This window comes from Pseudocolwellia sp. AS88, from assembly GCF_030551755.1.
In the GTDB taxonomy this organism is placed as follows: Bacteria; Pseudomonadota; Gammaproteobacteria; order Enterobacterales; family Alteromonadaceae; genus Pseudocolwellia.
Map to the genome: position 1 here is coordinate 1 of NZ_JAUPEC010000012.1, position 57,671 is coordinate 57,671.

A 57,671-nucleotide genomic window follows, 5' to 3' on the forward strand; every position below is an offset into this window, starting at 1 on the left:
ACTCAGAAGTGAAACGCAGTAGCGCCGATGGTAGTGTGGGAGTTCCCATGTGAGAGTAGGACATTGCTAGGCTTCTAATTCTAAAAGCCCGTTGCTGATGTGACGGGCTTTTAAACTCTAGAAATTAACAGATTTTATAAGTCTATTAACTTCTAAAGTTTTTGTTTAGCGACAATAGCGCTGTGGCCCCACCTGATCCCATTCCGAACTCAGAAGTGAAACGCAGTAGCGCCGATGGTAGTGTGGGAGTTCCCATGTGAGAGTAGGACATTGCTAAGCGTCTATTTCAACCTAGTAATAGGTTACCCCGTGGAGGGGTTCCCGAGTGGCCAAAGGGATCAGACTGTAAATCTGACGGCTCAGCCTTCGGTGGTTCGAATCCACCTCCCTCCACCACTTCTTTCTTTATCTTATTAATTCAAAAATAAACTTCAATTAAAATTACCCATAAAATATAAAACTACTTCAAACTATACCTTCAGTATTATTTATTAATTACTTCATTAAATTTATTCTTAAGTTTTTGATATCTATTATACGATTCTGAATTTACAGATAACTGACTAAATTCTTCTTCTAACCTATCCATTTGAATAATATCTTGCTCTCTTCCTCCATTGGTTTCGATAGATACCAGGATAACTTGAAATAAATTTAATTTAATACCAATATGATTTGGGAATAACGATGAAGCTTTATTCAGCTTATCAATTGATAAGTGATATTCTCCTGTTCGATATAAATTAGTACCAATCTCTAATGCTATTTGTGCGTCTATCTTATTTTGATCGCTAATTGGTTGGTTAGTTATTTTAGATATATCTGACATAAGATCTGAATCATCTGGATTCGATTCAGCTAAAGCTGTAATCAGGTTGTTTGCAAGTTCATCTTTTTTAACAGATATAAGAGATTTAGCTATCGCAAGTGTTCCTTTAGGTGAGTATTCGTTATCTACTTTTAGAAGTAATCGCTCAGCTTCATTTAGAGCTGTTGTTGATAGAGAAAAGTCTTTAACTTTATGGTGTAACCGTGATGATAATAATAAAGAAAGAACTTTTAACTCAGGGAGTTTAAAGTCGTGAGTCATCTTTTTTAACGCACTAAAGGCTTTAATGTTAAGTTGCTTTATTTGATACACCGAAAGCTGATCTGCATATTCTAAAAGTGCTTCAGCAAAGTTTATTGTATTTTCAGGTTTCCTATGAATTGAATGGTATGCTAAATCATGGGTATTACTATAAGCGGTTGTAGCATTTTCATAGTTTTTATTTGTTAAACACTGATCAGCATATCGCTTTAAACGCATAACTGAGCGCGGAGAAACATTAATAGCTTTTTCTAATGTTATCTCAACTTCAAATGGGTTTTCTAATAGTTGATATGTGTTTGCTAGCCAGTCGTAAGATGAAAGGTAGTGAGGATAATCATTAATTAGCCTCTCTAAATAGCTCTTTGCGAGCTCGTAATCCTTATTGATAATGGCTATTTTACTTAAACCTATAATTGCCCATTGACAGTTTTCTTCGCTCTCGTAAGCAAGGTATATTTTTTTTGCCAGATCGTATTGTTTTAATTCGTAATATTGTCTAGAAATTATCCCTAAACATTCATGTTTATATAGACTGTTTTTTCTCACCATTTTATTACAAAGAGTAATAACCTTGGCGTAATCACATTCATCCATCGCAATGTAGATAGGTGCCATGGCTTTTTTCTTTATCAGACACTTTTCTAGACGAGATGAAATGATCCCAAGTGTATAAGGTTTAGTTAAATAATCATCGGGTTTATGTTCTAAAGCGGCAAGAACCATGGCTTGGGATATTTCTGCAGTGATCATTAGCACTGTACAATGACGTGATATTAAATTCTTAACACGCAGTTCTTCTAAAATTTGCTGGCCATTCTTACGATCTTCACCTAAATCATAGCCAAGTAAAATTATATCGTATTCAATATTTTCACATTTATTAATTATATCTGGGGCATGCTGACTTGTATCAATACGTAAAGCATTAATACTCTGTGCGAACTGTTTTAAAATTTCTCGTGATTGTCGAACACCATCAATAATTAAAATGTTCTTGTTATAGCAAACATCGTCGAGCATGAAATACCTTAAATATCATTAAGATAATGACTAATAAATAAATCCATTTATTTGATTTTAGCAGCTATTTATATTTTATATAAGTAAAGGGAGAAGCTATATTGTAATAATGAATTAAAGGATGTTTGGTTGTAAGTAAATTGCCTTAATAGCAGCTATAATGTAAGCTTCAGCGCCGCAATTGGCGGTACTTTGTGAATTGAGAACATTATGAGCTTTACATCTTTAGGCCTTTCTACAGAAATTCTTACCGCTTTATCAGAAAAAGGTTATGAGCAACCTTCCCCTATACAAGAGCAAGCTATTCCTGCCGTTTTGTCTAGAAAAGACGTTATGGCTGCAGCACAAACCGGTACAGGTAAAACTGCTGGTTTTACTTTACCTATATTAGAAATCTTATCTAAAGGCCATAAAGCAAAGCCTAATCAAGCGCGTAGCTTAATACTTACACCAACACGTGAATTAGCTGCTCAAATTGCTGTGAATGTAGAAACTTATAGTAAATATCTGTCACTTAGTTCTACTGTTGTATTTGGCGGAGTTAAAATTAATCCACAAATGATGAGATTGCGCCAAGGTGCTGATATTGTAATCGCAACACCAGGTAGATTATTAGATTTATATAACCAAAAGGCCATTCGCTTTGACCAACTTGAAGTGCTAGTGCTTGATGAAGCCGACAGAATGCTTGATATGGGGTTCCTACGTGATATTAAGAAAATCTTATCTTTTTTACCTAAGCAAAGACAGAACTTACTTTTCTCTGCGACGTTTTCAGATGATATTCGTGATTTAGCGCGCGGGTTAGTGAATAATCCTGTAGAAATATCAGTAACTCCTAAAAATTCGGCAGCTGAGTCTGTTTCTCAATTAGTTTATCCCGTAGATAAAAAGAAAAAACCAGAATTATTAACGCAGTTGATCAAAGAAAATGATTGGCAGCAAGTGCTTGTGTTTATGAAAACTAAACACGGTGCTAATAAACTAACAAAAGTTTTAGAAGAGGCAGGAATAAAAGCTGCTGCTATTCACGGTAATAAAAGCCAGGGAGCTCGTACAAAAGCTTTAGCTAATTTTAAAGATGGCTCGATTAGTGTATTAGTGGCTACAGACATAGCTGCACGCGGCATAGATATAGATCAATTACCGCAAGTTGTTAACTTTGAATTACCTAATGTTCCTGAAGATTACGTTCATCGCATTGGTAGAACAGGTCGTGCTGGAGCAAGCGGTCATGCGGTATCGTTAGTTTGTGCAGACGAAATAGATTTGTTGAATGACATACAGCATGTTATGCAGAAATTCATTCCTCGTGAAATTTTCGAAGGTTTTGCACCATTTAACGAATTACCTGAATCGAGAACATTACGTCCATTAAAAGCAAAAAAATCTAAAAAGCCTAAAACTAATTTTGAGCATAAAGATGGTCAACGTTCAGGTGATAATGCACGTGGGCATAAACCTAAAAGTAAAAACTCAAGTCACAAAGTGCAAGGTAAAGCTACACGTAAACCTAATCCTCAAGGTACAGGTTCAAAAGACCCATACGCAGGTTCAAGATAGTTTTTATTTAGCTTGATTCGCCGCAAGCCATTTGTCTAAGTTATTAGCAAAGGCTTGCCGATCATTTTGACTAATCGGTGGTACGCCACCTGTTTGAATACCACTAGATCTTAATGTATCCATAAAATCCCTCATATTAAGCTTTTGCTTAATATTTTGTATAGTATAAAGCTCACCTCTTGGGTTTAATGCGGTACAGCCTTTTTCAACAACTTCTGCGGCTAAGGGGATATCAGCTGTTATTACTAAGTCTTTTGGATCCGCTCTTTTTACTATTTCATCGTCAGCTACATCAAATCCAGAACTTACCTGTACAAAATTAATGTACTTTGATGGAGGCGTTTTCAAATAATGATTAGCGACTAAAGTGACTTCAATTTTAGCTCGGTCAGCAGCACGAAAAAGAATATCTTTAATCACTACCGGACATGCGTCTGCATCTACCCAAACTTTCATTTTTTATTCCTATTCTCATTAAGCTATGCTTCTTTTTGGTGCAATAAAAAAGCGTTAATATTCTATCCCTTAATTTTGGCTGTTTTAAAGAGGTTATTAAAGGTTTAAATAGGAAAAACAGCGCTTTTAAGGTTATTATTAATGTGGAACAGAAACTGCTTAACTATACCTATAAGATATTAGCTATCCATTACATAAGAGACATGAAGATGAACAAACCGCAAAGAGATATAACACTAAGATTTTTAGCTGAGCCACAAGATGTAAACTTTGGTGGTAAAGTTCATGGTGGAGCTGTAATGAAATGGATCGATTTAGCGGCTTATGCTTGTGCTGCTGGTTGGAGTGGTCGTTACTGTGTTACAGCATACGCAGGTGGAATTAAATTTGTAGCGCCTATCCATGTAGGTAGCTTAGTAGAAGTTTCAGCTAAAGTTATTTATACAGGTACATCTTCAATGCATATCGCTTTGGAAGTAAATGCTTGTGATCCTAAATCACTTATTCGTCGTAAAACCACACACTGTATTGTGATCATGGTTGCTGTTGATGAAACGGGTCAGAAAATTCAAATACCAGAATATATTCCAGAAACTGAAGAAGATATTTCTCAACATGATACCGCCATCAAATTGATGGAAATGAGAAAGAAAATAGGTGACGAAATGGAAATTTTTGCAATGCCTAAGAAAAAATAGAAAAGGTTTAATATGAGTAATGAACAAAGCTTGAAGCAGATAATTAATTTAAATGATGAAGATCGCGTTAAATACTTTTTAAAAGAAGTTCGTCAGCATCAAGCGATTTGGATATTAACAGACGAACATGGTTGCGTGATGTTAAATACCGAAGATGAAGATTGCGTACCTGTTTGGCCTTCACAAGAAACCGCTGAGCTTTGGATTAACGAAGAGTGGACAACGTGTAAAGCTGAATCTATCGGTTTAAATAAATGGTATAGCCGCTGGACAAACGGTTTAATGGATGACGAATTGGCTATTGTTGTTTTTCCTAATACTAATGAGGAAGGACACGTTTTTTATCCTGACGAATTAGAAAACGAATTAAGAAAAAAAGGGTAAGTTAATGTTACCTTTGCTGACAAATTAGCTTAATAAATAACTTTACTCGGTAATGCTTATTCAATTATGCTAAAAATCTATACATTTAATTTAGGGAGTTAATTAAAAATGAAAAAATTATTAACGGCTATAGTTGTAGCATCTTCATTTGTAGTAACTGCAACAGCTACGGCTGATACAGCAACCTCATTAAAGCACGCCGAAAAATCAGCTGAAACACGTAAAGCTGTATATGGTTTATTAGGAAGCAACATGGGACCATTAGGTGCTATGGCTAAAGGAAAAATTCCTTTTGATGCAAAAGCTGTTGAGAAATATGCTTTACGTATTAATCAATTATCATTAATGATAGAAGATTATATGCGTACCGATACTTCCGGTTTTGACGTACCAGGCGATGCCCTTAAAGATATTTGGGAAAAACCTGAAGCTTTTGAAAAGCGCACTAATGCCTTAGTAACAGCATCTGCAGATTTATTAGCTGCGGCTAAGTTAGGTGAAGAGTCAGCAATTAAGAAAGCTATTGGTGGTGTAGGTAAATCTTGTGGCGGTTGTCACAATGAATTCAGAGAAGATTAATTCATTTAGCCTTAAATTAAATACTCAGTTTACTTATTTTGAAAAGGGCTGCTATTAGAAATAATAGCAGCCCTTTTTTGTTATCATGTTTGCGTATTAAAAACGTTAGTAATAATATTCTTCTGCTACAGGTGCATTCATCACCACAAGCCAATAAACAAAAGCCGCAACAGCAAGTGCAATAATTATGGCTAATATAATTTTTGAATGTTTTATTGCATCTTTTTCAGATACATCATCAGATGATTTTTTACCTGTGATCATAGGTAATACTAAAGATTTATTTTTAAACTTCTTATAACTAATAATAGCAATGATGTGGAGGGCAATAGCTCCTAAAATAAAATCAAAACTATTACGGTGTATAAACACCAAAATAGCTTCTATGTCTTTATCAATCGCTCCGTTATAAGGCCCAGCAGTAAAAATATCATCATTCATAAATAAGCCACTTACCGCTTGTAATAAAATAATAGTTAACATAAAAACAACCATTAAACTGCCTAAAGGATTATGTCCGGCTGGCTCTTGCATATGTTTGTCTTTTTTTACATAACTTATGAGTTTACTAGGTGTTGGGATGAAATTTTTAAATTGAGAGTGTCGAGTACCTAAGAATCCCCAAAGAAACCTAAAGGTTATTAAGCCTAGCGCAACATAACCACAAATAAGATGGTAATCAATAAAACCATTATCTTGATCTGATGTATACCAAGCCGCTGCTATAGTTGCGACTAACACCCAATGGAATATCCTTAAGGGTAAATCCCAAATTAAATATTTTGTTGTCATTAAACCTTATCCTTAATGGATCGAATTGAGCTAATTTTACGCATTATAAATACATGGTAAAAGCTTTAACTTTTATAATAAATTAATCTATTGAGTATCAATTGTAAAAGTTCTTTACGGCATTCATTATTCATTAACTCTGGTACAATAGCGCCATTAGAATTTTTAACAACTGTGAACACTGTATGAGCTTTACCTCTTTAGACTTAAATCCTGTTTTATTAAAAGCGATTGAAGAATCAGGTTATGAGAAACCTACGCCTATTCAACTAGCTGCAATTCCGGCTATTTTAGAACATCACGATGTGATGGCAGGCGCACAAACAGGTACAGGTAAAACCGCAGCTTTCACATTACCTATCTTGCATCATATATTATCTAAGCCCGCGACTCGATCTGTTAAAGCTTTAGTTTTAACACCTACGCGAGAGTTAGCTCAACAAGTTTTTAAAAATATAGAAACTTACGCAAAACACACCGAAATTAAAGCGGTACTTGTTTATGGTGGTGTAAGTATAAGACCACAAACTGAAGCGATAAATGCAGGTGCGGATATTATTGTTGCAACGCCTGGCCGTTTATTAGATCACTTAATTAATGGTTCACTGACTTTAGCCGACTTAGAATATTTAGTGTTTGATGAAGCCGATAGAATGTTGGATATGGGGTTTAAAGATGAAATTAATAACATCTTAAAAAGAATCCCAGCTAAACGTCAAACTTTATTGTTCTCGGCAACTTTCGACGACAGCATATTTAAATTAAGTAAAACCTTACTAAATGAACCTAAACTTATTGAAGTGGGCGAACGTAATACAGCTGCGACAGACGTAGAGCAGATTGTTTATACCGTAGATGCTGATAGAAAACGCGAGTTAACATCATTCCTGATCGGTTCGAAAAACTGGCGACAAGTACTTATTTTTATTCGAACAAAGCAGGGGGCAGATGCGCTTGCTAAAGAAATGTGTAAAGACGGAATAAAAACGCAATCTATCCATGGTGATAAATCTCAAGGGGCGCGTGATAAAGCTTTAGCTGAGTTTAAAGAAGGTAAAACTAGAGCCCTTGTAGCAACAGATGTTGCTGCGCGTGGTATTGATATTATCGATCTGCAATATGTCATCAATTATGAATTACCTTACGTTGCTGAAGATTATATTCACCGTATTGGTAGAACAGGCCGAGCAGGTAAAACAGGCTTAGCTTTGTCTTTAATGAGTCCAGATGAGGAATGGTTATTAAAAGCGGTGGAAGAAGTGCTTGATACTCGACTTTTACCACAATGGTTACCAGGCTATGAACCTGATCTAAACAAACCCGCGAAAAATGGTCGAAGAACTCAAAGTGCGCCATCTAAGAAAACCGCCCGAAAAAAAGCATTAGGCGAACGTTCAAATCGTAGAAAGCGATAATCCACTTTCTATTCTTTTAGTTGCACAGCTCTAATACCGCTGGCTAGTACAGCCAGTAATATATTGTTGTAATATCATGCTTTTTAGCGGTATATTTGCTCAATAAATACTTATCCTCTAATGCTCAAGTAATCATGCTAGAGGGAACTAATTAAGGTTGTTGTTATTAAAATTACACTTCAAACATGGATAGTTACGTTACTCTGCTGTTTTATTTTAAGCTGTGGTGGAGGTGGAAAATCAACAACTGACAATACTGTGCAAGTTAATACTCCTCCGGAAACAGAGCCTTTTGTTAATTTGTCCCTGCAAAGTAAAGTTGAACAAGTGCAACCTATGACAGGTATTGTTTTTTGGGATACACATGAGTCTTGGAATACGCCTGAAAAAACAGTATTAGCTGAAGCGATTTCATTAGAATATAGCTATATATCTATCAACCAAATTGTTACAGCTGAGGATGTTTACGATTGGACCTACCTTGATAACAAACTTGATAAAATAGCCGCGCGAAACCATCAAGCTATTTTTAGGCTTTATTATACTTACCCTGGCAGAAACACAACGGTTCCCGACTATATTAAAAGTTTACCTGACTACAACGAAACGGTAGGTACAACGGAAGGTTTAACCACACACTTTCCTGATTGGAGTCATGCTGAGTTACAAACTTTTACTCAAGAGTTTCATAGTAAATTTGCACAACGTTACGACAATGATAATCGTATCGCTTTTTTACAGCTAGGATTTGGATTATGGGGTGAATACCACATATATGACGGACCTGATAGATTAGGTGATACCTTTCCAAGCAAAGCCTATCAAAAAACCTTTTTAACCCACCTAGAAAGCGTTTATAGCAACTTATCTTGGTCAGTATCAATAGATGCATCAGATATACAAAGAACGCCGATGAATGAAGCTGAGGTAATCGATTTATCTTTTGGTTTATTTGATGATTCCTTCATGCTTCAAGATCATTCTGGTTATAACGAAAGTGCTTGGAACTTCTTTAATTATAATGAGCGTTATAAAAGTGTACCTTTTGGTGGAGAGTTTAGTTATGAAGAAGAAACCGATCAGCTTAATGTTTTGAAACCTGATGTGGGCGCTTATGGTATTTCGTATGAAGAGTTTGCTGATAAATTCCATATTTCATACATGATAGGTAACGATACGTACCATGGTGACTCAAGTGAAGAACAACCTATTTCACGTATTAAAGAAGCGTCTATGGCGAGTGGTTATCAATTCACAGTGACTAGCTTCTCGGCTAACTCAACGCACATTAAATTAACCATTAAAAATACAGGTGTAGCGCCTATTTATTACGATGCTTTTGTTGTTATCGATGAAATAAAATCAACATCATCATTAAAAGGTCTTTTGCCTAATAACTCGCAAGAATTCATTATTGAGAAAAGTGCAGATATAAATACAGTAACAACTGATTCACCCAGTGTAACCATTGTTAGCGATCATATTTTGTCGAGTCAAACTATAGAGTTTAATGCTGATTTATAAAGGTGAACATTAATAAGGCAAAAAAACTTTGGCAGAAAGAAGTGTTGAAAGTTAAGTAACACTTTTTACCAGTTGATTAAATTTGTTTACGCAGCTTGCACAAATACACGACTGATTCCTTTGCTCACTAGGTACTTGCTCAATAAGTTCGGTGGGTATTTTTGTGTTCATACACCAGCAAGGCTCATCTGAATCTACAGCACAGTAATTATTTTGTTGGCATAAAGGGCAATTCAATTCAGCTTCAGTCATTATTAGCACTTATTAGTATCGGTTCTCATATTCGTTATAGTAACGTTAAATAATATATCTCGTCATAAAAACTCATTTATTCACAGTAAAAATCGCATAAAAAAAGGCTTCGGAGAAAACTCGCGAAGCCAAAACAAAACATTTAATAATAGAGGGTATACCTGAGTTAAATACTACCCAGGTATGGGGTCAAATATTGGTTATTAAGACAGTTTACGCTCAGGTGAAGTTCTCACATGAGTAAAGTACAGTGGTAAGCCCACTAATAATAAACCGCCTGCTAAGTTACCTAAAACTGTCGGAATTTCATTCCAAAGTAAATAATCATAAACGGTAAAGTCACCACCCATGATCATAGAGAATGGGAATAAAAACATATTCACAATTGAATGTTCAAAACCCATGAAGAAGAACAACATAACCGGCATCCACATGGCAGCCATTTTAGCCCCAGCAGAGGTAGAAATCATGGCGCCAACAACACCCATAGACACCATCCAGTTACATAACATACCGCGAATAAAAATAGTTAACCAACCGCCAATCCCGTGCTCTTGGTAACCTACCGTTCTTGATTCACCAATGTGAGCGACTTTAGCGGCAATTGCACCACCATCAGCAGAATAACCATAGGTTAAAATAAACGACATAAAGAAGGCGGTGGTCATGGCACCACCAAAATTGCCTATAAACACCAAACCCCAATTGCGCATTACACTGCCAAAAGTAACACCTGGACGTTTATCTAATAAAGCTAAAGGCACTAAAGTAAATACACCTGTTAATAAGTCGAACTTCATCAGATAAAGCATGATGAAACCAACCGGGAATAAACACGCGCCTAAAATAGGGCTGCCGGTTTTAGTTGCTACAGTAATAGCAAAAATAGCGGCTAAGCCAAGAATGGCACCCGCCATAAATGCACGGATAACGGTATCTTTAGTCGACATGTAAACTTTCTGTTCACCAGAATCGACCATTTTGGTTACAAATTCACTAGGTTCAATATACGCCATGGAGTTTTCTCTCTTCTTGGATTGATGGAATTAATGATTAATAGGTTTTGTAAGGTAAAAATTTACCGCTTAATAAAATTTGAACACGATCACCGTTTTCATTAGGTTCACGCTTTAAATCCATATTGAAATCAATCGCACTCATTATTCCGTCACCAAACTCTTCATGTATTAATTCTTTAAAGGTGGTTCCATAAACGCTAATTAATTCATAAAAACGATAGATAAGTGGATCAGTAGGTACAGCTGTTGGTAACGAGCCTTTGTAAGGCACAACTTGTAATTGAATAACGGCAGCTTCAGGTAGATCTAACGTAGCGCCAATTTTTTCTGCCTGGTCAGCTGTTAATGTCATCTGGCCTAATAACGCTGCTGTAGTCCATTCTTTACTTAAACCAATTACTTCAGCTAATTCACCCCACGAAACTTTTTTGTAAAGTTTTTGGGTAACAATTAACTCAGTTACTTCATTACGTGTCATCGACATTGTCATTAGAAATCCTCGTTAGGTTTTAAAAAATAAGTTAACGCCACTGCACTGATATAGAACAAAATGCCAATTCAGTTTTTACTTTGTTAATTTATTTAAAATATAAAATGAAAGTTAACCTGATATAGCGATAAACATGCCATAGCGTTAATAAATCATAGTTAGTTGATTTTTAAGAATAAAAATATAAGTTTCGTGTGAGAGGACGCAACGAAAACTCGTTGAAAACGATTTTTCGTTGATCGGTAACGAAAATTCGTTGTTTGGCATAGCAATTGTATAAAGAGAAACAGTGAATGTTTTTAGGATAATAATATGCAGCACCTATTGTTTATGAATGCACCAACAGCCATGTTGTTGATTGATCCAACTAATAACCTTATCTTGCAGGCAAACGATAAAGGACAGGAGTTGTTTGATCTGAATAATGATGAGGCTGGTAATATCTTAAAAGCTCAACCAGTATCGGCATTCTTTCCTGATTGTTTAGAGCAATTAATTCACTTTACTCAGCAAGTATTAATACAAAAAGAAGCATGGACAAGCAACTTAAGTATCAAGGTAAATAACCAAACTATTCATCTCGAAATTAATGCTTCAAAAGTAGATGAAAACATCTTAATGAGTTGCCAGAACAGCGTAAAAAGCTTTGCTCGATACCATCAAGCTATTGTTGAATCTAATTATCAATCAGGGTTAACTCATTGGCGTAAAAATGAAACGGCTTTTGAAGAAATAGAACGTCAAAATCAGCTGTTATTAACTGCCGTTGGAGATGGGATTTATGGGGTTGATGCACAAGGTAATACCACTTTCGTTAATTTAGCTGCTGAACAAATTATTGGATGGAAACGGGAAGAACTTATAGGCAAAAAAATTCATAATGTTATGCACCATTCTTACCCTGATGGTACTCATTATCATGCTCATGATTGTCCTATTTACGCAGCTTTTAATGATGGCGAAATACATAGTGTAGACGATGAAGTTTTTTGGGCGAAAGACGGTACTCCAGTACCGGTGGAATATACAAGCACACCTGTGACTGAACACGGAATATTAATTGGTGCAGTCGTTATTTTTAGAGACATTACTGATCGTAAACGTATACAAGAAAAGTTACTCAATGCGATAGACGAAATAGACTCCTTAAAGCGTCGGTTAGAAATGGAAAATGCCTACTTATTAGAAGAGTTAAATGCTGATTTTAATTACCATCAAATTATTGGGCAAAGTGCACAAGTGCAACACATGGTGCAACAAATAGAATTGGTGGGTCCAACTAACGCTAACGTATTAATTATTGGTGAATCAGGCACAGGCAAAGAGCTTATTGCTCGTGCGATACATGAAGTAAGTGAACGTAAAGGAAGACCACTGATTAGAGTAAACTGTGCTGCTATTCCTGCTGATTTATTTGAGAGCGAATTTTTTGGTCATGTAAAGGGCGCATTCTCTGGCGCTATTTCAGATCGTGTTGGGCGTTTTGAGCTTGCTGATGGCGCTACGATATTTCTAGATGAAGTAGGCGAAATACCTATTCAGTTGCAAGGTAAATTATTACGTGTTCTGCAAGAGCAACAGTTTGAGCGGGTAGGTGATTCAAAAACACGTAGTGTGGATTTACGTGTGATATCAGCGACTAATCAAGATTTAAGAAAGCTCATCAAAGAAAACAAATTTAGGGAAGACCTATATTACCGTTTAAATGTTTTCCCCATTCAATCACCTGCGCTCCGCGACCGTATTGACGATTTACCGCTGTTAGCAAAACACTTTATTGATAAGGTTTGCACGCGCATTAATAAACCACAACCTAAAATATCATTAGCGCAAATGCATTTACTAGAACAGTACAGTTGGCCAGGAAATATACGTGAGTTAGAAAACATTATTGAACGACAAATTATTTTAGCTAAAGATCAGAAAATCAATTTCGACATCTTAACTAAACAAAATAACGATGTGCAGTTAACTACTAGAAAGATAGTGCCATCAGAATTGATGAGTGCGATACAACATAAAGCATTAGAGAAAACCAACATTGAGCAGGCATTACTTCATTGTAACGGTAAAATTTATGGAGCAGATGGTGCAGCAGAATTATTGGGATTAAAACCCACAACACTGGCTTCCAAAATAAAGAAATACGAAATTAATCGCCATCATCATAAAATATAGGTTATTTAAGAGAGCAATGTTTTTTAAATTACATTGCTCGATTAGATTATGAGTTTGAGGCTTTATTCACTTTAGGCCAATCAATAATAAACTTACAACCTTTTCCTTCTTCAGATTCAATTCTGATGGTTCCATCATAGAAATTAATCGCTTTTTGCACCATAGATAAACCTAAACCGCTGCCTTCAATTTCGTCTTTCGAGGCAAGCTTGTTAAAACGTTTAAATATTTTTTCATGATACTTGGGATCAATGCCTGGGCCATCATCGGTAATTGATAATTGATAGCTATTTGGTTGTTCGATGCAAGTAACATCAATAGTGCCGCTTTTACTGGTGTGATGTTTAATAGCATTAGATAAAAGATTAGTTAATATCATTTCTAGCGGTATTTTAGGTAAGAAAACCGTTATGTCTTGCGTGTTAATGGTGAATTCTTCAGGCATGTTTAATAAATACAAGCAGTCAGTAACAACGGCTTGTAAACTTAACTTATCGATTTCTTGACCACATCGTTCTATTTTAGAATAACTAAGTAAGTCTTCTACCAATCTGCGCATCCTACCAACGCGTTTCTTAATTAAGCGAAAGTGTTCTTGGCTATCTTCATCAAGCTTGCCTTCAGTATCTTCTTCTATCCAATCAATTAAATTTTCAATAGCATTTAAAGGTGATTTCAAATCATGGGATGCGCTATAAGCAAATTCATCTAAATCTTTATTAGACTTTTTCAATAAGCTGATAAGTTTTTCATTCTCAGTAATATCTCGACCAATACCAAGAATATAGTCCTCACCATTAGCACTTTTAAAGCGTTTTTTTGTTGTGAATAAGGTTTTAGTTTCTCCACTAGGAAAAGCAACCTTTTCTATAACTTCAGACATTCCTTTTTCAAAGGCGATGATGTCTTGTTCTAAAAACACAGCGGTATCTTTTTTCTTGTAGCCTTCTACTGTGGTGTAACCAATAATTTTATCGCGGCTTTCTTTAGGATATAAATTTATAAAGGCTGAATTTGCATGAATTATTTTGAATTCTCTATCTTTTGCAAAAATAATATCTGGATTAGTTTCACTGATCAGAGCATATATTTCTAAGATACGATCGAACTGATCATTTTTCTTAACAAGTTCAAATTGCACTGCTGCATTCTTTGCTAATAAGTTTAAGAATGAGATCTGGGTATCATCTAAAAGCTTAGCTTCTGTGTCCATTATAATAAGGTGACCTAATAAATCACCCTTAACTGAAATGAGTGGAGCACTTGCATAAAAATGGATTTGATTACTAGCTAAAGGAGAGGTTTTATCTTCAAAGGCTTTTTCAGTTTTAATATCTTCAACTTGGAAAAAATTATCGTTATCCGTTAACCGATTAGCAATAGAATAGTTATAGCTAACCTCTCCATCAAAGCCTATTTTTGCTTTAACTAAAGGGAGCGTGTTTTGGGGATTTATTATTTGAATAAAAGCATACGGCACATTACAACTTTTGAGAGTTTGCTCCATTACGTCATCAAAAATAGGCGCTAAATTTATTTGATTAAGATCAAAATTTATCAGCTCTATTGTTTTCAAATTCCTTTGGTTTGGCATGTATCTTCCTAATCCAATTCAGGATAAGCATAAAAATTGTAATAAATAACCTAATATAATAATAGCAGGGTGTTTGCTTTCATCAACTTAAGTGTGAAAATTTCTTTAAATAAAATAGACTTACCTTAGAAACTTGTTTTAAAAGGCTCTAGTAGCCTCTGTATGCTAATGAGATGAGTTAGTCCAAATCAGTCAACCATTTGAATAAACCACCAAAACTCTACAACAGTAAATAATTCATTTACCCAATAGGTATAGTGAATAATTAACAATTTTTTTGTAAAAAATACTCTTTTATCTTTAGAACTATCCCATTGAATAAATAAAGTCGCTATTTATCAGTTTGTTATATTTAGGCGTGAATATTGCTCTGCATTACACATACGTACATAAAAATAATACTGAGTGTAGGAAATATAATGGATTTATTAAATATAGATAAATATTGGAAGCTTATTCAAGATAAGCTTATCAATTGGTTAGAAACAGGTGTGCAACACATACCTAATCTTATTGTTGCAGTAGTCTTTATTATTTTCTTCTCTTTCTTTGTTGGTATTGTTGGCAAAGTATTACAAAGAGGCTTGAGAAGAGCCTTTGACTCGGTACAAATTGCAGATCTCATTACCGGTATTTTGAAAACAGCGCTGATCATGGTGGGTATATTCATTTGTTTAGACTTTGTTGGTTTAAAAGGTACGGTAACTTCATTACTTGCTGGTGCCGGTATTATTGGCTTAGCCATTGGTTTTGCCTTTCAAGATATGACAGAAAATCTAATTGCTGGCATTGTTATGGGGATAAGAAAACCTTTTAAAACGGGTGATGTTATCCAAGCTCATGATGTGTTCGGTACCGTTAAAATGATTAACCTAAGAAATACACTCGTTGAAACCTTTTCAGGTCAGATAGAAATCATTCCTAATAAAATATTATTCCGTAACATTCTGACTAACTTCTCTATTTTAGGTATCAGAAAAGTAGAAGTTCCTGTATCTATTTCTTATGCCGATGATCCTCAACATGCTACCGATGTAATAGTTGCAGCAATTAATCAATGTGATTTTGTTATAAAACAAGATGAAACAGCAGTATTTGCCGAAAGCTTTGGTGATAGTGGTATTAACCTGCTAGTTTGGTTTTGGATTGATTACCCAGGAGAACCTGGCTTTATGGGAGCAAGACATGAAGCCATCACACGTATCAAAAAATCTTTAGAAGCAGAAGATATCTTAATTCCATTTCCTATTCGAACACTCGACTTTGGCGCAAAAGGCGGTAAAGAGTTAGGTGCTGTGTTAGCTGAGCAAGCTAAATAAATACAAGAGGCTACTATGTTAAAAGCTCATAAAAATAATTTTATAACGGGAATAAACCAAAAGCTGACTTACATATTTGTAGCACTCAGTTTTACGGTATTATCGGCATGTTCATCTACGCCAGAGAATGCTTCGTTAGAGCAAGCTGGCGTAAACGTTCAGCAAGAACAACCTCAAAAAGGTCCATACGAAACCGATGTAATGAGCCAGCCAAGTGTTGTGAGTTTTGTTTCGCCTGAAGATCCATTACGCTTTATTAACGAACCCATCTTCTCGTTTAACGATACTGCTTATACCTATGTATTAAGCCCCTTAGCTGAAGGCTATAAGAAAATAATGCCCGAAGCTGTTGCTGAAGCCATCTCCAATTTTTTCTACAATTTACGCGAGCCGCTGTATGCATTAAATCATTTACTGCAGGGCAACTTCTCTGAAAGTTGGGCAAGTATAAAACGTGTAGTGGTTAACAGTACTGTAGGCATAGCAGGTTTATTTGATGCAGCAGATGATTTAATGAAAATTGAAAGAAACAAAACCACCTTCGGTAATACCTTGCAGTCTTATGGGGTAGGTCATGGTGCTTATCTTGTTTTACCTTTATTAGGACCATCAGATTTTCGAGATACAGGCTCCCTCACTTTTAATTATTTTGCTCACCCACTTAATTTTATTAACGACGAAAGTGCAGCACAGCAATTGTTGATTTTTGATGCCGCACAATCACAAGTTCCAGTTTTATCTAATTACCCTAAGGTACTTGGTGATGTAGAAAACAAATACGAATTTGTTAGAAATCTCTACATGCAAAACTTACAACGCGATGGCAATGCTAAACGCCAAGAAACTTTTACACCTAAAACCACAGAAGAATAATTATGCCTAAATATAAACTTAACTATAAAGCCACGGCTTACGCATTATGTTTTTTATTTAGCATAATTACCGTTGCGTTAGCATGGCAGGCTCGAAACTTCGAAATTAATGCTTCTGCAGATACCTTGCTGGTAGACGACAACAAGCAGTTCATTTTAACCCAGTTAGCAGATCAGCGTTATGGCTCAGAAGAGTTCATTCTTATCGCTTATCAGCCTAAAACCGACAGTGTTTTTGACGAAGAAACATTAAATACTGTATCTGATATTGGTAAGGAAATTTCTACTATTGCTCGCGTTAAAAAAGTGAATAGTATTGTAAATGTTCCTATTTTTTCTGCCGCTGAAGCATTTTCTACAGATATTCAAAATTTAACGTGGGAAGAACAAAAGTTTCCTAAAAATCAACTGTTATTGAGCCTGAAAAATCATCCATTGTATGAAGATTTATTAATTAACAAAGAGCAAACCGCTTTATCGTTACAGGTGATTTTTAATAGTGAACCTGAACTCGTTGAATTAAATAATCAAATCATCAACATTAAGAAAAACTTACTAACACGTGAACTTAACGAGAAAGAGCGTTCGCAGTTAAATACCTTAAGAGACAAAAGAACACTAGCCAATAAAAAGCTAGAAACAAAGCGCATCAATGAAATTGAAGAAATACGAACAATATTAAAACCTTATCAAGGCAGTGGAGAGTTTTACTTAGGTGGGAATAATTTACTGACTTATGAGCTGATCAAAATTATACAGAATGATTTATTACTGTTTGGCTCAGCGATTTTTGCCTTAGTTATTTTTATTTTGGCTTATCTGTTTCGTCGTACAAGCTGGGTGTTATTACCTATTGTGTGCTGTGCTTCGAGTGTCATTATTACAGTAGGTTTGTTAACGGCTTTAGCGTTTAAAGTAACGGTTATTTCAGCAAATGTTTTTGCTCTACAAATTATTTTGTCGCTGGCGATGATCATTCACTTGATTGTTCATTACCAAGAGTTAGTCACAAACCATCAAGACTGGTCTCATAAAAAACTAGTACTACAAACCATAAAGCAAAAGATCCGCCCATGTTTTTATGCTGGCTTAACAACCACAATAGGTTTTGGTTCGCTTATATTTAGTGGTGTTCAACCGGTTATTAGTTTTGGCTGGATGATGGTAGTTGCCATGATGGTGAGTTTTTTAGTGAGCTTGGTATTTTTCCCTGCCTTATTACTCGCCTTTTTTAATAAACAATCTTATGTAGCGCAACATAAAGGCATTGAGCTTGGCATGTCGTGGTGCGCTAAAACCGTTAACCAAAAACCTAAACGTTTAGTTGTCGGTTCATTATTATTAACAGCTATTGGCTTAGGTGGTTGTTTGCTTTTAACTGCAGAAAACAGCTTTCTAAATTACTTTGATGAATCTACTGATGTGCGCAAAGAGCTTACTTTTATTGATCAACAGTTTGGTGGTTCAACTCCGTTAGATGTTTTATACACTATTCCTGAAAGTGAAATAAAAACAGATTTAGTGATCTCTGCAGCAGCCGTTCAAACCGTTACTAGTATTCAAAATATGCTGGCTGAGCAAAAAGCTATTGGCTCGATTACCTCGTTGGCAGATTTTACTAAAATTGCGCAAGTCGTTAACGGTAAACCTTTAACAGAATACGAACTCACCTTGTTGTATAAAAGCTTGTCACCTGATTTACAAAAAGATTTGTTTGGTGCTTATTTCTCTGAAAAAGATAATCAAGCACGTATTTCGGTGCGCGTGCAAGACAGTACCGAAGGATTAAACCGTGCCGAGCTATTAACTACAATTCATAAAAATCTAGCTGAGTTAGGTATTCAAAAAGAAGAATACAAACTTACCAGCTTATTTATATTGTACGAAGATATATTGTCGCGTTTAGTAGACTCGCAAATATTAACCTTAGCCATAGTCTATAGCGCTATGGCAATTACCTTGATGATCATCTTTTCATCAATCAAGGTAGCGCTTATCGCGTTAGTACCTAACTTTATAACCACTGCAATTATTATGGGAGTAATGGGGATTTTTGCGATACCACTCGATTTAATGACCATAACCATCGCTGCTGTTGCTATGGGGATATCGATGGACGACACCATACATTACGTTCATAGATATTTAAGTGAGTTAAAAAATACTGATAATAAAGAAAATACCGACCTGGTTTTAAAAACCAATGTGTCTGTTGGCTACGCATTAATGTACACAACTACCATTATAGTGGTTGGTTTTGGCTCACTTATATTCTCAAACTTTGTACCTAGTATGTTGTTTGGCTTACTAACAAGTATTGCCATGGTTGTGGCATTAATAACAGACATTACCATTTTACCTGTGATGCTAAAAAAATACCTTCGCAAAAGCTGAGAAAACAAGGTTTAGAATGCTTTAAGTTATTGTTTTAAAAAATAATGACATAATTTTTAACAAAAGTGATCTTTATTAACGCCATTGTTGTAGTGACAATGGCGTTTTTATTTCTAGTGTTTATATTCAGACTTTATACAAAACAGATAAAGAATAAATGGTTCTCCGCTGTGTAATTTTTACATAACAGCATGTAAAACAAGCCATAGATATTCTAGTTTGAATTGGTTGTTGTTGGATTAGTTCTTTAAAATCAATTATTTATTTGTTGGCACAGAAGTGGCATTAGTTAAAGTGAATTAATTAAAAGGAGATTACTATGAACAACTCAATTCGTTCTATTGTTACGTTAAGCTTATTAACTCTTGGTTCATCTGCAGCATATGCTGATAACACTTGGGAAGATAAATCTAAAGATGCATGGTTAGACGGTAAAGCCGAAAGCACTTTACTATTTAACGGAAATTTAAATTCTTTTGATATAAACACAGACGTTAAAAATGGCGTAGTTATTTTAACAGGGAAAGTCGATAGCAAAGTAGACAAAGCCCTAGCTGCGGAATTAGTACAAAGCTTAGAAGGCGTTAAATCAGTAGATAACAAACTTACTGTACTTAACGAAGAAGAACCAGAAAATAGCACCATTGTTGCTACGTTAACTGACTCGAAGGTAGAAGCCGTTGTTAAAGCTAAGCTTTTATTAGAATCAGAAGTCAGTGGTACTAACATCGAAGTAGAAGTTAATGATGGTGTAGTAACACTAACAGGTAAAGTAGGTTCAGACAGCGCAAAACAATTAGCTGTTGCTATAGCCAACAACACCAAAGATGTGAAGTCAGTGGTGAATAATCTAGAAGTCGCGCTAAGTTAATCGTTTAAATTGGCCTGATTAAAAAAAAAGCACACTTATGTGTGCTTTTAACTGGAAACTATGGTTATTCACGTCTATACATAAGTGTTGATTAATTAATCATCACTAAGCTTACAAACTCAACCAGGTTACGGATAATTGGAGAATATGGAATGAAGACCGTGAAGGAGGCTAATAATAAAGTTCATCATTTAGCTTCAGCTAAAAATAACCTTCATTTAGTCACGCGAGTAAAAGAAAACTTAACCATTTTACTTGTGCACGAATATGACAACCAATTAGCTCACTGGGTTGATATTTTTAAGCATGATTATTCAATCAAAATTGCTCACGATGCTGTAACGGCATTAAAAATTGTATTAGACGAAAATATAGATCTTGTTCTTTCTTCAGTTCAGTTATCAGATATGTCTGGATTAGATGTTTGTAAATTTGTTAAGCAGCATATTACAACCAAAGATATTCAAGTGATGTTTGTAAGTGATCACTACAATGAATATGAAGAAGAGCAAGCCATAGAATTAGGCGCTATAGATTATATTTCGTGTGAAACGCCAAGCAACATTCTATTTAACCGTGTAAAAAATCAAATGAAGCTAATTCAGCGCAGTCATGAGCTTGAACATGTTTCAAGAACTGATTCTTTAACGGGTATAGCGAATAGAATGCGCTTTGATCTTCAGCTTAAAGAAGATTGGACAACGGCAATAAGAGGAGAAAGTCCTATTTCTCTTATCATGATAGATATTGACCACTTTAAGCTTTATAACGACGAATTTGGTCATGTAAAAGGTGATGAGTGTTTAACATTAATTGCTCAAACTATATCAAGGTCTAATTTTAGATCTAAAGATCTCGTTGCTCGATTCGGTGGCGAAGAGTTTGTTATTTTACTGCCTTTTACTGACTTAGCTGGCGCAGAGAAAATAGCACATGATGTGATTGAGGCTATTAGTAGCTTAAACATTAAGTCTGCAGCTAAAGCGAGTCAACGCATGGTTACCATAAGTGCTGGAGTCACATCTTTTTCACCTACATATAAGAAGAAAGCTGACTTTACTGCAACAGAGCTATTAAAAGCAGCTGATGCTAAATTGTATCAAGCTAAGAAAAATGGTCGTAACCAATACGCTAGCTAGTCTACGTTAGGCTTATTACACATAAACCACAGGATTGTTTTTCTTAAAGCAGAGGTATCCGATGATAAAATCATACGTAAACCAACTTTTATTCATCTTAAAGAAAATGAATAAAAGAAAATCACCAAACATATCAGTAAAAACTAATACTTGTTACTGCTGGTATAGCGAACATACGCCTAAATAACCATCCCGTAAATTTTAAAGATAATACCGCATTTAAAAGGCATTAGGACCTTTAATACCCATTGATTAATTATTCAAATGGGTACCATTAACTTTAGGAGATAAAGATGAAAATATTTGAAGCACTACGAAACGATCATGACAAACAAAGAGCACTTATCAACCTGTTATTAGACACGCACGGAAAGTCAGATGTAAGAAGTGAATACTATCAGCAGCTGAAAACAGAACTTGAAACTCATGCTGTCGCTGAAGAGCGTTACTTTTATGCGCCCCTAATGCAGCTAGACAATACAGTAGATCTTTCGCGTCATGGTGTTGCCGAGCATCATCAAATAGATAAGTACATAGCCGAATTAGATGAACTAGACATGAGTTCACCACAATGGTTAGCCACCTTTAAAAAGCTGGCTCATAAAGTGGATCATCATCTAGCAGAAGAAGAACACGAGTTTTTTCAACAAGCAGGTAAAGCACTTACCGAAAAAGATAAAAACAAAATGGCCGATAATTACCTCACCGAAATGGCTTCTTAACGCTGATAGTTACGTCACTATTTTGAATTGATTAAATACAAGCGCTCTTAACGGGCGCTTTTTTTTTGCAAAACTTTCAAGTTCCCTTGCAATATTTACATACCTTTCTAAATATCAATGAACCCATATTTGTCAAGTTATTGATATTGTTGAATAAAAGTCTTGGCTTGCTAGTTGCAACACTAAGTATGAGACAACGTTATAAGTACGAAAATAACGTAATCGCAATGAAAATTGTATATTTCAATAACTGAAAAGGAAAATCAACATGGCACAGTCAAAACAAGCAACTAAAGCTGATTTAGAAAAAACTATCCAAGAAGAGCATCCAGTTACTGATAAGTTACAAGGCACCTTACACAGCTCAGTTGATACATTAGCTGGCAAAGCAGGTAAAGCGGAACAAACGATCCGTGAAACTGCGCAAAGTAGCTCAGAAACGCTGGCGCAAAAGCAAAGCGAAATTGAAGACAAATGGAACAAATCATCTGTTAAAAAATATGCCGTAGAAAACCCTGTAGCAACCGCAGGTATCGCATTTACTGTAGGTATGCTGGTTTCATCTCTTCTAAAAAGAAAATAACCGAGGCGTAGATTAGCATGGATACTTCAGAGCAAAATAACACGTTTGAAAAACAACCTCATGATAACGAGCTAGACTTACAAGCAGCATCGTTCAAGAAAACTTACGAAAGTATTGAGGCGTTATTTGGAAGTAAAATCGCCAGGCTAATCGCGTCTAAAAACCTAATAGCTGCTGAGGCTAAACTTAGCCTCAGCGCTGTCTTACTTTCGTTCGCTATTAGCTTAACCTTAGTGGTGATCGCCGCCGTAGTTTGGATACTGTTAAATATAGGCGTTGGCTTAATTGTTTATAAATTAATTCAATCGCTAAGTTTATCTATAATTTTATTACTGATCATCAATACTTCTTTAGGTTTATGGTTGTTTAGCCAGCTTAGAAAAATATGGGATTTAGTGGGATTTCACACAACAGTCGCGAAAATTGCTGAAGGAGAATAACATGAAGTTTATTATTAAAGACGAAATCAAAGCAGCAGAAGATGCACTGCAAATTTATACCGCTGCTTGTGCCTTCGACAATCACACAAGCAAAGTGGTTAAAACCAACATCAACACCTTACTTGCTTCTAAAGAAGGTCTTATGGCTTCTTTCGGCGCTGGCTTCGCTAAAGGAATGTTAAGCCAACCTAGCACTTCTTCTAAATCAGCACTGCCTGCTTTAATGCAGATATTGATGAAGCTGTAGAGTTCTTATTGTTTATATCTTTATCTTTTTTATCAAGTGAACCCCTCGAACAACAGTTCCGCTTAATCAAAATTAACTAGGCTAGAAAACCTTCCTAATTTAGTCGTGACTTTAACGTTATAAATAACCTGCCTTGCCAATAAAGCAGAATTAAATCCTCCTTCACACTTCAACCAGTTAAGTTGTATTTTCAATACCTTTGTGTATAAATAATAGTCACATAATAAGTTATTAGCTTCATAATTAATAATATAGGCATGGGTTTTTAGGTATTGATTTTAAGTGTTAAAAATATACCCTAGTGGAGTATACTTTTATTTATAAAGACTAGAGAGTTTCTTGGTTTTGATCAAATTGAATTCGACCACCTTGTCTAATCTGGAGAGCTAATACGAGTAGGTGCATACAATGAGTGATATTTTAAAATCAGTTCATAGAACGGCTAAAGGTCTTAAAAAAATCGGGTGTAATGGATAAAACTACAATGCGTAAATTTGATGTACTATGTTTAATCAATGTTCATGAGTTCACACCTGACCAAGTTCGAAATCTAAGGTTGAAAAATAACCTTTCTCAGCCTGTATTTACACAGTACTTTAATGTTAGCAAATAATGGAAACGTTAGAGTTAGGTGAAATAATTATATCTTTATCGACCAAGAATATTATCCTTGTTGATGGGTTTAATGGTTCAGGTAAAAGCTATCTAGCGCAAGAGTTATCTAAATCCTTAGCCGTCCCAACTTTAGATCTCGATGACTATATTATTAAAACTGGTGGCAATCATTATTATGTCGATCGACTTGATTTAGATAAACTATATCTGGATATTGTTTCTAAAAATCCTATTATAGTTTCAGGTGCCTGTATTTTAGATGTGTTTTCTATACTTAATTTAAAGTTTGATTCACATATTTATGTTAAACGAATATCTGGTTCAAACTGGCATGATGGCTTAGATCTAGAAGATTATCATTCACAGAATTTTGATCCTAACAGGCAAGTTTGTACATTTAAGTATCATAAATTATTTGAACCACATTTGGTGGCAAATGTGGTTTATTCAAGGCACGAGTAATTTGTCTAACACACTCTGTAAATGTGACACTGGTGCTCCCATGTTTTTAGCGGATATCTCCTTATTGCATTGAGAAGACTATCCCCCAAAAAATATCACCCAACCTGGTACCTCAAAATGAAACAACCTAAACCTCCCGTAAATGTTCACGCTGCCTACCACGCTCATATCTATTTTGATGCAACAACTGCTGTGCAAGCGAAAGCGCTTTGTGATGCTATTGATACAAACTTTGATCTAAAGGTTGGGCGTTTTCATGAAAAACCTGTGGGACCTCATCCTTGTTGGAGTTGCCAAGTAATTTTTGAATCTCAAGATTTTGATGGCTTTATTTTGTGGCTTGAAGCACATCGAAAGGGTTTAACTATTTTTGTTCACGGCCTAACGGGTAACAACTTAAAAGATCATACTGATTATGCTTACTGGCTAGGTGAAGAAAAGCAGCTAAACTTAAGCATGTTTCTATAGGTATTTACAACATTCTCTTTTTAACTTTGGTTAAATAAGCGATTAGTTTTATAAGGTGCATCATGAATAAAGTTTTACTCATTATTAGTGTATTTCTTTTAAGTAGTTGTTTAGGTATGCCTGAATCGGTAAAGCCGGCATCTGATTTTGAGTTACAAAAATACTTGGGTAAGTGGTACGAGATTGCTCGATTGGATCATTCTTTTGAACGTGGTTTAAGCCAAATATCGGCTGAATACAGTTTAAAAGACGATGGTGGCGTTAAGGTGATTAATCGTGGTTTTTCTAAAGAGGATAATCAGTGGAATCAGGCTGAAGGTAAGGCATATTTTGTTAATGACGTTACGCAGGGGTATTTAAAGGTTTCGTTTTTTGGTCCGTTTTATGGTTCTTATGTCGTTTTTGAATTAGATGAGGATTATCAATACGCTTTTGTTTCGGGGCCAGATACTGAGTATTTGTGGTTATTAGCCAGAACACCAACGGTTGATAAGAAGATTCTGAACAAATTTGTGGCTATGTCGAAAGCGCGTGGTTTTAATACCAAAAATATTATTTATGTAGAGCAGTAAAACAGATTTTAAGTATAAATTAAATGTGTATAAAAGCGCGAACATCAGCGCTGGAAGGGGAGGTCCAGAACTGATGTTCGCTATAAAGTTATGAATTAACAGTCTTTATCTTCTGCACCTAATCCATCTTTAACGTTTTCACAGGCATCTTCTACGGCATTACCTGCATCTGTTGCGGCATCTTTAATTGAATCGCCCATGTCAGATGTTGCATCTTTTGCGTCTGAAACTACATGATCAATTTTTTCACCAGCAGTTTCTGCTTTCTGTTCACTACATGCTGCTAAACCTAAAGCTGCAACAATTGTTAATACTAGTAATGATTTGTTTTTGTTAATGTTCATAGTAATTCTCCATAAAAATAAAAAGGGTTGTAAGCTGCACTTATTCATTTAAGATTTTGGTGCTTTACCTCGTATAGCATTGGAAATTAATGAAATAACCAATAATACGATGAAAATAAAAAATATAACTTTTGCTACTCCAGTAGCTGCTCCTGCTATGCCACCAAAACCTAAAATGGCTGCAACAATGGCGATAACAAAAAAGGTTAATGCCCAACCTAACATACGTTTCTCCTTTTCGATTGATAGTTAAAGTAGTGTGTTGAATCTTGTAACTCAGTATTAAATTAAAACCTAATTCTTGTTTCTTCCGCTTTACATCTAATGGCGTTAATTGTTAACGAAATGGCCAATAACACGATAAAAATAAAGAATACTGATTTAGCTATTAGTGTTGCTATACCGGCTCCAACTGTTCCGCCAAAACCGAATATGCTTGCAATAACTGCTATAACCAAAAAGGTTAATACTAAAGTTAACATGTGTTCTCCTTTCTGATTTATTGCTTAATGACTTGATTCTTACTTATAGATAATGCGATTGTCGTGCCATCAATTAACCTGTTGTTATTATTGGTTTTATTTTATTTTTGTTTTTGATGAGACTTAATGGAACAGTAAAGTTTACAAAGGGAATGTAGTATTTTCATGGTCGGATAATTTAAGCTGAATTAAATAAGGGGTGTGATCCAGTTTGCTATAAATTTACTAGGTATTAGGTGGAAATGATTTATAAATGTTTATTAATAGCGACTAAGCTAGGTTTTTGAGCATGTCTAAGTTAATTGGTTTTAACAGGGCTTGGTCGATTGAGAAATCTAATAAAACTTTTGCTGAAATATCGTTACCACTAATAATAGTAATTTTACTCGCAGGCGATAGCTCTCGTATTTCTTTAGATAGCTCTAATCCATTAGCGTCGGGTAAATTAATGTCTAACAATATACGATCATAACTTGGGCTGCTGGCGTTGTTTATTCCATTACTTAAAAGAGATAATGCTTCAGCAGCGCTATGAGCTAGTGTCGTTTCGATGCTCAGGCTATTAAGCAAAAGAGCAGTTATTTGAGCTGCATCTTTATCGTCTTCAATAATAAGGAAGTGTTTCGCTTCTTGCTTTGGTGTTTTTACGATTTGCTGTTTTGATTGTAGTGTAGTTTGCTCCGTTGATTTGCTAACGTCTTGTTTATTTAAGCAGCGTGATAGGACTTGATACAGACCATGTTTGTCGACAGGCTTAGCTACTACATCGTTAAAGCCCAAACTTTTAAGTTCTGTTTGTACTCCTTTCATGGTGGCGGCGGTAACCGCTATTATTGGAGTGGTTATGCCCATTTCTCTTAATTGTAAAATAGCGCGTTTGCCATCTAATACAGGCATATGAATATCCATCAAAATGGCATCGAATGGATTAGCTTGTTGTTGAGCTTCAACTATTTTGGTGATGGCGTGTTCGCCATTGATGGCAAAAGAGGTTTCTAAATCAAATGAGCCACAAATAAAGCCCATAAGGATTCTAATATCTTTTATATCATCAACAATTAATACATGACCTGCTAATGAAGGCAGGCTTTGTAGCATCGGGCTGGTATTAACTCGGTTAAAAGCTAATGGTTCGATACAGGTGTTTGATAAGTCACCTAGATCTAGGCTGATAATAAACTTACTACCTACGTTTACTTCAGACTCAACTCTGATGGTGCCATTCATTTGTTTTAATAGTTCACAACAAATGGCTAGCCCTAAACCTGCGCCTTCTTCGTTGCGCGAAACTATATCTTCTACTTGTTCAAATGGCTTAAATATAGTGCTTAATAAGTGTTTAGGAATACCAATGCCAGTATCGGTAATTGTGCAATGTAGTGTGTTTTTAGGTGAACTTTCGTTATTGGTTTCTAGCCAAATATCAATGTTGACTTGGCCTTTGTCGGTAAACTTTATTGCGTTATGGATCAGGTTAATAAATACCTGTCGAAGTCTTAATTCATCAGCATTAATATTTAGTGGTAAGGCTGTTTTAGCGTTAATGTTTAGTTCTATGCCTTTGTCTTCTGCCGCTACAGATAATAATGCATACAAGTCCACTATAAAGCTGTCTAAGGCGATAGTTGAGTAGTTAAGCTCTAGTTTGTCAGCCGCTATTTTAGATAAGTCTAATACGTTATTAAGTAGCCCTAATAAGTGTTTGCCATTATTTAAAATGGTGTTTAATTCTGACTGTATGTGGGCATTGTCTTTATTAAATAAGAGCAGCTCGGTATAACCTAAAATAGAGGTTAAAGGTGTACGCAATTCATGACTAAGGTGTGCAACAAACTTATCTTTTGAGCGGTTTCTTGTTTCAGCTTTAATACGCTCTAGTCGTTCATTTTCAATCTCTTTTCGCGAAAGAGCGTAACGAATAGCACGGTGGAAGCGATTGGTATTTAGTTCAGACTTTACTACGTAATCAACAGCACCAGCATCTAGCGCATCGTTATCAAGTTGATTGTCTGACTGACCCGTTAGCATAATAATAGGTATGCCACAGCCTTCACTAATCGCTTGCTTTAATACTGTTAAACCATTAATTGAGCCAAGTTGGTAATCTAATAAACAGATGTCGTGCTTGTTTTGTTTAAGTAACTCAAGTGCTTCAGTAGAGCTATCAGTCCATTGAATATCGAACTCGTAGTTAGACACTTGCTGAAGATAATCACTTGTCAGTATGTAATCATCTTCGTCATCTTCTACTAATAAAACACTTTTAACCGCACTAGACATAACTTAAGTATTACCCTTTGGCTGAGGTTAATCTAAATTTAGATTATACCAAACGGGTTAATTTATTGAGCAACTTAGAGCTACATTAGCAAGCTTAGAACAAGCAAAATTGATTAAACATAGTTATTCTATATTTCTTCAATTTTGTGATGTTATCAGTTTGCTAATGAGCTCCCCAAGGGCGAGAATTTAAAAGCTTATATGCCGCGTTATTGATTTTGACAAGGGAATAACCATTCTCTTCAATCAATGCCTCGCCTACATGGATGTAGGTGCTTAGGTTCAGTCTGGAACTATGAACCTGTGCCTCTAAGCCTTTTAATTCTCGCTAAGTGAGCAATAAATTAATCCGTTTGGTATTACTTATCTTCAGAATCTGGAAACTCTACAAATTCTATCCAATATTTTCCTAAGGTTTTCATTAAATCCACTAAACCTTCAAAGTTTACTGGCTTGGTGATGTATGAGGCTGCACCTAAGTTGTAGCCTTTTACTTTATCTTCTTCTTGTTTTGATGTGGTTAAGATAACAACAGGAATGCCTTTAAGATCAGGATTGGCTTTAATCTCTTTAAGGGCTTCGCGACCATCTTTACGTGGCATGTTTAAATCTAACAAAATTAAGTTAGGGCGCGGCGATTTTGTTTTATCTTGATATTTACCTTCGCGATTTAAATATTCAAGTAACTCTACACCGTCTTCTACACAATAAAGTGTATTAAGCACGCGGCTTTCGGTTAGGGCATCTTGTGTTAATAGTCTGTCGTCTTCATCGTCGTCAGCTATTAATATAGTGATTGCATTCGTGTTCATTAAAATTACCTTAACCGGTTGTTGTATATATAAAGTTGTGTGGGATTTTTATAATGAATTCAGACCCTAAGTCGGTTTCACTTTTTACTGAAATTTCACCACCATGGCGTTCAACAATACGTCGACATACGGCAAGCCCAATACCTGTTCCTTTGTATTGAGTACGGGCATGTAAGCGTTGAAACGGAATAAATATTTTGTCTTCAAATTCTTGTGAAAATCCAATGCCGTTGTCTTTAACTTTTATTTCGTACCATAAGCTATCTGTTTTAAGAACGTTATCGAAAATTGTTTCTTCTTTGTAACTAATGTTGATCACAGGCGAAGTATCAGGTTTTCTAAATTTAATAGCGTTACTTAATAAGTTTAAAAAAAGCTGATTAAGTTGTGTGATGTCGCCATTAATTTGAGGTAATGGGTCTGCTTTAATAACCGCAGAACTTTCTTCTATTGCAACTTCTAAATCGCCTATTACATCAACTAAAACTTGATCGAGAGACACTTCAACAAACTCTTTGCCGCGTGTGTTAATGCGCGAATATTCTAATAGGTCGCTGATTAAGTTAGACATACGTTCGGCAGCATTGTACATGCGCTTTAGATAGTCTTGACCGGTTGGATCTATGTCGGCAGCGTAGCTTGTCATTAACCGGTCACCAAAAGCTCTAATTTTTCTTAAAGGTTCTTGCAGATCATGAGAGGCAACAAAAGCAAAGTCTTCTAACTCACGGTTACTGCGAGAAAGCTCTTCTGAATAAAGGGTCAATTCTTTAGTTCTTAGCTTTACTTCATCAACAAGTTTGAGGTTTTGTGCTTCTAAAGAATCTTTGTATTGTTGTTCAGCTTTATTATTAACTCGGACTAAAACCCATAAACCTAATAACAGTAAAAAACTGGTGATAGCTGAAATACTGAAGGTGAATTTAGCTTCTTTTTCAATAAGTTCTAATTTTTTATAAAGATGATTACGGTGTTTAATTTCGGCACCTTGCAACTCATCAAAATGCTGTTTTATTTCGTTGTAGAAGTTTTTTCCGCGCCCGGTCATCATGGCTTTAAGGGCTTTCTTTTCTTGATCGCCTAAGGCTAATTCAACGGTAAAGCTAAGCTCTATTAATTTTTGCTCAACTAAGCTGAGTAATTCAATTTGCTTGCTTTCAAGGCCCACCATATCAAGGCGGAGTTTTTTAACCTCTTTGATTTGGTTCATAACTAACGAGATGGCTTCTTGGTAAGGTGCTAGATATTCTTCATTTTCAGTGAGTAAATAACCTCGTTGTCCTGTTTCTGCAGATAGTACAAGAATGTGTAACTTGTCGAGGGATAAGATAACTTCACCCGTATTGGTTAAGCCTTTTTGTGTTTTAGCTAATTCGTCAACCGTTTTGATTGCTAGGCTGACATTAATAAAAATAACAGCCGTAACAATAATATAAACTAACGCCCACGATACTTTTCTGTTATTGAATAATCGTTCGATGGTTGACATTAAATGACTCGTTTATTTATTTGAAATTTGTTCCAAGAATTGACTACATTCTTGGCATGAATTAATGATCTTAGTTGCAGCTTCTAGCGCTTTTTCTCGCGGCATATCATTTTCAAGCACTAGTTTAATAAGTTCAGCTTGCATAGATATTCTGTTTAAAGGCGCGCGAGCATCATGTATCAATTCATTAATGTTTTTTGATGCTGGATCTTGGATATTAGCACCGCTATTGTTTTCATTATTTTGTGTCGCACTCATATTGATTACCTATTTATTCTTTAAATTCGCCATAAGCGTGCAGACGGTTGTAAAGGGTTTTGGTACTAATACCTAGCATTTCTGCAGCTAATGATTTGTTTCCATCAACGTCTGCAAGGGTAACTTTTATTAGTTCTTTTTCAACATCTTCTATTGTTTGACCTGCAGCCAAGCTATGTTTTTTATCTGAAACCGATGAGAAAGGTGAACGAAAATCTTTTGGCAATTCTATCGATGTTGATTGTGGTTCAGACATAATAAATGCGCGATGAATGGTGTGGCGTAATTCACGTACATTACCAGGCCAATCGTAATCTACTAAGCGTTGAAGTTGCACTGCAGCCCATTGGTAGTTACGTTCATACTCGTCATTCAGTTCATTTAAAAAGGTATTAGCTAATAAAGGAATGTCTTCTTTACGTTCGCGCAGCGCTGGAATTGAAATAGGGAAAACGGCAAGGCGGAAGTAGATATCTTCACGTAAACATTTCTTTTCAGCGATTTCGGCTACAGAGCGGTTTGAGGCAGAAATAACTCGACAATTAACGTCGATTTCTTTAGTGCCACCTACCGGTGTTACTTTTTTGTTTTCAAGCACACGTAATAAGTTAGGCTGCATATCGATGGGCATTTCAGTCACTTCATCTAAAAATAAAGTACCGTTGCCAGCGAGTTGGAATACACCTTCTTTTTTTGCGATAGCGCCGGTAAATGCGCCTTTTTCATGACCAAATAATTCACTCACAATTAAGTCTTTAGTCATAGCTCCACAGTTAGTGGCAACGAGTTTATGCTGACTATTGTTAGCTTTGTTGGTGGCGTGATGTATGGCTTGCGCAACAACTTCTTTACCAACGCCGCTTTCTCCCATCAACATTACATTGGCTTGGGTAAGAGCTACACGCTCTATCATGGTGTAAAGCTCTTGCATGGCTGGCGACTCACCAATTAAACAATCAAAATGTTTATTTGGCATTGAAGCTTTATTTTTTTTACCTGAAACGGGTTTAGCTTTTTGGTTTAACGCTTGTTCTAAATCTTCACGCTGTAAAGGCTTAGCGATGTAACCTATTTTAGGTCCACATAAGCTAGTTAACATGCCTTTAACTAAAGGATGTCCGGTAATTAGGGTAATGTAAGGCGTTTTTTCTTGTTTGTTGATGTGATCAATTAAATGTAAGCCGCTGCCATCAGGTAACATAAAATCTAGAAATATATGATCGAATTCATTGTGCTCAAGAACTTGATAAGCATCTTGTAAAGAGTTGGCTGTTAAAACATCGTGACCAAGAAATTCAATAATATGACAAGCGACGCCTGTAAATTCTTCGTCATCATCTACTAATAATATATTTAACACGGTTATCCTTCACTCTTTAGGGCTAAGTAACATTGGATACTTAGTTTATATTGATTGTTAGTTCTTTTGTTTGTATTCGTGTGTAATTGAATAACTAAACATTGAGTATGCGTTGTAAATGTTGATCTTGGCAATTGTAGATGATTTAAGATGAAACCTCACTATTGATAAGAGTTTGAGAAGAATAAACATATTCTTTCAACAGAACTTAATCTTGTTGCACTCTTTTTTACCTATACGTTGGTTTAACTATTCTGGATCACAATTAAAATAAAGAATTGTGTTGAGAACTTTTATTTCAAGAGTTTAGGGTTTTATTTTGTTCTTGAATAATCATTAACGAGCTAGCCAACCACCATCAACCGCTAAAACATGACCATTAACATAATCGCTGGCTGAACTGGCTAAGAAAGTAACCGCGCCAACGAGCTGTTCTGGCTCTCCCCATTTTCCAGCGGGTATTCTTTTTTCAATATCAGCATTGCGCTCTGGGTTATCTTGCAGGGCTTGAGTATTGTCTGTACGAAAATATCCTGGCGCTATGGCATTAACTTGAATGTTTTTGCTAGCCCATTCATTAGCTAACGCTTTGGTTATACCAACAACAGCATGTTTACTGGCTGTGTAAGCAGGAACTGTAATACCGCCGGTGTAAGACAACATAGAAGCAATGTTAATGATTTTGCCTGCTTGTTTCTCTAGCATTTTTATTCCAACCAATTGGCAGATTTGAAAAACTGAATTTAAATTCACATCAATCACTTTTTGCCACTCGTTTAACGGGTATTTGTCTGCCGGATATCGAGAAATTGTACCGCCGTTGTTTACTAAAATATCAATGGTGCCTGTAAACTCAAATGCAGCGTTAACCATAGAGTTAACTGCATCCTGATCTGATAAGTCCGCACTTACGGAAAAAGATTTTCCGCCAATGTTTTTGATCATGTTTTCAGTTTCTAGCGTGCCATTTTCTTTTGAGCTACTGCAAATAATAGTGGCACCAGCTTTAGCCAAACCTACTGCTATGGCTTGCCCTAAACCTCTACTTGCACCTGTTACAAGAGCGGTTTTTCCTACCAACGAAAACAATGATAAATCAGGGGTATTCATTTTTATAATTCCATAGTATTGATTGTGAGTTTTATAAGGGGTGATGACTTTATGTTACACACTGAAAACTTGTTTACCGCCAATATAGGTTTGTGTCACATGCAAATCATCAGTTAAAACAATCCAATCAGCATCATAGCCCTCACTTAACTGACCTTTGGTATTTTGCAATTCAACAAACTTGGCAGGGGTTGATGAAGCTATTTGTAAGGTTTGATCTAACGGAGTATCAAGGTTGGTTACAGTATTTCGCACTGCTGTTGCCATGTCTAACGCTGAGCCTGCTAAGCGACCGCCTTCAATCGTTAATTTGTTACCTGTTCTAGAAATTTCCATACCTGCGAAAGTTAACAAGGTTTGGTTGCTACCGACATGAGACATAGCATCGGTAACTAACATGATCTTCTCGCTGGTTTTACACTTTATGGCAAGCTGACAGCTCACTTTATCAACGTGTTCGTGATCAACAATAAGCCCACAATAAGCTTCATCTCTTAATAAAGCAGCTCCCACCATACCTGCGGCGCGGCTAGTGAGTGGCGACATTGCGTTATATAAATGAGTGAAGCCTGTAGCTCCTGCATCTATAGCCGCAAGGGTTTGTTCAACACTGGCATTTGAATGGCCTAAACAGATTTTTACACCTGAACTAACCAGTTCTTTTATAACATCACATGAAACATTTTCTGGCGCTAAGGTGACACAAACAACACCTAAGTCTTTACGTTTAAATAAAGCTAATTCTTTCTCAGATATGGGGCGTATATGAGATTCAGGGTGTATGCCTTTTTTAGGCGAACTTAAATGTGGACCTTCAAAATGAATACCGATGATGCCAGGGATTTTATTTGTTAAAGCTAATGCAACAGCATTTGCCGCTAATGTCATCGTTGCCAAGTTATCAGTAATTAGTGTTGGCAACATAGCTGTTGTACCAAAGGTTTGATGAGCACGACTCATGGTTTCTAACGTGGCTAAATTCGGCTCATTATTAAATAACTTACCGCCGCCACCGTTGACTTGAACATCAATAAATCCAGGTGCAACTAAGCCTGAGAGCAAGGTGTCGGCTTCATCCGCTGTGCCTTGTTCCACTGAAACAATTTTCTGATTTTTTACCGTAATGACTTGGTTACTTTTAAAGACCAATCCATCAAATAAACGTTGTGCAAAGTAGCGCATGTTTTTACCCTAATACTTTGAATATAAAATAGCCCCTTGTTCAGGGCTTCCTAAGGGGCTTTGAATTTGTGCTTTAAGCTCAGGATCTAAATACGGTGTGATACTGTCGGTAAGACCACCGATTAATGAGAACCTTGCTGGCTTCAACTTGAATAGCTGCTTGCTTAGTTTGTTAATGTAATCGGCAGCGTCTTCTACTAAGGCTTTAGCAAAAGGTTCTTCTTGTTTAGCTAGAGAAAATATCAAAGGCGCAAGTGTGGCAAAAAAGTGTGGTTTAGCGCCTAATGTTAAGGTGACTAATTGATGCGCTGTTGAGCAGCCTAAAAATGCCATAACATCATCAGTAAATTTATCTCGGTTTTTGATGCCATCAAGTGCTTCTAAAGTATGCGTTACTGCCATCTTTCCTAACCAAGCGCCACTGGCTTTATCGCCAACGGCAAAACCATGACCACCTAATTCAAATTGTTGCTCACGTTTTATGGCAACACCTGAAGAGCCTGTTCCAATAATTATTATCGCACCATCATCTATTTGGTGTGCGCCTAAACAAGCTATGTATAGGTCGGTCGTTATATTGGTGTTGGCAAAGGGCAGTGATTTAGCTTTGAATTCGGTCATCACTTCAGGAATATTCAAGCCTGCTAAACCTATACCTGCATGAATATCTTGTGGTGTTAAATTGGCGATGCCTGATTCCGCAATCACTTTGTCAGTAGCTTCTAAAATAGAATGAATAGAACCATTAAGATCACCCGCAGCATTTGCAGGTCCAGCAAATGTTTCCGCTAATACATTGCCTTGAGCATCTTCTAAACGTGCTTTGCACTTTGTGCCTCCGCCATCGATACCTATAAAGTATTTTTGAGGATTATTCACCTATTGCTCCTAGCGTTATTGTTGATTTCTGACGGTTTATTATGAGTTCAGGCTACTTACAGTTTGACTCTAAAAAGTCGATTGTGGTGGTAATAAGTTCTTCACGAGATGAGTTAAAACTGTGGTCGTCGCTGATCAACTTATAAGAAATTTTACTGTTTTTAGTGCTACGTAATGCTTTTAATAACGGCGTGATATGCGACTCCATAGGGATAACAGCGGTATCGGCTGGGATAAGCAATACAGGTCTGCCGTTTAACGAATTTACTCGACGCACTAAGTTAAGGGCTTTGGCGTTTTCTTTTAGCTCGGTTAGAGCTTTTTCGCCAGACCATCCTTCTAACATAAACAAGGTGTCGCTGTATTCTTCCCAAGGAATTGTTGTTGCAGGGTCCGCTGCTATGCCCAGATCATTAACGCCTAAGTTAGCTCCATCGTAAGCGACCGCACAACTGACTTCTGGGTTGTCTAGTATGCCAGCTATCGACAAATGACCACCCATGCTATGACCTACAAGTGATATGGATTTTTCATCAATACGTAATTTATCAGCGTTGTTTTTCATGTATTTCAAAACACTTTGCACATCAGTCTCAGCATTTAAAAAAGAGAATTCACCTTCGCTACCCCAGGCACCTCGGTAATGAAAAAACACAACGTTCCAACCTTTACTTCTTAAGGCTTGGGCAACATCTAAATTCTTTTCGTTTCCAGGGTAGCCATGTAATAACAATACGCTTGGGTGAGGTCCTTTACCTGCGGCTTTGTAAATAAAACCTGACATTTTCTTACCGTTAGACTCAAAAGTTAGTTCTTCTGAACTTGCTGCATATTCACCATGAGATTTTGCGTGACTTAGGTTTGATAAGCCCAGTACAGCTAACATGCAGAGCAAATATAGTTTTGAAAAACGTTTCATGAACTTACCTTTTATATTTTGGGATAGTTAACATTAAGAGACTGAATTATTGCATTCTATGTTATTAAAAAACATGTGATTTTAGTTTAAGTTCAACTAAAGTCTCATTGATAGTCTTGATAAAGATTGAGATTATAGTGTGAACCAATATTTACCAAGTCATTTTATTCTATATCTACATCTACAAATAGTTGAATAAAACCAAGATACAATTGATAGCGGTCAATAAACACTTTTTTAATAAGCGCATACTTTAGACATAATTAAGCTTTCAGGTGTTAGCATAGGCTAAAATGAAAGATGATAACGCGATAGCTAAACACATAGATTTCAGCCAAGGAAACGTTATGACGAAACAACATGAGTCAGCTGATAGTAATAAACAAACCATTAAATGGGGCGATTATCTCAAGTCGGGTAATCGTATATTTATAGGGTCGAATGCCGCAGTTCCTAACGCATTAATAGATGACTTAATTGCCAATAGCCAAGGTTTCCACGATATTGAAACGGTGCACATGTTAACTTTGTCTGAAAACGTGTGGGCAAAACCAGAGCATAAAGACTTATTTAAAGTAAATAGCTTGTTTATCGGTGGTAAGAATATTCGTGAAGCTATTGCAGAAGGGCGTGGCGACTATACGCCATGTTTTATTTCTGACGTTCCACGTTTATTTAACGAAAATGTATTACCGCTGGATGTAGCGTTAATTATGGTAAGTCCACCAGATGAATATGGTTACTGCTCTCTTGGTGTGAGTGTTGACATTGTTTCATCTGCATTGAAATCTGCTAAGTATGTTATTGCACAAATAAATTCAAAAATGCCACGTACCAATGGTCATAGCTTTGTTCATGTAAACCAAATTCATGCCTCTATTCATGTTGACCAAGCTATTCCTGAAATTATGCCACCTGAAATGGATCAACGTACTGAGCAAATTGGTCAGTACGTTTCTATGTTGGTTGAAAATGGCGCCACCTTGCAGATAGGTATAGGTAAAATCCCCGAAGCGGTATTAACCTATTTAGGTAACCATAAAGATTTAGGGGTACACAGCGAAATGATCTCTGACGGTTTGATTGATTTAATGCTTAAAGGCGTGATCAATAACCGTAAGAAAACTTATCATAAAGGTAAGTCTGTCGCGACTTTCTGTATTGGCAGCCAAAAGGTTTACGACTATGTTGATGGTAATCCTCATATAGAATTTTATCCATCAGAGCATGTTAACTCGCCCGTCAAAATTGCCAGAAATGACAATATGATTTCTATTAATAGTGCGATTGAAGTGGACTTAACTGGGCAGGTGGTTTCAGATTCAATTGGCTATCAGTTTTATAGTGGTATTGGTGGGCAAGTAGATTTTGTGCGTGGCGCTTCGTTAAGCAACGGCGGCAAACCGATTATCGCGCTACCTTCAACCACTAAAGACGGCAAGATTTCCCGTATTGTTGCTCATATAACTGAGGGCGGTGGGGTGGTTACGTCTCGTGGTCATGTCTCGTATGTAGTAACAGAATTCGGTATTGCGTCGTTACGTGGCAAAAGTATACGAGAACGTGCTTTAGAGCTTATTCGTATTGCGCATCCTAAATTTAGAGATCAACTACTTAATGATGTACGTAAACATTACTGGGTGCCTGAATATCAAGAAACTTCACCAAGCTCGGTGCCTGAATTAGGTTCAATCGAGATGAAGCATTTCATCTTCGATAAAATGAAATATATATTGCGTCCATTAGCTCCAGCAGATGAACGTAAGCTGCAAGAGTTCTTTTATTCTCATAATAAAGAAACTTTAATGATGCGTTATAACCATCACGTGACTCAGATGACACGAGAAAAATCTTGTAACTTGGTGAGTGTTAATCAGCATACTGACTTAGCTTTATGTTTCACCAAAAAAGATGCGTTAGGTGAAGCTATTTACGCTGTTGCTCGATACTATTATCTTGAAACCATTAATAGTGGCGAAGTCGCTTTTGTGATTAAAGAAAGCTTACGCGGCTTAGGTATGGCGAGTACTTTATTGGGCGAGATTATTGCCATTGCCAAAATTCGTAAACTAAACAGTTTAGTTGCTTGTGTACGACGCGATAATGCTTCTATGTTAAAAGTATTTGAGAGAGCAGGATTTATTCGTCAACCAAGTGAAGATTTTGATGAAGTAAGTTTAGAACTGCCACTACAAGAAAAATAGGGATTACCATGACTGTTGGAATAATAGGACATTATCACTGTGCTGAGCACGACATGGGCGAGCACCACCCAGAAAATGGCAAACGATTAGATGCTATATCTGATCAACTTATCCGCAGTGGTTTGGAATATGTTATTAGGCAGTTTGACTCTAAACCTATAGAGAAAAGCTTATTTGCATTAGCACATACTCAAGATCACATAGACTTTGTTTATGATAATGCACCACAGGCTGGCGAAGGACACTTTACAACGGGTCCTGATGCGGTGATGAACGATAAAACCCTCACTTCTATTTTATATTCTGCTGGCGCTGCAGTAGATGCTGTGGATTTGGTGATGGATAAAAAGTTAAGAGCCGCGTTTTGTTTAACAAGGCCGCCCGGTCATCATGCCACGCGCAATAAAAGCATGGGTTTTTGCTTTTTTAATAATGTAGCAATTGCTGCTGCTTATGCAAAACAGAAATATGGCTTAAAGCGTGTTGCTATTGTGGATTTTGATGTTCATCACGGTAATGGTACGGAAGATATTATAACGAATCATTTTAATGCGACGGCAGCAGACGATAAAGGTTATTTGTTTTGCTCAAGCTATGAATATCCCCTTTATCCTTTTGAAGTAACAGAAAGCGACACGCCACCTATTATCAATGTACCTTTAGCCGCGACAACGAAAGGTCCAGAGTTTCGAGAAAAATTAGCAGAACATTGGTTACCTGCACTACATAAATTTAAGCCAGAGATGATTTTCATTTCTGCTGGTTTTGACGCACATATTGAAGACGAAATGTCGCAAGTTAGTTTAACAGAAGCCGATTATCGCTGGATAACGGATGAAGTTAGAGCTATCGCTAATCAATATAGTGAAGGGCGCATTGTGTCTGTACTTGAAGGTGGATATGCACCCAGCGCACTAGGCAGAAGTGTAGTGGCGCATATTAATGGTTTAATTGGCGGTTAATTTAAGTCAGCTGTTTAATGTTCAAAACTATTCGGTTAATCAAATTAAAGTAAAGTTTAAATAACCAATAATATAAGTTATTAAGGCAGTAGTGGTATAATTCTCTTAAAGGTAAATGTTGAGAGTTTAAACGTGTTGAAATTTGATGTTGTTGTTATTGGAGCAGGTGCTGCAGGTCTTATGGCTGCTTCAAAGTCTGGCGAAAGAGGAAGAAAAACAGTTGTCCTTGATCATGCAAAACAGCCGGGTAAAAAGATTTTAATATCAGGTGGAGGTAGAAGTAACTTTACTAATTACTATATTGAACCAGAAAAGTTTCTTTGCAAAAACCCTCATTTTTGTAAATCAGCACTAAACCAATACACACAGTGGGACTTTATTTCTTTGGTCGAGAAATACAAAATTCCATATCATGAAAAGACTTTAGGGCAATTATTTTGTGATGATTCAGCTAAAGAAATTGTAGCTATGCTTGTTTCTGAGTGCGAACAAAGCGCTGTTAACTTTAGCTTCCAAACTGAAATACTAAGTATCGAAAAGTTAGAGTCAGGTCAGTTCCTTATTAAAACCAATAAATCTGATTATCAATGTGAAAGCTTAATCATTGCAACTGGTGGTTTATCTATGCCTAAGTTAGGCGCAACTCCATTTGCCTATAAAATAGCAGAGCAGTTTAATCTTGAAGTACTTCCAACCAGAGCAGGTTTAGTTCCTTTTACTTTGGATCCTGCATTAAAAGAAGTTTTGGCAGAAGTTTCAGGTATATCAACCAATGTCACCGTAACAACAAACAACACCTCTTTTGCCGAAGATATGCTGATTACCCATCGAGGTTTATCTGGGCCAGCTATATTACAAATTTCGTCTTATTGGCATTCTGGAGATATTGTCGAAATTGATTTACTCCCGAGTGAAAATATAACAGACATTATCAACAAAGCATTATCTGAACAACCTAATGTATCTACTAAGAACTTACTGTCGAACCATTTTGCTAAAAGATTCGTAGAAAAGTTAATAGATTTATTTGAAATCCCTAATGTCCCTATTAAACAACTTAGCCATAAACAAATTCAATTATTATCCGAAAACATTCACTCTTGGAATCTAAAACCTTCAGGAACAGAGGGATATAGGACGGCCGAAGTTACTATTGGGGGACTTAATACTAATCACTTATCATCTAAAACAATGGAAGTTAAAACAGTGCCTGGTTTATTCTTTATTGGCGAAGCTACCGATGTTACTGGCTGGCTCGGTGGATACAATTTTCAGTGGGCTTGGAGTAGTGGCTGGGTTGCAGGAACAAATGCTTAGTGATTTTTACCCTTTTTAATAATTTTACTTCTAGATAAACCAATAGAAACAAAAAAAACGGCCTTGAATTCGAAGACCGTTTAAAAGGGGGTATTTAAATTGAAAAGTCAGAGATAAAAGAACAAGGCGGCATAAATGTAAACTTTAGGCGACACTAGCTTGAAATACGCCGTCTATGAGAAAAGAGAACCGATATGTATTTCGGAGAGTAATTTCTTACGACCCCTCTACTCAATATAACGCTCATCGCTTATAACTTCGATTCTATTAAATATTACTTACCACTATTATGTCGATGTATCTGTAATACCATTTAAAATAAGTTGGGTTATAGATTGTAAGGTCGAGTTAAAAAAATCTGGATCGTTTAAGTCCTTTCCCGCGACTGCTAAGATTTGTACATTGAAGTCAGCATAATGTTGAGTGATTGCCCAAATACTGAAAATTAAATGATATGGGTCTATTGGTTTCAATTTACCTTGATCTATCCATTGCTGAATCACCTGAGCTTTCTGCTTTACCAAACTTTGTACATTGGTATTTAATACACTGGTTATTAATGGCGCACCTTGGAGTAATTCCATACAAAACAGTTTAGATTCAGCAGGATTATCCCTAGATAGCTCAAGTTTTACTTTTATATACTGCGTGATTGCTTTAACTGCTTCTTGCTCAGCAGAAAAGCTTTGTAGTGGTGTTAACCACACTTCTAGTAACTGTGTTATCACCTCAAGATAAAGTTGTTCTTTATTTTTAAAATAATACAACAAATTTGTTTTTGAGACTCCTGCAAGTTCAGCAATTTGCTCAACACGGGTACCCTTAATGCCTTGTTTAGAAAAAAGATCCAGCGCAGCTTTCATTATCTTTTGTCGTTTGTTTTTTAGAATAAGCTCTCTTTTTGCTAATGTTTTAGAGCTGAAGGTTCGTGATGTTTTTTTTTGTTTAGATTTAGAAATGTTTACTGTACCTGACATTTAGCTTCTCCCCAGAATCTACTACATTTTGTAAGATACAAATGTATCCATCAACACATTCCATCAGGTGATTTTATAATAGTCAAGCGATACCCATATGCCTAACCACCAAATGATTTTGCGACAAGGTTAAATTTTGCACTAGTTTTGAGCAACATATGAACTAAATTGAACCAAATTAGACCATTTAGTCCACATTGAAAATTTACATAAGGTTAACGTGTTGATTTTAATGGTTATTTGTGTATGGCCTAAATCCTGCTTAGTTAAAGCTCTAACGTTTTACTTATTTAAGTGAAAACTAACAACCCAAACTGTAGCGTTTGATCGCAACAAAACTAAGTGAGAAGTAATATGGATATAGGTGTATTTATTCCAATTGGAAACAATGGCTGGTTAATTTCAAAAACTTCGCCTCAATACAAACCCACTTTCGAATTGAACAAACAGATTGTCGTTAAAGCAGAAGAGCATGGTCTTGATTTTGCGCTTTCGATGATCAAATTGCGTGGTTTTGGAGGAGAAACAGAGTTTTGGGATTATAACCTTGATTCGTTTACCCTGATGGCGGGTTTAGCCGCCGTTACTTCTAAAATACAACTTTACGCTACCGCCGCTACATTAGTTATGCCGCCGGCTATAATGGCAAGAATGGCCAGTACAATCGATTCAATATCTAACGGTCGGTTTGGCGTTAATTTGGTTACAGGATGGCAACGTCCAGAGTACTCACAAATGGGCATGTGGCCAGGAGATGAGTTTTTTGGAAACCGTTACGAATATCTCGAAGAATACATTACTGTAGTTAAGGAACTATGGGAAACAGGTAAAAGTGATTTTAAAGGCGATCATTTCCAAATGGATGATTGTCGTATGTTACCTAAACCGCAAGGTAAAATTCCGCTCATTTGTGCAGGGCAAAGTGCCTCTGGTATGGGCTTTTCAGCGAAGCATGCGGACTATAATTTTTGTTTTGGTAAAGGTTTAAATACCCCTACAGCCTTTGCACCTACTTCAGAGCGATTAGTTGAGGAAGCCGCAAAAGCGGGAAGAGATGTAAGTTCAGCCGTTTTAATCATGGTTATTGCCGATGAAACCGATGATAAAGCCATGGCTAAATGGGAATTATATAAATCAGGCAAAGACCAATCAGCCCTAGACTGGATGACAACGCAAGGTGCGGTAGACAAAAAATCAGGCAAAGATACTAATGTACGAGATATGACAGACCCTACCTCGGCAGTGAATTTAAATATGGGCACCCTTGTTGGTTCTTTTGAATCAGTAGCCGCGATGTTAGATGAAATAGATACTGTGCCGGGATGTAAAGGTGTGTTGCTTACCTTTGACGACTTTATTAAAGGAATGGACGATTTTGGTACTAAAATCCAACCGCTGATGAAAACTCGACAACATATTTATAGCGAATAAGGTAACGTAAATGTCAGAATCAGGAAGCTATACAGTATCGGGCTATTTTCAGGATGCTAACAATGATAATCCAGAGCGCGTAATTATACCTGCGCGACCGGAACCCCTTTCCATTTCGCCAACTGAAACGGCGATTATTGTGGTCGATTTACAAAATGCTTATGCCAGTATAGATGGCTATTTAGACAAAGCCGGTTTTGATGTATCAACAACCGGTCCGGTGATTGAAAACACTAAGCGAGTAATTGCCACAGCCCGTAAAGCGGGTATGCCAGTTGTGTTTTTTCAAAACGGATGGGATCCCCAATATCACGAAGCAGGCGGGCCAGGCTCACCCAACTGGTATAAATCTAATGCGTTAAAAACCATGCGCAAGCAACCCGAGTTAATGGGGAGTTTATTAGCGAAGGGTACGTGGGACTATGAGTTGGTCAAAGAACTCAAACCTCAAGTGGGTGATATAGTGCTTCCCAAGCCACGCTATAGCGGTTTTTACAACACAAGTTTAGATAGTATGTTACGTAGTCGTGGCATCAAAAACTTGGTCTTTACTGGTATCGCAACGAACGTTTGCGTTGAATCTACCTTGCGAGATGGGTTCTTCTTAGAATATTTTGGTGTGATTTTAGCTGATGCCAGTCATCAAGCCGGCCCACCTAATATTCAACAAGCTTCACTTTACAATATAGAAACATTCTTTGGCTGGGTGTCAAGTGTAGATGAATTTTGCACCGCAGTGGCCTCTTCAAGCTAATAAACTGTCAATAAAAAAGGATAAACCTTATGCCTAAAAAAGCAATTATACCCGCTGGAACTGCACCACCACTTGCTCCTTATGTGCCAGGTTCAATGGCCGACAATATTTTATATGTCTCTGGTACGCTGCCGTTTGACGAAAATAACGACGTGGTACATGTAGGTGATGCCGAAGCGCAAACGCGTCACGTTTTAGAAACCATTAAAAGTGTTATAGAAGAAGCCGGAGGAACGATGGACGATGTTACCTTTAATACAGTACTTGTTACCGATTGGGATAACTACGGAGCGGTAAATAAGGTTTATGCTGAGTATTTTCCTGGTGAAAAGCCGGCACGCTATTGCATAAAAGTTGGCTTAGTTAAACCTGAAGCACTGATTGAAATTTCTAGTATTGCTCATATAGCGCCGGATGAATAAGCCTATGTATATAGAAGTTTTGGGCCAACAAAATGCAAATGCCCCGACTGTTGTATTTAGCTCTGGTTTAGGTGGCTCTGCTCATTTTTGGCAGGGGCAATTAAAAGAATTGTGTGAAAAATATAGAGTCGTTATATACGACCAGTTAGGAACAGGGCGAAGCCCAGCTCAATTACCCAAAAACTATAGCATTGAGCATATGGCTGATGAGCTGCAAGAAGCCCTAAATAAGCTTGATATTACTACTTTTCATTTCGTAGGTCATGCCCTTGGGGGGTTAGTGGGTTTAGTGTTGGCGCAACGAATACCAAAACAAATTATGAGCGCAGTGTTAGTGAATGCATGGAGCTACGCTAACCCTCATACACTTCGCTGCTTTGCTATCCGGAAATCTTTGTTAGCAAGCGGTGATAATGCAGCTTATTTGAAGATGCAGGCACTGCTGTTGTATCCGCCAGACTGGATTAATGCAAATATTGGCAAACTGGAAGAAGAAGAGCGTCATATGCAGAAAAACTTTCCTGACATGGATAACTTGTTGTTGCGAATTGGAGCACTTAGTCAATTTGATATTGATAAAGCACTAGCCAGTATTAATGTGAAAACGCTAGTAATTGCTAATAAAGATGATTTACTCGTTCCTTGGCAACAGTCAGAAAATTTAGCCAGTAAGCTACCATCGGCCTCGCTTTGTTTAATGGAATATGGCGGTCATGCGTCATCAATAAGCACGCCCGATGAGTTCAACCGCATACTCATTGAGCATTTAGAAAATGTTTCTTAAGGCATTTACCCCATTAACCGGATTAAAAATATGAACACACCACTATCAAACGACGCACTAGCACAATTATTTACCCAAGCGCATACCCACACCACTTGGCAAAACAAAGCAATTTCGAAAGACACTATCGCTCAACTGTATGAGCTAAGTAAATTAGGCCCAACATCTGCAAATTGCTGTCCTGCACGCTTTGTATTTATTTGTTCAGATGAAGCCAGAGAAAAACTTAAACCCTGTTTATCAAGCGGAAATGTCGAGCAGACTATGACTGCACCTTGCACGGTGATTGTGGCGTATGATGCGGAATTTTACGAAGCATTACCTAAGCTTTTCCCGTATGCAGATGCCCGCAGTTGGTTTACGTCTAGCCCTGATGCTGCCTATGAAACTGCCATGCGCAATAGTTCCTTGCAAGGCGGATACTTAACATACGTGGCAAGAGCACTAGGTTTAGACACTGGGGCAATGTCAGGCTTTGACCCGAAATTACTAAACGAAACTTTTTTTGCTGACAGTACATGGAAAGTAAACTTCTTACTTAACATAGGCTACGGAGACGGCGAAAAAGTCCACAAACGATTACCAAGACTGAGCTTTGAAGAAGCCTGTCAAATCATTTAACAAAAACGGAAGAGCTCACTATGACATTAACCGCCACAAATATTACAGAAATTGACACACAAACGAGTGTGTCTCCAGCAGCATTTCGAGACGGAATGGCCAGTTTAGCTGGCGCTGTCAGCATTGTTACCACCATCGGTAAAGCAGGCAAAGCAGGATTCACCGCAACGGCAGTGTGTAGCGTCAGTGATGACCCCGCCACCTTGCTAGTGTGTTTGAATCGTAGCGCTTCTGTACATCAAATTTTTATGCACAGCACACATTTGGCTATAAATACTCTAGCTGATAAACAAGACAATTTATCCAACTTATTTGGTGGAAAAGCAGCTATGGGCGAACGTTTTGAGCAAGGAGACTGGGGTACTTTACAAACGGGTTGTCCTGTACTTAACACCGCGGCTGTTACTTTTGATTGTGAGATTATTGAGTGTAAAAGTGTTGCTACTCACGATGTTATTTTTTGTCGAGTTCTAGACATTAAGCAAAATCTAGATGCTGGCGCATTGCTATATTATCAGCGTGGATATTACCATGTTACTAACAACACCCAAGCTAAATAATTGTGCTAATAATAAGGATTAAAATATGAAAATAGTTGGGCACTTTATTAATGGGCAAATATGCTCACCCGAGGGTCGTTTTCAGGATGTGTACAATCCTGCAACAGGGAAGGTTGAGAAACAGGTATTACTGGCATCACCAGCAACCGTAGCTGATGCGATTGGAATTGCCCAAGAGGCTTTCCCAAAATGGCGAAATACCCCTGTCGCCAAACGTGCACAAATAATGTTTAAATTTAAATTTCTTCTAGAGCAAAACGCCAAAAAAATTACTGATTTGATCGGGCAAGAGCACGGTAAAATAAGTCATGATGCAGCGGGTGAATTACAGCGCGGTATCGAAAATGTTGATTTTGCATGCGGCGCTCCGCAGCTGCTTAAAGGTGAATACAGTAAAAATGTTGGTCCTAACATAGACTCGTGGAGTGAGTTTCAACCACTCGGTGTAGTAAGTGGTATCACGCCCTTTAATTTCCCTGCAATGGTGCCTTTGTGGATGTTTCCTTTGGCAATAGTGTGTGGCAATACGTTTATACTAAAACCTTCTGAGCGTGACCCTAGTTGTGCTTTATATTTAGCCGAGTTACTCAAAGAAGCAGGCTTACCAGATGGTGTATTTAATGTGGTTAACGGTGATAAATCTGCCGTGGATGCAATATTGACAGACGAACGAATCAAGGCAGTTAGTTTTGTTGGTTCAACGCCTATCGCTCAATATATTTATGAAACTGCAAACGCTAATGGTAAACGTTGCCAAGCCCTCGGTGGAGCTAAAAATCACGCAATTGTGATGCCTGATGCGGATATAGAAAACGCGGCTAATCAACTTTTAGGTGCTGCATTTGGTTCATCAGGCGAGCGCTGTATGGCCTTATCTGTTGTGCTTGCGGTTGGTGATAAAATTGCTGATCAACTCATTGATAAATTAAAAAACGGCATGGCAAGCTTGAAGGTCGGTGCTTACACCGACGATAGCAACGATTTTGGTCCACTGATAACGTGCGCTCACAAAGAAAAAGTAGAGGGCTACATTAATCATGCGCAAGAACAAGGCGCAACTATTGTTGTTGATGGGCGTAACCCAACTGTTGAAGGTAATGATGAAGGCTTTTACGTAGGTGCCACACTGATTGATAAAGTGGGCGCTGATATGGATAGCTATAAAGCAGAAATCTTCGGTCCTGTGCTACAAGTAATGCGAGTAGAGTCGATGGAGCAAGCCATGACGCTCATAAATGATCACGAATATGGTAATGGTACTTGTATTTTTACCCGCGATGGAGAAGCCGCTCGTTATTTTTCTGACCACATTCAAGTGGGTATGGTAGGTATTAATGTGCCTTTGCCTGTACCTGTTGCTTATCACAGTTTTGGTGGTTGGAAACGTTCATTATTTGGTGATTTACATGCCTATGGACCTGACGGTGTGCGCTTCTATACAAAACGTAAAACTATTACGCAAAGGTGGCCATCTAGTGGTATAAGAGAAGGCGTCAGCTTTTCGTTTCCTAGTTAGTTAAAACATTAAGTAATTCCAAAAGAAGAACTTAAAGCAGTCTAATAATAATAATTTTTTAATATAAACACGTTTATAAAGGGGTTACATATGAATACTTACATTTCTAAGATATTAGTTAGCAACATCTCGCCTGTCGCTTTGGCTGTTGCGTTTGCCGTAACTTCCATTTCTCAAGCTGCTTATGCACAAGAGACTAAAGCTGCGGATGAAGAAGTAATTGAAGCGATCACTGTTACTGCCACTAAGCGCCAGCAAGTTATATATGAAGTACCAATCGCAATAAGTGCATTTGATGGCGATATGCTAGCAGTGCAAGGTATTACTGACTTAACAGATGTTGGAAAGTTTGTTCCAAACTTAAGTGTAACTGGCTTTTCAGCTGGGCACACTTCTTCTGTAAATCCTTTTATTCGTGGTATTGGTCTGCAAGATCACCTCATTACAACTGATCCAGGTGTAAGTATTTATGTTGATGGCGTTTATTTAGGCCGCCAAGTAGGACAGAACTGGAGCCTGAATAATATCGAGAGAATCGAGGTGCTTCGTGGCCCTCAAGGGACGTTATATGGTCGAAACTCAATTGGTGGCGCTATTAATATTATCACCAAAGAACCCGAACAAGGTGATGTAACTAAAATTAATACGGAATTTGGTACACGTGGTCGTGTTAAAGCAGACCTATTTGTCAATCATGCCTTATCTGACACCTTAGCCTTTAATATGAACCTTGCTTACAACACACGTGATGGTTTAGGTGAGTTTATCAACGTACCTAATGCCGAATATGATGTAGGCGAAACGGAAGATATTTCTGGTCGAGTTTCTGTTAAATACGAGCCATTTGATGATTTTCGAATGATACTAACCGCTGATGCTAATAATGGTGATGGGGGTCTACGACCTTATACCGTGCTTATAGATGAATTGCCTGGAGGGCGCTTTTATAGCGGGACAAATGGTTTAGGCCTTGAACTTAGAAATACAGATGTTACACCAGATGGTTTTGATATTTACGACAACGCTACTGGTGCTCCAGAAGTAACGAGCGTATCTAATGAAGCTCGCGGTCTAGCACTTACCACTGAGTGGGATATTAACGACGAGTATACTGCCAAGGTTGTTGCAAGTAGTCGTTCATCCAAATACAAGGCCGGTCTTGATGATGACGGTACTATCTTTTTATTAGACCAGTATCCTGAACGCGGAGAAGCTGACCAAACCTCAATTGAATTGCAATTAAATGGTTACATCAATAACTACACCGACTTTGTAGCCGGTCTTTATTACTTTAATGAAGAAGGAAGTAATCGCCAAGGTAGCGACTCAAGTTTTGATGGTGGTGGTAATACGTTTCAACTTGATCAAGAAACAACGAGTAAAGCCATTTACTTAAATGTTCATCATGATCTTACTGACGAACTTAGTCTTTCGGGTGGTTTGCGATACACCGAAGATGAAAAAGAAGCATCTGCTAACGTATTTGATCCCCTAGGTACTGTTTTTGATTCAAATGACTGGGATGAGATAACATGGGAATTGGCAACTAGTTATACCTTCGAAAATGGCATGAACGGGTATGCGACAATTCAAAACGGTTACCAATCAGGCCAGTATCCGGCTCGCCCTTATTGTCTTATTGGTGAGTTTTTTGGTGCAGGTGGATTTGGTGACATCGACGGCGCAACAGCTGCTGTAAATGCAAGCAACTGTTTTGTTGCGTCAGATAACATTACCGCAATCAACTATGAAATAGGTATTAAAGGTCGTGTAAATGAATACTTTGATTTGAGTGTTGCGGTATTTAACACCGAGTTTGAAGATTTACCTTATCAAGTAAGCCGCGTAAGTGAAGTTGGTTTTGACACCGCGAACTTAGTGGTAGAGCAAACTTCTCGTGGTATAGAACTAGATACTACGCTAACAATTGGTAATTTTAGTATGTTAACCAGTATTGGTTTTATGGACGTAGAGGTGGATGAGCAAGATGGTTTTGAACCTGTTGCACCATTAACCCCGGATTTAACGTTTGCGATTGGACCAACTTATACCTTTGATCTTGAAGGTGGTGACAAAATTCGTGCGCGAGTGGATTACTCATATCGTGGAGAAATGTATGGCGAGCCAAGTTCAGAACCTTCGCGTTTAACCACCATCGATAGTCGTGAGCTTGTTAACTTCGATATTGCCTATACACCAGCCAGCGAAGCGTATACTGTTGCTTTATATGGTCGAAATGTTTTTGATGAGCGTTATGACAATGCACGATTAAATACTGGCGATTATATTTTGCAAATTTTAAGCAACGATGCCAGCGAATTTGGTGTACGTTTTTCAACTGAGTTTTAATAAATTATTTGAACCGTTATAAAAGATAGCGATTACATATAAAGTAGGTGTTTAGAAGGCTGGTTGCTTATGACCGGCCTTTTTTAATCGCGATGCACATAAACTGCTGCTAGTGACTAGAATTTTACGATTCATTACTTGTTATCTTTTTACAGTAAGCAATGTAGACACTAGCTTGGGATTTTAAATGCTAGCCGAACATAGAGATGTTGAAGAAACACTCAATACACTAGTTGCTCTAATGGGTGATGTTGAATAATGCTGTTATCCAATCTACCGTTATGTTTAATACTTTATCTTTCTGACTTTTTTCAGGTTCATAAACATTGAATATATGATCTGCACCACCTAGATAATAAACATCTTCACTCACTGCCGCACTTGCTTCAAAAATTTCTTTTTCATGTGCGGGTAAGTAGTCATCAGAACCGCGAATTGCTAACAGATGTCCCTTAAATTCTCCTAAATTACGAATGGGATTATATCCCAACATCCCAATTACATGCTGCCTTGTTAAGGTTATGTCTGCCCATGTTTCTTTGAGTAAACTTTGCCCTTCATCAATTGCCTCTCTCACAGCCGAATAACTTTTAGGGAGCGTTACAATTTCATTAGGATTTAAAGCACTAGACCACAACACTAGCCCCTTGAATGTTTCAGGGTGGCGGCTTACCAACTCCATTGCGGTTGCCCCCCCTAGGCTAAAACCTACAACTACTTTAGGTAAACTTGGATATTGTTGTTGTAGATAATAAAGCGCAGACTCAGTATCTTCCATTCTACTTTTAAATGTACTGGTAAGAGTAAAGTTGCTACTTTCTCGCTCCGACTCACCTTGTACATCAAACCTTAATGATGCAATACAGTTAACTCGTAACTGTCTAGCTAAAGTTTTATACAGATCTCCAAGTTCGTCTTTCTGCCCAACCCAACCATGGATTAACAATACCGCAGCTTCTGCTTCACAACTTGGCTGATCAAAAGTGGCGGTGGAACCCGAGCTTAAAACGACATCCTTAGATTCACCAGAGAAAGACTTTACTACATCAGTTAAGCTTCCATTAGAAGCAAAACTATAGCTAGCAAATGAAATACATAAGCTAACACCTACCAGAAATCGACTACAAAAATTATTCATTATCATCACCTCAAAACCTATTGAAACCCTATAAGCAAAAATTTCTGCATGCACCCGTGTTCACCTCACACGTATGTAATGGCTTAACTATTTTAGACACCATATTAGACTCATTTTACTTCAAAATAACCTTTTTGCCCCGATAACCGGCTGCCATTAAACCTGCGGTAATAATTAATATGTCGGTCGTGATCAAAGTAGAATCTGAGAAGAGTATTTGTAGTATATGGCACTATTATACGGGTAAAAAGAAAAGAGCATATAGCTGCTTTTTACTCTGCTTTGAAAACTATACATTTTTGTTTTGTAAAATTTACTTCTTTTTTAATCTATTTACTTACCAGAATAAAATAAAACATTAAATAACAATTAGTTAATAGTTGGCGCAACTATCGCATTACAGTTGTTGAAGTAAATTTTAGTTTTTAGCGGAGAATTATTATAAATATCAATAAAAACCAAAAGGCACCGGTATTAACACTGGTTGCTAATTCAGGCTTCACAGCTTGGACATACGATAAAGCTGATAATACTGGCGAACAAATTGACAAAGCAATCTCGGATGCAGTTAATGCTACAGAAGATACTTTTGTAGATATTAAAAAAGCTATGCGTACTAAAAACCAAGATTATTAGGCCGTATTTTCACACAATCAGAAACACAGTTACTCATCAGTAATTATGAGTTTCTCAGTTCAGTAATTTAGTTTATCGACTACATAATATTTCTTTGTCGTCAGGAGTCACAATCAATGAATAATACAATGCATTTAGTCATAAGAAGAGTATTTGCCTTATCGTTTGCGCTGATTTTTTTAGGGTTAGCTGCAGCTATTTTGATCTCTTTAGTTATTAATGTGTTTAATCAACTCGCAACGGGTGTTGATATTATGCAAATATTTTTAAATAGCATAAATACAGGCGTTATAGGTTTAGCCGTATTTGAGCTTGCACTCGTTATTAATAAAGAATATTCAAATAGTAAATTAGATGAACATGAAGATGATGCTATTGCAGTATTGCGAAGAACAATGCCGAGATTTATAGGTACGGTATGTGTTGCATTATCGCTTGAGGGATTGATTATGGTGATAAAGTATAGCCAATTAGATTTGGCGGGTAACCTTTATTATCCTGTGGCAATCATTTCTTGTACGGCACTTTTGTTAACTTCTTTAGGTTTGTTTTTACACTTAACACGTAAGGATATTGTTAAATCTTAGTAGCTTAAAAAGCATATGTTTTGAAACATTTTTCCATCAAAACATATCTGCATAAAATATAGGAGTGGCGTTAGAAATGACGCTGCTTACTACAACACTGACTTTCTAGAATATTTTTCCTTTGGTAATGCCTCGCTTAGATAAATCTTAATAGAGATAACCCCCCACTTAGTTAGAAGCTTTATAGCAAACGTTCCACTTAGCTAAAATTAACCATGAGCTTCTTGCCTGAACATATCAAAGAACGAAATATATTATCCACTTTTGATGCGGGTAGAGAGAGATATGCACCTGAGTGGTGTAGATCAGGAAACCATCAACGTCGATTGTAAAATTTTCTTATACCTTGTTGTTTTTACAATTTTTTTACACAAGAGTTCTGTTAAATAAAGCATGAATTTAATTAAGTTATTGAATTTGTTTGTTTATATTTTGTGGTCTGTGATTTGCTTTGTACTTAGTAAGCTTTTAATTAGTACAAGGAAAACTTATGAAAAATAAATCATTAATATCTTTAGCTTTATCTCCGATGTTTTTAATTCCTGCTTATGCTGCAGACAATTCATCTGTTGATACTCATGGTTTATATGTAGGTGCTGGTTATGGATTAATTAGTGCAGATAGCGAAAGTGATTTTGATGAAGATGATAATGCTTACAACGTTTACATCGGTACTCAATTTAACGAATTTGTATCACTAGAAGGTGGCTACATTGATTTTGGCAAGTATGGCAACAGTAACATTAATGCTGAACTTGATGGTTACACTTTAGGGCTGAACTTAAGTTACCCGATTAACGATTATATTTCGTTATTTGTGAATGGAGGACAATTATGGTGGGACGCTGATATTGATAGCGCTGCCGGAAATACCTCAACAGATGGTAATGAATTCTTTTACGGAGCAGGAGCGACATTTGCTATTGCTCAAGATTGGGATTTAAAAGTGAATTATACGAGGTTTGATTTCAATTTTGATGATGATGAAATTGGTGTTTTTTCGAATTTTGAGAACTTGGACACTGAAATTGATTATGCAAGCGTATCCGTTCAATACACATTTTAAATCATCAAAGAACACTTAAAACATTTAACTAAATAACAACTTAATATATTGCATTTATTAAATATTAACTGAAAAAGCGCAATGTATTTAAACAAGGATCACATATGAAATTTTTTAAAATATCTATCTTAACTGCATTAATCAGTACATCAGCAATGGCAGACGAAACTATTGATAAAACATGGGAGCTAGGCGTTTTTGGCGATTATGTTAAATCGAGTACGAGTAAAGAAACCTCAATAGAGTGGGACCAAATGGAAGCGGGTAAATCTTTAGGTATAGATTTACAAAGAGCAGTTAATGAATTTTGGAAAGTAAGAATAGAGTTTGCTCGTACTCGTTATGATGTTTTAAATGGTAACGAAAAGTCATACGGTAACCGTTACGGTGTTGATGCGATTTATACTCCTGAAGATTCAGATATGTATTTATTCACCGGTGTAAAACGTTTTAATAATGCTAAAAGTTACAACGCCCTAAATATTGGTGTTGGTTATGACTTTGAACTGAGTGCACGCTCTTCTATTTATACTGAAGCCGCTATGTATCGTGATGTAAATAATGGCTATACAGATCATGGTTTTAAACTAGGTTATAAATATGCCTTTGGAGATACCAAAAAAACTATGCCAGTAAAAGCTGAGGAACCTGCCAATATTCAACCGGTAGTAAAGAACTTGGATGGCGATAAGGATGGTGTTTTTGATAAAGATGATTTTTGTAAAGACACACCAATAAGCGTTAAGGTTGATTCTAGAGGTTGTACTTTATATGCCGAAGAAACAGTATCAATTAACTTAAACGTTAACTTTCCTATTGAAAGTGCTGCACTAGGTTCTAAAGGAATGATAGAAATTCAGCGTTTAGCAGACTTTATGAAGGAATATAAAGATACCGATGTTGTTATTGAAGGCCATAGTTCTTCAACAGGTGAAGCAAGTTATAACCTAGACTTATCGGAAAAACGTGCATATTCAGTGCAGAATGCTTTGATTAATAATTTCGATATTAGCCCTAGTCGTCTTAGCGTAAAAAGCTTCGGAGAAACTCAGCTTTTATCTGAAGGGAATACGGCAGCCGACCATAGAATGAATCAGCGTGTTGTTGCACAAATACAAACTACAACGAAAGAAGTCGTTAAGAAATAAACGAAACAGCGTAAATAGCGATATTCATTTATAACGCTAAATGATAAAAATAAAACAGTGATAAATACCTTTAATTTATCACTGTTTTTTTGTTTTTAACTTACAATACTCTTAATTCATTTAAGTAACTAAAAATAAGGTTGGAATATAAGTGACATCAACCACTCAAGAAAATAAAACTCTAAATAAGAGCTTAGTTTGTACTGTTACGCTAACTGTTTTAGCTGTTCTCTATACCGTATATTTTGCGCAAGAGTTAATTCTTCTTTTAGTCGCTTCAGCTTTAATCGCATTGTTATTAAGTTCAGGGGTTAATGCGCTCGAGCGTTTATATGTACCAAGAGTTTTAGGTGCCATATTTCTATTAGGTTGTTTGATTTTTCCTACAGGTGCATTAGTGGTTCAACTGGAAGAGCCCGTAACAAAGTGGACCAAGATGCTTCCCCAAATTTCGAGTCAGATATCAGAAAAGCTCGATAAGTATCAAAATATTATCGACACTAAAAGCGCAGATATTACAGGTGAAACACAAAGTTCAGGTGACAGCTGGTTTTCATGGTTTAAAGAAAAACCAAAGGTTGATAAAAGCTCAGAAAATAAAACACTTATTCAAACTCGTTTAAAAGAATCGTTATTTTCTTTTGCTGCAGAGTTTATGGTTTTGGCGCCTTTTGCTCTGATACAGCTTATTACTGCAATCATATTAATTTTATTTACCTTGGTATATTCTCCCAAACTTTTTAAAAATTATGTACAGCTTTTTGTTGTTGAAGGACAGCAAGAAAAAGCCTTTAAATTTGTTTTAGATGTGCAGCAACAACTCTCTCGATATATCTTAACCGTTAGCTTAATAAATTTATTTCTTAGTGTAATCGCAATGATCTTATTTAGTTTTATGGGGTTGGAAGACGCTTTACTTTGGGGACTTATTGTTGGTTTTGTTAATTTTATTCCATTTGTTGGACCAGCTTTTGCTTTAGGCGCTATTACACTGGCAAGTTCAGTTCAATGGGGAATAGATATCAAAGTATTGATAGTTGTAGGTGGCGTACTTTCGCTTAATGTTTTGGAATCACAATTCATAACACCGTTAATATTATCTAAAAAGATGCGAATTAATCCATTTATCATTATTGTTTGGTTATTAATTATAGGCTGGTTATGGGGCTTAATTGGGTTGTTGATTGCCGTACCTTTACTCGTCTGTATAAAGTTAATACTTACACTGTTTGAACAAACAACACCATGGGTTCGGTTTTTAGAAACTTAGATTTTTATTAAATTACAGACAAAAAGAAAGGAGCATATTGCTCCTTTTTAGTACGGTAAGTTAACTGAAGTTTTAGTTAGCTTTGATAATGCTACTTTCTGCAGTTGAATTAGCCATTGCTGCTAAATCTTTATCAACGAAGAATAATGCATGACCGTCGTTACCTACTAAGTCAATTTTGTCTAATACACTTTTAAATAGTGTTTCTTCTTCGTGTTGTTCTGCAACATACCACTGTAAGAAGTTGAATGTAGAGTAATCTTGGCTAGTAAAAGCTTCATGCGCTAGCGAATTAATGCGTTCAGTGATCAAACATTCATGTTCATATGTTTTTCTAAACAGATCGCCTAACGATTCAAATTCATGTGGCGGAGCATCAATGGCACCTAAAATAGGTAATGCACCTGTTTCACTAACGTAAGTGAATAAGCGTGTCATGTGTTCCATTTCTTCATCAGCATGCTTACGCATAAATTTAGCAGCACCCTCGAATCCATTTGCTTCACACCAAGCACTCATTTGTAAATAAAGGTTTGACGAATAAAATTCTAAATTAATTTGGGTATTTAGTTTTTCAACCATTGGAGCTTTTAGCATTGTGTTTCTCGAGTGTTGTTTGATGGGACGTATTCTGCCTTGTTTATCTACATAATTCAAGTGGTGAGAAAAGAAAACCATAATAAAAACAGTAACATATAATGATAATGGTTTTCGTTTCCTTTACTAATTAGAATAGCGTTAGTGTTGTTTATAAGCTTGCTAGTATAGTTTCAGCTTTACTTGCTTCAAATTCTTTTGGCTTTTCAACAAGTAATGTTGTTACAACGCCGTTGTCGATTACCATAGCGTAACGTTGAGAGCGTGTGCCACCAAAAGCAGCGGTCTCTAATGATAAACCTAATTGTTTTGTGTAACTAGCATCGCCGTCTGCAAGCATAGTAATGTGTTCAGCATTGCTTGCCTTGCCCCAAGCACTCATTACAAATGCATCGTTTACCGATAAACAGATAATTTGGTCAACGCCTTTAGCTTGAAGTTGGTCGGCTAATACTA

The 57,671-nt window shown here is 36.8% G+C and carries 57 protein-coding genes, 1 tRNA gene and 1 rRNA gene (1 of these 59 running past the window's edge); 36 read left to right on the forward strand and 23 right to left on the reverse strand.

Annotation, left to right across the window (positions count from 1 at the left end):
* Positions 1–164 precede the first annotated feature (164 nt).
* Positions 165–279: ribosomal RNA gene (rrf, locus tag Q5N69_RS09975) — 5S ribosomal RNA — on the forward strand.
* A gap of 32 nt (positions 280–311) precedes the next feature.
* Positions 312–396: transfer RNA gene (locus Q5N69_RS09980), tRNA-Tyr, on the forward strand.
* 88 nt (positions 397–484) lie between these two features.
* Here Q5N69_RS09980 and Q5N69_RS09985 read toward each other — a convergent pair.
* Positions 485–2,113, reverse strand: a complete 1,629-nt coding sequence (locus Q5N69_RS09985) for a response regulator (RefSeq protein ID WP_304368761.1) — start codon at positions 2,111–2,113, stop codon at positions 485–487.
* A gap of 210 nt (positions 2,114–2,323) precedes the next feature.
* Between Q5N69_RS09985 and Q5N69_RS09990 the strand changes: the two genes are divergently transcribed.
* On the forward strand, positions 2,324–3,676 hold the full coding sequence (locus tag Q5N69_RS09990) for a DEAD/DEAH box helicase (RefSeq protein WP_304368763.1): 1,353 nt from the start codon (positions 2,324–2,326) through the stop codon (positions 3,674–3,676).
* Between the two features lie 3 nt (positions 3,677–3,679).
* Here the strand turns inward: Q5N69_RS09990 and Q5N69_RS09995 are convergent, their stop codons facing one another.
* Positions 3,680–4,132 carry a YaiI/YqxD family protein gene (locus Q5N69_RS09995; RefSeq protein WP_304368764.1) on the reverse strand — a complete coding sequence of 151 codons (453 nt, stop codon included), beginning with the start codon at positions 4,130–4,132 and terminating at the stop codon, positions 3,680–3,682.
* Positions 4,133–4,341: 209 nt separating this feature from the next.
* On the opposite strand from Q5N69_RS09995, the gene Q5N69_RS10000 reads away from it, so the two are divergent.
* The 3 genes from Q5N69_RS10000 (at position 4,342) to Q5N69_RS10010 (ending at position 5,793) form a co-directional block, all read left to right on the forward strand.
* Positions 4,342–4,830: an acyl-CoA thioesterase gene (locus tag Q5N69_RS10000; RefSeq protein ID WP_304368765.1), complete on the forward strand. Its 489-nt coding sequence runs from the start codon at positions 4,342–4,344 to the stop codon at positions 4,828–4,830.
* A 12-nt stretch (positions 4,831–4,842) separates the two neighbouring features.
* Positions 4,843–5,214: a DUF2750 domain-containing protein gene (locus Q5N69_RS10005; RefSeq protein ID WP_304368766.1), complete on the forward strand. Its 372-nt coding sequence runs from the start codon at positions 4,843–4,845 to the stop codon at positions 5,212–5,214.
* 108 nt (positions 5,215–5,322) lie between these two features.
* Entirely contained in the window at positions 5,323–5,793 is a 471-nt protein-coding gene (locus Q5N69_RS10010) for a cytochrome c (RefSeq protein ID WP_304368767.1), read from the forward strand.
* Between the two features lie 105 nt (positions 5,794–5,898).
* Here the strand turns inward: Q5N69_RS10010 and Q5N69_RS10015 are convergent, their stop codons facing one another.
* Positions 5,899–6,585, reverse strand: a complete 687-nt coding sequence (locus Q5N69_RS10015; protein WP_304368768.1) for a cytochrome b/b6 domain-containing protein — start codon at positions 6,583–6,585, stop codon at positions 5,899–5,901.
* Between the two features lie 185 nt (positions 6,586–6,770).
* Between Q5N69_RS10015 and Q5N69_RS10020 the strand changes: the two genes are divergently transcribed.
* Together Q5N69_RS10020 and Q5N69_RS10025 are read left to right on the forward strand one after the other, a co-directional pair.
* The gene (locus tag Q5N69_RS10020; RefSeq protein ID WP_304368769.1) at positions 6,771–8,000 is read left to right on the forward strand and encodes a DEAD/DEAH box helicase; all 1,230 of its coding nucleotides are present in this window, start codon (positions 6,771–6,773) and stop codon (positions 7,998–8,000) included.
* Positions 8,001–8,258: 258 nt separating this feature from the next.
* Positions 8,259–9,524: a DUF4832 domain-containing protein gene (locus Q5N69_RS10025; RefSeq protein ID WP_304368770.1), complete on the forward strand. Its 1,266-nt coding sequence runs from the start codon at positions 8,259–8,261 to the stop codon at positions 9,522–9,524.
* A gap of 51 nt (positions 9,525–9,575) precedes the next feature.
* Here Q5N69_RS10025 and Q5N69_RS10030 read toward each other — a convergent pair whose 3' ends face one another.
* The 3 genes from Q5N69_RS10030 to cynS form a co-directional block, all read right to left on the reverse strand.
* A complete protein-coding gene (locus Q5N69_RS10030) occupies positions 9,576–9,776 on the reverse strand; it encodes a cysteine-rich CWC family protein (RefSeq protein ID WP_304368772.1) in 201 nt (66 codons plus the stop codon).
* A 203-nt stretch (positions 9,777–9,979) separates the two neighbouring features.
* On the reverse strand, positions 9,980–10,792 hold the full coding sequence (locus Q5N69_RS10035; RefSeq protein ID WP_304368773.1) for a formate/nitrite transporter family protein: 813 nt from the start codon (positions 10,790–10,792) through the stop codon (positions 9,980–9,982).
* Positions 10,793–10,829: 37 nt separating this feature from the next.
* Positions 10,830–11,279 (reverse strand): cyanase, encoded by a 450-nt coding sequence (cynS, locus tag Q5N69_RS10040; protein ID WP_304368880.1) that lies wholly within the window; start codon positions 11,277–11,279, stop codon positions 10,830–10,832.
* Between the two features lie 318 nt (positions 11,280–11,597).
* On the opposite strand from cynS, the gene Q5N69_RS10045 reads away from it, so the two are divergent.
* Positions 11,598–13,463, forward strand: a complete 1,866-nt coding sequence (locus Q5N69_RS10045) for a sigma-54-dependent Fis family transcriptional regulator (RefSeq protein ID WP_304368774.1) — start codon at positions 11,598–11,600, stop codon at positions 13,461–13,463.
* Positions 13,464–13,509: 46 nt separating this feature from the next.
* Here the strand turns inward: Q5N69_RS10045 and Q5N69_RS10050 are convergent, their stop codons facing one another.
* Entirely contained in the window at positions 13,510–15,057 is a 1,548-nt protein-coding gene (locus Q5N69_RS10050; protein ID WP_304368776.1) for an ATP-binding protein, read from the reverse strand.
* Between the two features lie 419 nt (positions 15,058–15,476).
* On the opposite strand from Q5N69_RS10050, the gene Q5N69_RS10055 reads away from it, so the two are divergent.
* The 12 genes from Q5N69_RS10055 (at position 15,477) to Q5N69_RS10110 (ending at position 25,761) form a co-directional block, all read left to right on the forward strand.
* Positions 15,477–16,376: a mechanosensitive ion channel family protein gene (locus Q5N69_RS10055; RefSeq protein ID WP_304368777.1), complete on the forward strand. Its 900-nt coding sequence runs from the start codon at positions 15,477–15,479 to the stop codon at positions 16,374–16,376.
* Positions 16,377–16,391: 15 nt separating this feature from the next.
* Positions 16,392–17,249, forward strand: coding sequence for a VacJ family lipoprotein (locus tag Q5N69_RS10060; RefSeq protein ID WP_304368778.1), 858 nt, complete (start codon positions 16,392–16,394; stop codon positions 17,247–17,249).
* Between the two features lie 2 nt (positions 17,250–17,251).
* Positions 17,252–19,642 carry an RND family transporter gene (locus Q5N69_RS10065; protein WP_304368782.1) on the forward strand — a complete coding sequence of 797 codons (2,391 nt, stop codon included), beginning with the start codon at positions 17,252–17,254 and terminating at the stop codon, positions 19,640–19,642.
* Positions 19,643–19,961: 319 nt separating this feature from the next.
* Positions 19,962–20,513 (forward strand): BON domain-containing protein, encoded by a 552-nt coding sequence (locus Q5N69_RS10070; protein WP_304368783.1) that lies wholly within the window; start codon positions 19,962–19,964, stop codon positions 20,511–20,513.
* Between the two features lie 152 nt (positions 20,514–20,665).
* Entirely contained in the window at positions 20,666–21,652 is a 987-nt protein-coding gene (locus Q5N69_RS10075) for a diguanylate cyclase (protein WP_304368784.1), read from the forward strand.
* Between the two features lie 293 nt (positions 21,653–21,945).
* Entirely contained in the window at positions 21,946–22,374 is a 429-nt protein-coding gene (locus Q5N69_RS10080; RefSeq protein WP_304368785.1) for a hemerythrin domain-containing protein, read from the forward strand.
* A gap of 268 nt (positions 22,375–22,642) precedes the next feature.
* Positions 22,643–22,957 carry a DUF883 domain-containing protein gene (locus Q5N69_RS10085; RefSeq protein ID WP_304368786.1) on the forward strand — a complete coding sequence of 105 codons (315 nt, stop codon included), beginning with the start codon at positions 22,643–22,645 and terminating at the stop codon, positions 22,955–22,957.
* A gap of 17 nt (positions 22,958–22,974) precedes the next feature.
* Positions 22,975–23,397 (forward strand): hypothetical protein, encoded by a 423-nt coding sequence (locus Q5N69_RS10090; protein ID WP_304368787.1) that lies wholly within the window; start codon positions 22,975–22,977, stop codon positions 23,395–23,397.
* A gap of 1 nt (position 23,398) precedes the next feature.
* Entirely contained in the window at positions 23,399–23,644 is a 246-nt protein-coding gene (locus Q5N69_RS10095) for a hypothetical protein (RefSeq protein ID WP_304368788.1), read from the forward strand.
* Between the two features lie 612 nt (positions 23,645–24,256).
* Positions 24,257–24,721, forward strand: coding sequence for a hypothetical protein (locus Q5N69_RS10100; RefSeq protein ID WP_304368789.1), 465 nt, complete (start codon positions 24,257–24,259; stop codon positions 24,719–24,721).
* Positions 24,722–24,838: 117 nt separating this feature from the next.
* Complete coding sequence (locus tag Q5N69_RS10105) at positions 24,839–25,189, forward strand: DOPA 4,5-dioxygenase family protein (RefSeq protein ID WP_304368790.1); 351 nt, start codon at positions 24,839–24,841, stop codon at positions 25,187–25,189.
* Between the two features lie 62 nt (positions 25,190–25,251).
* On the forward strand, positions 25,252–25,761 hold the full coding sequence (locus Q5N69_RS10110) for a lipocalin family protein (protein ID WP_304368791.1): 510 nt from the start codon (positions 25,252–25,254) through the stop codon (positions 25,759–25,761).
* A 95-nt stretch (positions 25,762–25,856) separates the two neighbouring features.
* Here the strand turns inward: Q5N69_RS10110 and Q5N69_RS10115 are convergent, their stop codons facing one another.
* From Q5N69_RS10115 to Q5N69_RS10170, 12 genes are all read right to left on the reverse strand, one after another.
* On the reverse strand, positions 25,857–26,105 hold the full coding sequence (locus Q5N69_RS10115; protein ID WP_304368792.1) for a hypothetical protein: 249 nt from the start codon (positions 26,103–26,105) through the stop codon (positions 25,857–25,859).
* Between the two features lie 48 nt (positions 26,106–26,153).
* Complete coding sequence (locus tag Q5N69_RS10120; protein WP_304368793.1) at positions 26,154–26,330, reverse strand: DUF1328 domain-containing protein; 177 nt, start codon at positions 26,328–26,330, stop codon at positions 26,154–26,156.
* Between the two features lie 62 nt (positions 26,331–26,392).
* Positions 26,393–26,587, reverse strand: coding sequence for a DUF1328 domain-containing protein (locus Q5N69_RS10125; protein WP_304368794.1), 195 nt, complete (start codon positions 26,585–26,587; stop codon positions 26,393–26,395).
* A gap of 270 nt (positions 26,588–26,857) precedes the next feature.
* Positions 26,858–28,867, reverse strand: a complete 2,010-nt coding sequence (locus tag Q5N69_RS10130) for a response regulator (protein WP_304368795.1) — start codon at positions 28,865–28,867, stop codon at positions 26,858–26,860.
* A gap of 359 nt (positions 28,868–29,226) precedes the next feature.
* Positions 29,227–29,679, reverse strand: coding sequence for a response regulator (locus Q5N69_RS10135; protein WP_304368796.1), 453 nt, complete (start codon positions 29,677–29,679; stop codon positions 29,227–29,229).
* A 10-nt stretch (positions 29,680–29,689) separates the two neighbouring features.
* A complete protein-coding gene (locus Q5N69_RS10140; protein WP_304368797.1) occupies positions 29,690–31,168 on the reverse strand; it encodes an ATP-binding protein in 1,479 nt (492 codons plus the stop codon).
* A 12-nt stretch (positions 31,169–31,180) separates the two neighbouring features.
* Positions 31,181–31,426: a histidine kinase gene (locus Q5N69_RS10145; RefSeq protein ID WP_304368799.1), complete on the reverse strand. Its 246-nt coding sequence runs from the start codon at positions 31,424–31,426 to the stop codon at positions 31,181–31,183.
* A 13-nt stretch (positions 31,427–31,439) separates the two neighbouring features.
* Positions 31,440–32,786, reverse strand: coding sequence for a sigma-54 dependent transcriptional regulator (locus Q5N69_RS10150; RefSeq protein WP_304368800.1), 1,347 nt, complete (start codon positions 32,784–32,786; stop codon positions 31,440–31,442).
* A 336-nt stretch (positions 32,787–33,122) separates the two neighbouring features.
* Positions 33,123–33,896: a 2-dehydro-3-deoxy-D-gluconate 5-dehydrogenase KduD gene (gene kduD / locus Q5N69_RS10155; protein ID WP_304368801.1), complete on the reverse strand. Its 774-nt coding sequence runs from the start codon at positions 33,894–33,896 to the stop codon at positions 33,123–33,125.
* Positions 33,897–33,950: 54 nt separating this feature from the next.
* The gene (gene nagA, locus Q5N69_RS10160; RefSeq protein WP_304368802.1) at positions 33,951–35,078 is read right to left on the reverse strand and encodes an N-acetylglucosamine-6-phosphate deacetylase; all 1,128 of its coding nucleotides are present in this window, start codon (positions 35,076–35,078) and stop codon (positions 33,951–33,953) included.
* A 9-nt stretch (positions 35,079–35,087) separates the two neighbouring features.
* The gene (locus Q5N69_RS10165) at positions 35,088–35,957 is read right to left on the reverse strand and encodes a BadF/BadG/BcrA/BcrD ATPase family protein (RefSeq protein WP_304368803.1); all 870 of its coding nucleotides are present in this window, start codon (positions 35,955–35,957) and stop codon (positions 35,088–35,090) included.
* Positions 35,958–36,009: 52 nt separating this feature from the next.
* Positions 36,010–36,876, reverse strand: a complete 867-nt coding sequence (locus tag Q5N69_RS10170) for a S9 family peptidase (RefSeq protein ID WP_304368804.1) — start codon at positions 36,874–36,876, stop codon at positions 36,010–36,012.
* A gap of 347 nt (positions 36,877–37,223) precedes the next feature.
* On the opposite strand from Q5N69_RS10170, the gene Q5N69_RS10175 reads away from it, so the two are divergent.
* The 3 genes from Q5N69_RS10175 to Q5N69_RS10185 all read left to right on the forward strand — a co-directional run bounded on the left by Q5N69_RS10175 (position 37,224) and on the right by Q5N69_RS10185 (position 41,359).
* Entirely contained in the window at positions 37,224–39,080 is a 1,857-nt protein-coding gene (locus tag Q5N69_RS10175; RefSeq protein WP_304368805.1) for a bifunctional acetyl-CoA hydrolase/transferase family protein/GNAT family N-acetyltransferase, read from the forward strand.
* Positions 39,081–39,088: 8 nt separating this feature from the next.
* Positions 39,089–40,042, forward strand: a complete 954-nt coding sequence (locus Q5N69_RS10180; RefSeq protein ID WP_304368806.1) for a histone deacetylase family protein — start codon at positions 39,089–39,091, stop codon at positions 40,040–40,042.
* Between the two features lie 132 nt (positions 40,043–40,174).
* Positions 40,175–41,359 carry an NAD(P)/FAD-dependent oxidoreductase gene (locus Q5N69_RS10185; RefSeq protein WP_304368807.1) on the forward strand — a complete coding sequence of 395 codons (1,185 nt, stop codon included), beginning with the start codon at positions 40,175–40,177 and terminating at the stop codon, positions 41,357–41,359.
* 287 nt (positions 41,360–41,646) lie between these two features.
* Here the strand turns inward: Q5N69_RS10185 and rutR are convergent, their stop codons facing one another.
* Positions 41,647–42,336 (reverse strand): HTH-type transcriptional regulator RutR, encoded by a 690-nt coding sequence (rutR, locus tag Q5N69_RS10190; protein WP_304368808.1) that lies wholly within the window; start codon positions 42,334–42,336, stop codon positions 41,647–41,649.
* A gap of 354 nt (positions 42,337–42,690) precedes the next feature.
* Between rutR and rutA the strand changes: the two genes are divergently transcribed.
* From rutA to Q5N69_RS10230, 8 genes are all read left to right on the forward strand, one after another.
* The gene (gene rutA / locus Q5N69_RS10195; protein ID WP_304368809.1) at positions 42,691–43,767 is read left to right on the forward strand and encodes a pyrimidine utilization protein A; all 1,077 of its coding nucleotides are present in this window, start codon (positions 42,691–42,693) and stop codon (positions 43,765–43,767) included.
* 10 nt (positions 43,768–43,777) lie between these two features.
* Entirely contained in the window at positions 43,778–44,521 is a 744-nt protein-coding gene (gene rutB / locus Q5N69_RS10200; RefSeq protein WP_304368810.1) for a pyrimidine utilization protein B, read from the forward strand.
* Between the two features lie 29 nt (positions 44,522–44,550).
* Entirely contained in the window at positions 44,551–44,943 is a 393-nt protein-coding gene (gene rutC, locus Q5N69_RS10205; protein WP_304368811.1) for a pyrimidine utilization protein C, read from the forward strand.
* A 4-nt stretch (positions 44,944–44,947) separates the two neighbouring features.
* Positions 44,948–45,727, forward strand: a complete 780-nt coding sequence (rutD, locus tag Q5N69_RS10210) for a pyrimidine utilization protein D (protein ID WP_304368812.1) — start codon at positions 44,948–44,950, stop codon at positions 45,725–45,727.
* 30 nt (positions 45,728–45,757) lie between these two features.
* A complete protein-coding gene (locus tag Q5N69_RS10215) occupies positions 45,758–46,348 on the forward strand; it encodes a malonic semialdehyde reductase (protein WP_304368813.1) in 591 nt (196 codons plus the stop codon).
* A gap of 20 nt (positions 46,349–46,368) precedes the next feature.
* Positions 46,369–46,908 carry a flavin reductase gene (locus Q5N69_RS10220; protein ID WP_304368814.1) on the forward strand — a complete coding sequence of 180 codons (540 nt, stop codon included), beginning with the start codon at positions 46,369–46,371 and terminating at the stop codon, positions 46,906–46,908.
* 25 nt (positions 46,909–46,933) lie between these two features.
* Positions 46,934–48,424, forward strand: a complete 1,491-nt coding sequence (locus Q5N69_RS10225) for a CoA-acylating methylmalonate-semialdehyde dehydrogenase (protein ID WP_304368815.1) — start codon at positions 46,934–46,936, stop codon at positions 48,422–48,424.
* Between the two features lie 90 nt (positions 48,425–48,514).
* Positions 48,515–50,773, forward strand: coding sequence for a TonB-dependent receptor (locus Q5N69_RS10230; protein WP_304368816.1), 2,259 nt, complete (start codon positions 48,515–48,517; stop codon positions 50,771–50,773).
* 238 nt (positions 50,774–51,011) lie between these two features.
* Here the strand turns inward: Q5N69_RS10230 and Q5N69_RS10235 are convergent, their stop codons facing one another.
* The gene (locus Q5N69_RS10235; RefSeq protein WP_304368817.1) at positions 51,012–51,911 is read right to left on the reverse strand and encodes an alpha/beta hydrolase; all 900 of its coding nucleotides are present in this window, start codon (positions 51,909–51,911) and stop codon (positions 51,012–51,014) included.
* Positions 51,912–52,663: 752 nt separating this feature from the next.
* Between Q5N69_RS10235 and Q5N69_RS10240 the strand changes: the two genes are divergently transcribed.
* The 4 genes from Q5N69_RS10240 (at position 52,664) to Q5N69_RS10255 (ending at position 56,618) form a co-directional block, all read left to right on the forward strand.
* Positions 52,664–53,134, forward strand: a complete 471-nt coding sequence (locus tag Q5N69_RS10240) for a hypothetical protein (protein WP_304368818.1) — start codon at positions 52,664–52,666, stop codon at positions 53,132–53,134.
* A 490-nt stretch (positions 53,135–53,624) separates the two neighbouring features.
* The gene (locus Q5N69_RS10245; protein WP_304368819.1) at positions 53,625–54,200 is read left to right on the forward strand and encodes a porin family protein; all 576 of its coding nucleotides are present in this window, start codon (positions 53,625–53,627) and stop codon (positions 54,198–54,200) included.
* A 104-nt stretch (positions 54,201–54,304) separates the two neighbouring features.
* Positions 54,305–55,348 (forward strand): OmpA family protein, encoded by a 1,044-nt coding sequence (locus Q5N69_RS10250; RefSeq protein ID WP_304368820.1) that lies wholly within the window; start codon positions 54,305–54,307, stop codon positions 55,346–55,348.
* 151 nt (positions 55,349–55,499) lie between these two features.
* Positions 55,500–56,618, forward strand: coding sequence for an AI-2E family transporter (locus Q5N69_RS10255; protein WP_304368821.1), 1,119 nt, complete (start codon positions 55,500–55,502; stop codon positions 56,616–56,618).
* Between the two features lie 72 nt (positions 56,619–56,690).
* Here the strand turns inward: Q5N69_RS10255 and ftnA are convergent, their stop codons facing one another.
* Positions 56,691–57,215: a non-heme ferritin gene (gene ftnA / locus Q5N69_RS10260; RefSeq protein ID WP_304368822.1), complete on the reverse strand. Its 525-nt coding sequence runs from the start codon at positions 57,213–57,215 to the stop codon at positions 56,691–56,693.
* Positions 57,216–57,366: 151 nt separating this feature from the next.
* On the reverse strand, positions 57,367–57,671 hold the 3' portion of the coding sequence (locus Q5N69_RS10265; protein WP_304368823.1) for a peroxiredoxin. Its footprint extends 169 nt past the window's final position; the window shows 305 of its 474 coding nt (coding positions 170–474); its start codon lies off the right edge, out of view — the gene reads right to left on this strand; it ends in the stop codon at positions 57,367–57,369.

Excerpts from the sequence above, each read along its gene's own strand:
- ftnA (WP_304368822.1), bottom strand. The coding sequence starts at position 57,215 with ATGCTAAAAGCTCCAATGGTTGAAAAACTAAATACCCAAATTAATTTA.
- Q5N69_RS10175 (WP_304368805.1), top strand. The coding sequence starts at position 37,224 with ATGACGAAACAACATGAGTCAGCTGATAGTAATAAACAAACCATTAAA.
- Q5N69_RS09985 (WP_304368761.1), bottom strand. The coding sequence starts at position 2,113 with ATGCTCGACGATGTTTGCTATAACAAGAACATTTTAATTATTGATGGT.
- Q5N69_RS10215 (WP_304368813.1), top strand. The coding sequence starts at position 45,758 with ATGAACACACCACTATCAAACGACGCACTAGCACAATTATTTACCCAA.
- Q5N69_RS10235 (WP_304368817.1), bottom strand. The coding sequence starts at position 51,911 with ATGAATAATTTTTGTAGTCGATTTCTGGTAGGTGTTAGCTTATGTATT.
- Q5N69_RS09990 (WP_304368763.1), top strand. The coding sequence starts at position 2,324 with ATGAGCTTTACATCTTTAGGCCTTTCTACAGAAATTCTTACCGCTTTA.
- Q5N69_RS10220 (WP_304368814.1), top strand. The coding sequence starts at position 46,369 with ATGACATTAACCGCCACAAATATTACAGAAATTGACACACAAACGAGT.
- rutR (WP_304368808.1), bottom strand. The coding sequence starts at position 42,336 with ATGTCAGGTACAGTAAACATTTCTAAATCTAAACAAAAAAAAACATCA.
- Q5N69_RS10225 (WP_304368815.1), top strand. The coding sequence starts at position 46,934 with ATGAAAATAGTTGGGCACTTTATTAATGGGCAAATATGCTCACCCGAG.
- Q5N69_RS10100 (WP_304368789.1), top strand. The coding sequence starts at position 24,257 with ATGGAAACGTTAGAGTTAGGTGAAATAATTATATCTTTATCGACCAAG.
- Q5N69_RS10035 (WP_304368773.1), bottom strand. The coding sequence starts at position 10,792 with ATGGCGTATATTGAACCTAGTGAATTTGTAACCAAAATGGTCGATTCT.
- rutA (WP_304368809.1), top strand. The coding sequence starts at position 42,691 with ATGGATATAGGTGTATTTATTCCAATTGGAAACAATGGCTGGTTAATT.
- Q5N69_RS10240 (WP_304368818.1), top strand. The coding sequence starts at position 52,664 with ATGAATAATACAATGCATTTAGTCATAAGAAGAGTATTTGCCTTATCG.
- Q5N69_RS10130 (WP_304368795.1), bottom strand. The coding sequence starts at position 28,867 with ATGTCTAGTGCGGTTAAAAGTGTTTTATTAGTAGAAGATGACGAAGAT.
- Q5N69_RS10110 (WP_304368791.1), top strand. The coding sequence starts at position 25,252 with ATGAATAAAGTTTTACTCATTATTAGTGTATTTCTTTTAAGTAGTTGT.
- Q5N69_RS10095 (WP_304368788.1), top strand. The coding sequence starts at position 23,399 with ATGAAGTTTATTATTAAAGACGAAATCAAAGCAGCAGAAGATGCACTG.
- Q5N69_RS10080 (WP_304368785.1), top strand. The coding sequence starts at position 21,946 with ATGAAAATATTTGAAGCACTACGAAACGATCATGACAAACAAAGAGCA.
- rutD (WP_304368812.1), top strand. The coding sequence starts at position 44,948 with ATGTATATAGAAGTTTTGGGCCAACAAAATGCAAATGCCCCGACTGTT.
- Q5N69_RS10090 (WP_304368787.1), top strand. The coding sequence starts at position 22,975 with ATGGATACTTCAGAGCAAAATAACACGTTTGAAAAACAACCTCATGAT.
- Q5N69_RS10015 (WP_304368768.1), bottom strand. The coding sequence starts at position 6,585 with ATGACAACAAAATATTTAATTTGGGATTTACCCTTAAGGATATTCCAT.
- cynS (WP_304368880.1), bottom strand. The coding sequence starts at position 11,279 with ATGTCGATGACACGTAATGAAGTAACTGAGTTAATTGTTACCCAAAAA.
- Q5N69_RS10105 (WP_304368790.1), top strand. The coding sequence starts at position 24,839 with ATGAAACAACCTAAACCTCCCGTAAATGTTCACGCTGCCTACCACGCT.
- Q5N69_RS10045 (WP_304368774.1), top strand. The coding sequence starts at position 11,598 with ATGCAGCACCTATTGTTTATGAATGCACCAACAGCCATGTTGTTGATT.
- nagA (WP_304368802.1), bottom strand. The coding sequence starts at position 35,078 with ATGCGCTACTTTGCACAACGTTTATTTGATGGATTGGTCTTTAAAAGT.
- rutB (WP_304368810.1), top strand. The coding sequence starts at position 43,778 with ATGTCAGAATCAGGAAGCTATACAGTATCGGGCTATTTTCAGGATGCT.
- rutC (WP_304368811.1), top strand. The coding sequence starts at position 44,551 with ATGCCTAAAAAAGCAATTATACCCGCTGGAACTGCACCACCACTTGCT.
- Q5N69_RS10140 (WP_304368797.1), bottom strand. The coding sequence starts at position 31,168 with ATGTCAACCATCGAACGATTATTCAATAACAGAAAAGTATCGTGGGCG.
- Q5N69_RS10230 (WP_304368816.1), top strand. The coding sequence starts at position 48,515 with ATGAATACTTACATTTCTAAGATATTAGTTAGCAACATCTCGCCTGTC.
- Q5N69_RS10030 (WP_304368772.1), bottom strand. The coding sequence starts at position 9,776 with ATGACTGAAGCTGAATTGAATTGCCCTTTATGCCAACAAAATAATTAC.
- kduD (WP_304368801.1), bottom strand. The coding sequence starts at position 33,896 with ATGAATACCCCTGATTTATCATTGTTTTCGTTGGTAGGAAAAACCGCT.
- Q5N69_RS10075 (WP_304368784.1), top strand. The coding sequence starts at position 20,666 with ATGAAGACCGTGAAGGAGGCTAATAATAAAGTTCATCATTTAGCTTCA.
- Q5N69_RS10245 (WP_304368819.1), top strand. The coding sequence starts at position 53,625 with ATGAAAAATAAATCATTAATATCTTTAGCTTTATCTCCGATGTTTTTA.
- Q5N69_RS10250 (WP_304368820.1), top strand. The coding sequence starts at position 54,305 with ATGAAATTTTTTAAAATATCTATCTTAACTGCATTAATCAGTACATCA.
- Q5N69_RS09995 (WP_304368764.1), bottom strand. The coding sequence starts at position 4,132 with ATGAAAGTTTGGGTAGATGCAGACGCATGTCCGGTAGTGATTAAAGAT.
- Q5N69_RS10055 (WP_304368777.1), top strand. The coding sequence starts at position 15,477 with ATGGATTTATTAAATATAGATAAATATTGGAAGCTTATTCAAGATAAG.
- Q5N69_RS10170 (WP_304368804.1), bottom strand. The coding sequence starts at position 36,876 with ATGAAACGTTTTTCAAAACTATATTTGCTCTGCATGTTAGCTGTACTG.
- Q5N69_RS10005 (WP_304368766.1), top strand. The coding sequence starts at position 4,843 with ATGAGTAATGAACAAAGCTTGAAGCAGATAATTAATTTAAATGATGAA.
- Q5N69_RS10115 (WP_304368792.1), bottom strand. The coding sequence starts at position 26,105 with ATGAACATTAACAAAAACAAATCATTACTAGTATTAACAATTGTTGCA.
- Q5N69_RS10065 (WP_304368782.1), top strand. The coding sequence starts at position 17,252 with ATGCCTAAATATAAACTTAACTATAAAGCCACGGCTTACGCATTATGT.
- Q5N69_RS10145 (WP_304368799.1), bottom strand. The coding sequence starts at position 31,426 with ATGAGTGCGACACAAAATAATGAAAACAATAGCGGTGCTAATATCCAA.
- Q5N69_RS10070 (WP_304368783.1), top strand. The coding sequence starts at position 19,962 with ATGAACAACTCAATTCGTTCTATTGTTACGTTAAGCTTATTAACTCTT.
- Q5N69_RS10085 (WP_304368786.1), top strand. The coding sequence starts at position 22,643 with ATGGCACAGTCAAAACAAGCAACTAAAGCTGATTTAGAAAAAACTATC.
- Q5N69_RS10050 (WP_304368776.1), bottom strand. The coding sequence starts at position 15,057 with ATGCCAAACCAAAGGAATTTGAAAACAATAGAGCTGATAAATTTTGAT.
- Q5N69_RS10120 (WP_304368793.1), bottom strand. The coding sequence starts at position 26,330 with ATGTTAGGTTGGGCATTAACCTTTTTTGTTATCGCCATTGTTGCAGCC.
- Q5N69_RS10000 (WP_304368765.1), top strand. The coding sequence starts at position 4,342 with ATGAACAAACCGCAAAGAGATATAACACTAAGATTTTTAGCTGAGCCA.
- Q5N69_RS10060 (WP_304368778.1), top strand. The coding sequence starts at position 16,392 with ATGTTAAAAGCTCATAAAAATAATTTTATAACGGGAATAAACCAAAAG.
- Q5N69_RS10020 (WP_304368769.1), top strand. The coding sequence starts at position 6,771 with ATGAGCTTTACCTCTTTAGACTTAAATCCTGTTTTATTAAAAGCGATT.
- Q5N69_RS10125 (WP_304368794.1), bottom strand. The coding sequence starts at position 26,587 with ATGTTAACTTTAGTATTAACCTTTTTGGTTATAGCAGTTATTGCAAGC.
- Q5N69_RS10180 (WP_304368806.1), top strand. The coding sequence starts at position 39,089 with ATGACTGTTGGAATAATAGGACATTATCACTGTGCTGAGCACGACATG.
- Q5N69_RS10010 (WP_304368767.1), top strand. The coding sequence starts at position 5,323 with ATGAAAAAATTATTAACGGCTATAGTTGTAGCATCTTCATTTGTAGTA.
- Q5N69_RS10135 (WP_304368796.1), bottom strand. The coding sequence starts at position 29,679 with ATGAACACGAATGCAATCACTATATTAATAGCTGACGACGATGAAGAC.